Origin of the sequence: Arenibacter sp. F26102 (assembly GCF_023015865.1) — a bacterium.
Taxonomy (GTDB): Bacteria; Bacteroidota; Bacteroidia; order Flavobacteriales; family Flavobacteriaceae; genus Arenibacter.
The window spans coordinates 1-57,671 of the sequence record NZ_JALKBC010000021.1; the positions used below are offsets into that span (position 1 = coordinate 1).

Below are 57,671 nucleotides of genomic sequence, written 5' to 3' on the forward strand. Positions count from 1 at the left end.
CCGACCCTGTTCCACGTATTGTCCATATTGGTGGACTGAACGTGCAGCTTGATCTTATTGGCATACTCGAATTCTGCGTAATGGTGGTCGTAGGTGTTCCCCTGGTCGGGGCCGCTGAATGTCTGCCTGCCCCCCAATCCCTTGGCCACGACAGGGTAATCGTCCATGAACCAGTTCATCAAATCTATGGGGTGGATCGTCTGACCTGCCAATTGGCCTCCCCACAACCATGTGAAATAGCGCCAGTTCCGCATTTGGTACTGCATCTCAGTCTGGTCCGGCGTGCGCGGATGTATCTTGGGCGCTCCAACGTTGTAATAAACGTTCAAGGAGGTTATGTCTCCAATGATGCCCCCGTCGATCTTTTCCTTCATCAACTGATAACCGGTCTCATATCTCGACTGTAGGCCTACCACCATGCTCAGGTTCTTCTCCTGCGACAGCTCTTTGGCGCCCATGACCCTATGGTACCCGGGAATATCGACGAACAGTGGCTTTTCTATGAATACGTGACGGCCCGCCTTAACGGCCGCCTCAAGGTGCAAGGGCCGGAATGGCGGCGGCGTGGCCAAGAGCACCACATCACAATTGTCGATCACCTTCTGGTAGGCATCAAAACCAATGAACTTTTTCGAATCGGGAACGTCTACCTGATCCCCGTACGCACCCTTAAGGTTCTCGTAGGCACCGTTAAGCCTGTCCTCGAAAACTTCCCCTATAGCCACCAACTTCACCGTCCCGGAGGTCTTCAGCGCCTCGTGGGCGGCACCTTTGCCCCTGCCTCCACAGCCTACAAGACCGATTCTTATTTCCTTTTTATTGCTTAAATGAAAGGCGTTCATGGGAAAACTGCTCAGCAATGCACCTCCGGCAAGTGCCGTAGCACCCGTCTTCACAAAACTTCTTCTTCTGTTATCTGTTTCTTTTTCATTCATAATCCCTCACCTTTTAAATCTATTACAAGTTACTTCTATTCTTTTTCACTATCAACAAATATGATTTTTCGCCAATCTTAATGACAAAAATTAAAATCGAATTAGCCTTGATCCCAAATTTTAGTCGTTATCATTTATTGGATTATAGTTCCATAAAATCCACCTCATTTTTCACTTTCATAAAACGAACGCGTATAATCAAATATACCAAACCAATCAAAAACCATATCCCCCCCATAATCATGGCCGTGGATGGCAGGTTTATCCAAATTGCAAAACAGACCAGAAAACCCAATATTGGTAATACCGCATCCCAAAGGAGATTTCTCTTCTCTCCTTCCTTACGGAGAAAAAAGAACTGTCTAAATGCCGCAAGATTAACGCCCATAAATGCAAGAAAAGCACCAAAATTCAATAATTCTGCAGCGCCTTGATAGCCAAGAAAAAGTGAGCCAAAAAAGGTAAGTACACCCATGAAAATGATATTAAAGACGGGTGTGTTATTTTTCATGCTCAAAGTAGAAAACGGTTTCTTTGGGAGCACTCCATCTCTCCCCATACCAAAGAGCAATCTTGCAGCTCCTACTTGTCCGGCCAAACCGCTACCAAAGCAAGCTACGAAGAGAATTACGGCCATGGCATTAAAGAGAATACTACCCCCTACCCTTTCTGCCACATCAAAAAACGCTGTCTCAATATTAGAAAAAGTAGTGTAATCTGGCCAAACCTGCTGTGCCAAATATATTTGAATAATACTAAAAACACCCGTAAACAAACAAACAAGTACAGGGGCCAACAACATATTGCGTTTTGGATTCTTGACATCTTCGGCCAATGTCGTAACACCATCAAAACCGATATAAGTTAGTACCGCAAAAGATGTTGCTGTCATTACAGCACCAAAATTAAATGTTTCAGGATTATAGAAAGGTGTTGTAGAAACCAATGCTTCCACACCATCAATATTAAGGATATATTTTATTGCCAAAATGATAAAAGCACCTATGACCAAGGTCATAACCAGTAAAAGGAATTTATTGGATTTATCCGTTGTACGAATTCCCCTTAGGTTCAAAAGTGTAATAGCCGATACAAATAAGAAAACCCAAACAATATAAGGTATATCTGGCATTAGCCGTTGTAGTGTAATCGATGCATAAATAGTGTTGATTACCGGCACCACCAAATAATCAAGAAACATCGCCCATCCAGCCATAAAACCTAAATTCTTATTCAGCCCATTCCCGACATAGGTATAGGCAGACCCAGCTGAAGGATACATGGAGGCCATTCGGCCATAACTTACAGCCGTTAAACTCATTGCCACGAGGGCAATCAACAAGGTAAGCACCATATGACCATTTGAATCTCTCGAGGCTATACCAAAAAGGCCAACTGCAGCAATTGGTTGTATAAGAATTATTCCATAAAACACTACTCCCCACAACCCTAAAACCCTTGTCAGTTTTGGGGCTTCCGTCTTTTTTGTTTGCTGAGAAATCTCTTTCATTGTTCCTTTTTTTATTTAAATTCTAGAATCCCAAAAAATTCGGGTTGATGGAAATTTGGCACCTCACCTCCGATTGGGGCCCATGTTATATAATGAGGATTGGAATTATTTTCGGCAATTTTATAAAAATTTCCTTGCCATACTGTTCCCTTTTTTGGAGGGTCAACAGCCGAATACTTCTTCAAAATCTCAAGAGGAAGTTTATATTCCAATGTCCAGGTAGTATGTTCTTTGATTTCGGGATCAATGATTTCAGGAAGTGAATGGGCTATTTCAATATTTTTCAGAATTCCAGTTGATAAAGGATAAGATTTTTTACTAGAATCATTATAATGCATTAAAGGGGTTCCCCCAGAATTTATTTCAAGGTTAAAGTAATCCCGGGCTTGAGCTTTTCTAGGTGAAAAGAAAAACTCAACGCAGGCATCTTCCCAAACCGGACCATTGTACTCAGTAGTGATAGTGCGAACATAGCGGTCTTCAACTTTGAAGATAAGATATAGGTAATTGTCATCGTACATGATTTTTGCCTGCGCATCAGGCAGAAAATCGGGTTTATTCCCCTTAAAATTATTTATTGACAATGGTTCAACAACTTGCCATTCCGGCTTGTCCCAATTGCCATCGATTTTCAATGGATGATCCGCTTTAACAACTCCATATCTTTCCTTTTCCCTGATTCCATTTTTTTTCTGTTCCTTACAAGAAACAAGTATTAAGCTGACTACAAAAACAAAAAAGTTCAATTTCAATTTTCAGTTAATTCTTTTAATTAAATTTATAACAAATCCCCAAGTTATGGATAACTTCTCAATTTAATTGACATACAAACATTGCTTTAATTTTGCTGCATTTCAATTACATTCTTAGCCGTATCCCTTAGGAATTCCTTTGGGATTCACGACTAAGTAACAACTAACTCTAACTAACTCAACTATCTTGCCATATGATAGAACAATTATGATGTGTGTCAAAGTTAAGCTATGACCAGTGCCCTCACCAGTACTAATAATTACAATCCCAATACAAATATTTCAACACCAAAGTTTGACTTGTAAATAGTATTGGAATTGCGAACACCCTCCACTAATTTATTTATGTTTCCTCCTTGTTTGTCAAGAGCAAAAAGTATTGGCAACCAATGTAGCACAACTGATTAGCCTTACCCCTTGATTTTAATATGATATGACTAGATTGCTATTACTTAATTTTACATACCAAAATACCCAGGAATCGAATTAGTTGGGTATTTATTATCACCACAAACCAGTCCACTTGGAAATGGACGATAGGAGAATATTTGGCACCAGCCCTCCCCGTTAAAAAGCATCAGTAATGGAGTCTCGGGCTCCTCCGAAATGTGAAATCATCATACGATTTGGAATTTTTTGTTGGCCAAGGTATACCATATTCCCATAAGAATATTACGTAAATAAGGGCTAATTATTTATGGTCTAAAACATCGTAAATCCTAGCCATTTCTATTACAGGGTTATGTCCTAAATAATCTTTGCAAGGAGTATTTTGTTTCGTTTGGGGTTTTCTTACCAGATTTTCCGGTTTCCCCCCCAAAGAATCATAGAATTCCCAAATTGTGCCGGTTCGGTCAAACTGTTTAACGGTGTCATCCAATGCCATTTCCAGTAACTTTTTTACAGCTAAAGGCCTATTATACCTAAGGCATCCGATTACAGCCCAATAAGTCATACTGTTCCAAGTAGGGCCGCGCCACATTCTTGGTTCAAATTTGGGGTCAGTTTTGCCAACGGTCGCAATGGGGTGCTTTGTGAGAAAGACTTTTTCATTCATTAGGTACCTGCTGTATAAGGACTTACTATATTTAACCGGACATAAAGAACCTAATCAAATGTTGTTAGTCTACCTGATACCGCTTCGCCGTTTGGAGCATTTTTTCTGCATAGCCCGGGAAATCCATTTCCTTTTCCGCTATTATCAAATAGGAAAGATCTTTAGTTCTCCCGGCAAGATAAAATGTCTGTGGGTCCAACATATATTCTTCCCCTCCCTTGGGGTACCGTGTTACTTCCCAAAGCTTTTCAAGATCCTTATAATTCGCCACATATGCGTTCCATGAATCATTGGCTATGGATGCCAATTTATTAAGTCCATCGACCATTTCTTTCTGTTCTCCCTTATCCTTGGCTTCTTTGATCTTATCAGATATACTGGCCATTTCTCCTATGGCAAGCACCAGGTCACTGTAGGCTTCCATAAAACTGCCCATAGAAGCGAATACCTCAAGATTATAAGCGTTGTCCTTTACCTTTGGGATATTGTTTTCCATAATTTTAGTCCCCTCGGCACATTTTGCCTTCTCTTCTGCTGCCTTTTCCATTAGGGGTTTGAAATGTGTGGTCCAGCTACCCTCTGGAGGGGTAGTCCTAAAGTCTGGCAAGGATTTTAGCCGATAGGTGGCCCTGCGCTTATTGCCCTTTTCCATCAACCCGGTATCCCAGAAATGGACCCTTTCGGACAAATTATGAAAGGCGGGAACAAGCCCATCGGTATCCGGCCCAAAAAACCTGCGGATATATTTTTCCCAATATACCTCTATAGTTTCCGGGCTTTTACTGCTCCAAGAATATTCGGAAGAGGCCAAAAATCCCAACCAGTAAATTTCGGAATGGTTCCCGGAATCATCGCCCCAGGCCGTACATAATTGCCCCATAGCTTCTTTCTCCGCTGCTAGGGTAACAAAGCTTTTAATATTATTTGGCGTCCAGTCATATTCGGGTATCAAGGGGTAATCACCAATAATAGCCGTGGCAACCATTGTCTTAAAGTTGTTGTCCCTGTACCAGTCCAATATCTGTATATTTCCTTTGTCCCTTCCAAGTTGATAGTTCCATCTCATGAAAACACCATCTGTTGGAAACTTGTGAATCGTTTTATTAAGTTGTGCCACACCATTATTCCAGATGGAATCATATTTTTCATCGGTTTCGTTATAAGTAAGTTTATAAATTCCACCTGCTTGCTTTAACGGCATATCGTCCCAAAAAATAGGAATCCGTCCGTGCTCCTCCATAAAATCGCGGGCCCTGTTCAGCCAAACCAGGTACAGGCCAAGTTCGCCGACCTCCTCTATTTTCTTTTTGCAACGGTCGCATATACCTATATGGTGGACCTCATCTCCCCCTAAATGAAAGTATTTGACCCCTGGTGTAGCTTCTATAGTTTCCCTGTATAGATCAAATATTAAATCATAGGTTTCCTCATTCATGGGGCAAAATGACTGGTTACTCTCTGGGTCTTCCCGGAGGTGTTTTATTTCATCATGTTTAAGTAGGTAGCCCGCATGTCCAAAACCCTGTACAAGTGGTACGATTGCCACGTTATATTGGCTTGCATATTCTGTAAGTTTCTTTACTTGTTCAGGGGAAAAGGAATTCGGCGCCGCTATGAACGGATGGGATTTATAATTGAATTTGTCCTCGAATTCAAAAACGATTCCGTTTATCTTATACTTCGCCAATTTTTTTATCGCTTCCTCAAGGTATTCATATCGGTCAAGATGGAAAAAATAATTGTAATGCACCCATCTTTCTTCCATATCCGGCCAATCTTCGATAAGAAGTCCGGGCAAATTTTGCTCTTTCCATTTAACCTCCTCAAAAAGCTGCCCCAAGGTCTGGACACCATAGAAAAGTCCAGCCTGGTCTCCCCCGGATACGGTAATTACACCATCCTTGGCTTCTAGGACATAGGCCTGCGAATTACCATTCTTTGGGGCCGGGAGCCCGGAGATATAACTTGAGAATCCATGATCTTTTGAAGGGATCCCCAATACAATGGCCGGGCTTGAAAGCTTGTCATACGATCCTGCGACCTCTATGCTTACATCATGTCCGAAGAGCTCCTTTATTTTAACCCTCAATTCATTGGCCACAAAATTCGCATCCTCGGTATCGGATGCGATGTATATGGCTTCCAGCTCTTTTGGATCGATGGACTTTCCTTCCTTTATTTCATAGTTTTGGGGTGCGGGAAGTATTTCCTCACCGGTAATCGTATTTGTATCCGATTGTTTTTCCTCACATCCGAATGTGCCCGTCAATAGCAAAAGACAGGCGATAATTCTACAGGACACGTAAAGCTTGTTTTCTTTAAATGAAGTTCTCATGGATAATATTTGATTTTAATAAATTTTAGATAGTTTTGGGAAATGGGTCCAACATCTGAGATTGGATTTATTTTCAATCGATTTTGGAAAACAGCTCCATTAATTTGGCGACGATCTTGGTAGAGGCATCGACCTCGACCTTATTGGTGCCATACCAAGTTTCATATCCGCCGAGTTTATGCTGTTCCGGTGATGGAAGATACCCATATCCACCATTTGCCAATTCTATGGTGAACGATTCCCCAAAAGGACTCTTTACTTTTATTTCCAAACCTATTTCAGCAAAAACCTCGAACGGGATGGCCGCCACACCCAGATCACCTATACGAAAAGCCTGCAAAACAATATCTATGTCATTTGGCCATTTTTCTTCTAATTGAATCATACGGTGCGCATAGGTTATTTCGTGAACATGTACCGGTTTGTATGTCCCGGGTTTTGTAATGACCTCCTTGGCCCGTGATAATTCCTTGGAAGAGGGCTTTCGAACTTGGAGCGTAAGCTCATCGGTCGCTGCCCCTAACGGAACCCATTTATGGAATTTTATTTCCTTATGAACCTGGAAAACTTTTTCAGCTACATCAAAAGCTACTTCCCGCATTTGAATATATGGGTCTTTCTTTATACTTGGTTTGCTAAAATTAAGATTGTTTACGTCGCCCGAAGTGCCATTTGACATGATTCCAACAAAAGGCGGATCTTGCCGGTCAGCTTTCAGCAATTCCTGTATGCGGTCGGCAAATACGGCAAAATAATCCGCTGATAAATGATCATTTGGTACTCCGCCAACATAATGAAGGCCGTAATTGGCCAATAGGGCAATATTTTTACCTTCTTTTGTACGCACAGATATAAATGATACTTCTGGATCTGGCTTTGCTGCAGGTTCAAGTAAATTTTCACTATAGCCAGGATTCATGACCACTTTGTCCTGTCCCCCGAATGGGTTGGGCATTGGTGTTCCCGGCTTCATTTTCCACCGACGAACAAAAACATGCTCCGGGACATTAACGCCGCCCCAACCAATCTCGGCTGGTTCAAGGTTTAAAAGCGCTATTCTGACGACATCTGCTATACGTTGCATCAGGAGATGCTGGTATTCATCAAATTCGTTACTATGATCAAATTGACGTCGTTTTTCACCAATTCCCATACCACTAACAGAAGAGTGCGTATGCGTGGCGGAGATAAGAATGTTTTCCTTCTGTATACCGGTTTTCTCTTGGATAATCCGTTTGGTTTCATCCAATAAGTTATGCCCCAAACCGATGTTATCTACAATAACGAATATAAGTTTTGTGCGTCCGTCATCAAGTATCAAACATCTCGCATGCAATTCATCATGTACATAAGAAGCAGGAGGAGGTGTCCAAAAATTACCTACAATCGGCCCATCTAAATATGGTGTTATATTTGCAGTTGCGGCTCCAGCCCTAAATACGGCTTGGTTTGTGCCCTCTTGAGCACTTACCGATTGTAATCCTGCCAATAAGCTGGAGATAAGTACACCTACGACAACACAAAAAATTGGATTCTTGATTTTCATAATATAATTTTCAAAGTTTGTTCAACAATTATATGCCATGCTTTTAAAAATACCGACGTAATGTTCAATTGGTCATCCAACTATAACATTCGAACTACATCAACTTATCCTTACTTTATCTCCTAAAGGAATGTTCATTTGTTGTATTTGAGTTGCAACTACTCTAGCAATTTCTGTTGCCCCTTTGGATGATAAGTGAACGTTATCTTCCACTCCATCAGGATAAAACTTGATTTCACCCGGCTTGTAATGCAAATGCAATTCTTTTGATTTTTCCTGGCCATATAATTCTTCCAACTTTTCAGAAAAGTATGGAACATCTATGAATGCCATATTGAATTCCTGCGCAACCAAACGTGTTTCAAAAGAATAAGTTTCCAAAGTATTAATAAGCGTACCTTTATCATTAAATTGACTTCCTGAAATTGAAGTGAGAAGAATAGGAATGGCGCCTTTTTCCCTTGTCTGTTTAACAAAATGTATCAAATTGTGGCAGTATGCCGTATGAGGATTAGAAAAACGTCTAGAATCGGTTTCCTTTTGATCGTTATGCCCAAATTGTATGATGACATAATCACCTGGTACTAAAACCTTATAAACCAAATCCCACCGATTTTCATTTATATAACTACGGGAACTGCGTCCACTGACCCCCCGGTTTTCAACGGTAACCTCATTCGTGAAAAATTGTTCTAGCATTTGTGCCCACCCTCTTCCAGGATAATCAGCATTCTCATCTTGTTCGGCCATGGTAGAGTCTCCTATGGTGTAGACGGTGGTCTTCTGTGCAAAACAGATTGAAGATGTAATTAATAAAAGAAATAATACTTTTCTCATTATAATAATGTTTAATTCTAATCACAAACTGTTAAAAATACATTTTCATGTATGTTAAATCACTTGCTAAGATTTTCAAAAGCCTCGTCTATCGCTTCTTGCCCTTGTAATGCATTGCTAGGGAAAGGAGTGTCATCAGAGTATGACAACATTGTGCTAGCACTTTCCAATTGACTTTTACTTTCATCTATTTTTCCATTTTTATCTTTCACAGCTTCTATGTCCAATCCTAAATGCTTTGCCATGAAATTATAGACAGGGGTTCTTTTGTCGTAGTTATAATCATGTACGCCATCAGGGAAATGAACATTCTCCACATTGCCGTCGGCATTATAAAAAGAATAGGTACGCTTTACAAAGGGGTATTCAACTAGGGGTACATTTTTGGTCCAGTCATCCCCATCGGAAATCATCAACATTGGTTTTGGTGCCATCATAGCCGCTATTTCGGTATTATTGGTAAAATGTTCAGCGCTTTGGTGAATGGGAAGTCCGCTTTCGCAATTGCAGCCTCCAAAGAAATGACTAGATACCATTACTACAGGCACGCTGACACTCACTCGCTCGTCTACCGCCGACAATAAGAAGGTCTGAGTCCCTCCGCCAGAAGCTCCAGTTATTGCTATTTTTTCAGAATCCACATCAGGCAAGGTTTCTAGAAAGTCAATAGCCCTTATGCTATTCCAAGTTTGCATTGCCAGGGCCAATGGCACATGGTGGAGTTTACTTTGTATATCGTTATCTGGATTTTCAATACTTGCATTGGCATCCAATTGTCTATAACCTTCACCCCAGCCATACATACTATAACTAAAAACCGCCGCACCCATCTGGGCAAGCGTGGCACAACGTTTCTGTTGGTCCTCACGGAACCGGCCAGATTCCCCTAAATTATCACCAGGAAAATGTCCGTGTACGCTGAGAACGGCCGGGTGCTTTTTAGTGTTATCAAGAGGGCGATAGAGGTTTCCGAATACATAAAATCCAGGAATACTCTCAAAATATACATTCTCTACAGAATACCCGGCCATGATTCTTTTTGAACCAATTACCGCATTCAGGGGAGTGCGATTTGGCAGAGGAGACAAATTCAATCCTTTTAAAATTTCAGATTTGAGTATTTTCTTTCGAGGCTCCCAATCTTCCTTATTAGAGTACATTGACTCTATTTTATCCAGTTCGGCCTTGCCTTGTTCTTCCGAAAAAAAAGCACCTTGGCGCAAGGTTGTTTTTTGGTCTTTTTCGCCCTGGTCCTGCTCCTCTGGATTCAAATCATCTTGGGACAAAGTCTTTTTTTGGTCCTTGCACGAAAGGGCCAACAACGTTATACAAAATAAAATGGGAATAGCTTTTATCCTATTATGTTTTTTAGATATTAAACTCTCTAACATTTGATTTTTTTAATTTGTACGGCAAAATCCTATCCCAAACAAATTGCAGGTGTAATGAATTTAACCATTTTATTCGCTTAATCAGTTTAATTTATAGATTATTACATTGATAAACTTTATATATATTTATTTGGGGGTGGTTACCCTATTGTGAATGGATAATCTTGCCAACTTTGCTGTTCCGCCTTGTCAAAAGAATTAAGTTTATAAATGCAACAAGATTGGATAAATACCATGGGTGTTTTCCTAGGGCTTTCAGCGCTTTCAAAATCAATATCAATATAAGTGCTGTCCATATTTGGATCAATACCGTATTTTGCCCATAAACAAATTGATGTGTACCAACCGTTTTATGTGTCAAAGGAAAATTTACAGCTCCCATCTGGCTCTTTCCTAAGAAAATATTGGTATAAACCTATTTCAAATGCCCTTATTTATTTTATATTGGATATAGGGTGATGACTATTTCCAACAGGCGTGCCCAAGGGAAAATCTTCACTTAAGTAAAGCCAGATGACATACAATTTTCAATTCAATAATATATTTTCGAGCAATGTGGGTATAATGGGAATTGGTATTTGAGTGTGTTGACTCAAATACCATCGGCCCTATAGTTCTATCTAAAATAAAGTTTAAACACTTCTCCGTATGAGAGAGTGTAATTCACTTTAGTCTAGATATAATTTTTTTAACTGATTGACCGCAGAGACCGACAATTTTTCACCGGCACCCTTTTCATATTCAGTAGTTCCGGGTGTCGTCTCATAACCCGTAATCATTGGCTTAAAACCTTGTGGACCTTGGCTAAAGGAAATTTCAGTTGGAAAATAACGATAATAACCATTAGCCAAACCGACTACCAAAGTATTTTTAAAAGGGGAATTTTCCTTGATATAAACACCAAATTCATTGAACATTTCTCCAGGCAGACCAACAATGGCAAGATCCCCGATTTTTAAGACCATAACCTCTAATTCGTCTATCTGATTTCGCTGATCATAGAGTTCCAACCAACGTTTGGCGTAAAGTTCATCTGGTATACCATCCGGTTGCAGTTCTGGCATACCCTCTTTTTCTACACGCTCCATAATTTTTTCTGCCCATTCTTTCTGTTCTTCTGTAATAAGTATTTTTTTTACCGGTACCTTTTCCGAAGAAATCCTGACCGATCCGTCACCACTGGCCGGGCTGCTATTACCCATTGCCTCTAAGCTGGCAACCCCAAGTAAATACCCTATTCGCTGACATTCTTGAAAGGTATCCAAAAAACCAACTTTATGATCTACTTGGGTCACATTTCCAGAGGGGGCATTTAAAAATTGTACTTGAAAATCCTTACCCATGACCTTCTGTACAGATTCCGTCAAATATCCCGGATAATCTGCCGAATACAGCCAATTATTCCCCGTCAGGGTGGTTGCATGGCAACCAAAATTGACTAAGGCACCGGTAGTCTTTCCTCCTTGATTGATTCTGACAGTAATCAATTCGGGATCTATTCCTCCAAGGCTTTTTTCAATATAGCCTGGCTCAAATTTCTCCCAAACCATGTGAGTGGTGCCATCGACTGCTTTTAATCTTCTGTTGTGCGATACCCTATCTTCAATTGTCCGACCTACCTCGAGCTCAGAATCCACTAGGTTTTTGTTGGCTTCAATGACCGCATTGGCGGACATTTTCATGTAGTTCTCGGCTTCCGGAGCATCTAAATCTGCAGGTGGGCCACTATGGGTATGCGTTGCGTGAATCATGATGTGATTAGGTGGGATGTCCGTAGCAGACGCAATGTGCTCTCGCATTATAGTAATCATATCCACAGGAATGTAACAGATATCCACCGTGAGTACGGCAGTTTTCACCCCATTACTGCCTTTTGCAACCAACGCCCTTCCATATAAGGAATCATGAACACCTCGCGAGGCATAGTCATCACCTCGATAATTACCCACCATATCGAAACCCACTTTTGGGGTATAGTTAAGTTCTGCCTGTCCAAGTTTAAGTCCTGATTGCGGCGTATCGGTCATTGGCGAGCTCAACCCACAGGATTCAAGCATAAAGCCCATGACTGAAAACAAAATTAACGCATAATACAATTTTACCGAATTAAAAGTCTTTCTTTCTGCCATATCTGTATTAGTTTAATAATTTCAAATTTAATTATATACCCTTTATACCGAATAATGAAAATCAACCATATTGTAATACAAATAATTAAAAATCAGAGAATGTTGCCAAAAAACGTTAAACTATATCACCTATTATCCAAATAATATTCAAGCTACTAACCTGTATGTTCCCAGGAATTGAAATCCAATGGTTCATTTTGTGACCATATTGTTTTATAAATTCGAGTGCCTACTTTTTTTCAATTAACAAGGTTTGAAAAATACTACTAAGTTTGAAGTTTTTGATCGTCTTGATTTAAAATCAACAGTTGCAAAACTAGAGTCATGACCTATAAAGTTCCCAACCGCATAACGGGGGTAAATATTATGAAACAAAATTTTTGCGATATTCCCTTGGGGTACAACTCTTTTCCTTTTTGAACTGTCTATTGAAATTGGAAATGTTTTCAAAACCAGATTCATACGCTATTTGAGTGATATTCAATGATTCATCGGTCAACAACCTACATGAATAACCAATTCTTAAACTTATTAGATAACTCTTAAAAGACATCTGGGTAGTTTTTTTAAAAGTCTTAAAAAAAGTTGTATTACTCATATTGGTTATTTCCAATAACTCCTCGATCCGTATTTGCCGTTGAAAATTTGTCATAATGTATTTTATGGCGTTCTTCAATGGTATCATATCATCTGATCGATAGTTTTCCACAAAAGCCGGGGAGGAAAGCAACGTATATTCAGAAGTGGAACATAAGAGTTTGAAAATAGCTAACAACTTATATAATCGCTCTGTTTCACTCAGGCTTTTCATTGCCACCATTCTTTCTGTAATCTTTTTTTTTGTTTCCCCATACAACAAGCAACCACGTGAGGATGTATTTACAAAAGACTTTAAACTGGCATTTTCAGGAAGATTAAAAAAGTCAGAGCCTAAAAAATCAGGGAGAAATTGAACAACTAGGCCTTCTCCCAAAAAAGTATCGTTTTCATTAAAAAATTTCCTGTCACATTTCCATTCATGCGGAAGGTAGGAACCCAAGAAAACCAGATCTCCATCTTTGAATTGATCAACGGAATCCCCGACCATTCTTTTTCCGCTACCTTTTGTTATCAAAACCAATTCATATTCAGGATGACAATGCCAAGATGAAAAATTCCTCTCTTCATGGTAGTAAATAAAAGAGGTATCTATTCCTTTAAAAAGACGTATCTCGGCTACTTTCATATCTTGGGCATTGTTGAATAAGTATTACATAATTTTGACAAAATAGGCCTTCAAAAACCAATCTGATAATAAAAAAAAAAGCATGTTCACTAAGTAAAGAGTCCTTTTTCATTCATCGATACAAATATTCCATACAAATTAATAAATTATTAGATATAAAGACCTTTTTGAAATATAAATACCATTTTTGTAATTAAAAGTATTGAAGATTTCATAATTCAATAGATTTAAAACATAAAATACGGATTATATTATGTCTGAATAAATTTGTTTTATAAGGACCAGGTATCTAAAGTACATTTTAAATTCTCAATGCGCACCTGAATTAAAGCTTCTCACTTTTGCTCCCTGTTTCTCAAAAAGTTCATAGAACGATAAGTATCATAGAATCAATTTTTAATACTATTTATTATTGTTGGATTGAAATACCTTTGAATTCACATTATTCCAGTACTACTTCAAGAATTGAAAGATAGTAAGGTTATATAATTTTAATCACAATCACACACAAATGACGAACGTAAATAAAATAAAGATTATACACCCACAAAGAGATCCCAGTTTTGTTACCGGCGCATATTCGGATGGTATTATAAGCGGGGGATTCTTGTTTATAAGTGGACAAGCATCAGTTGACTTTTCCAAATCCGTTTTTGTATTAGGAACAATCGAAGAAGAAACGGTCCGTACATTGGACAATATAAAAACAATTATTGAAGCTGCCGGAGGGAAGATGGAGGATACCGTAAAATCCACAGTGCACATTTCAAACATTGACGATTTCGATAAATTCAACGCAGTATACGCCACTTATTTTGAAGATTGTATTCCACCTGCCAGAACTACAGTACAGTCCGTACTAGGAGAAAATATTAAAGTAGAAATAGATGTTATAGTAAAACTGCCTGACGCCAATGGCAATAAATAATAAAACATATAACATAAATTTGGTCGATGGGATAGATTCTCCGGCACTTGCGGTATTTCCTGAAATAATTCAGCAGAATATTCAAAATGCGATAACCATAGGTCAAAATGAGAACCACAATATCCTAAGACCTCATGTAAAAACTGTCAAGTGTAAGGAACCTATTCTAATGGCTATGCGCCATGGGGTTTACAAATATAAATGCAGTACCATATCGGAAGCTGAAATGTTAGGGGACGCTGGGGCTAAAGATGTTCTTATATGTAGTCAACTATCAAAAACTAAGGCTCAGCGCTTTAATGAACTACTTAGAAAATTTCCAGACACTCATTTTTCGAGTATCATCGACAATATTCCTAGCGCCATAGTACTTTCAGAAGTCTTTTCTGACTCATCTGTATCCATTTTTATTGATATTAACATTGGAATGGACAGGACCGGCATACCGCCCAATCAAGTTTTAAGGTTGATTAAAAGCGTTCGCAAATTGCCAAATATAAAGATACAAGGCTTCCATTGCTATGAAGGTCACATATCAGCAAGCGATCCAATTGTCAGAAAGGCCTTGTCAGAAGCAACCTTTACCCAACTAAATGAAATAAGGATACAGGCTGAACAATTTATAGGTAAAACTTTGAAATTGGTTATAGGTGGGTCACCTACTTTCTCCTTTTATGCCAACAAACCAAATGTTGAATGCAGTCCAGGCACCATTTTTCTTTGGGATTCAGGCTATAGTAAGCTTTATAAAGAATTGCCGTTTACACCTGCCGCAGTAGTACTAACGCGAATTATAGCTATAGTCAGTAAGCATAAACTATGTTTAGATCTAGGATATAAAGCAGTTGCCTCGGATTCACCTTTGCCACGCATTACTTTTCCGGATATTCCGAATTATAAGGTTGTTGGCCAATATGAAGAACATATGACAGTAGAGGTGCCTTCCACCGCAAAATACAAAGTAGGCGATCCATGGCTAGGCATTCCTGTTCATATTTGCCCAACCGTAAATTTATATGAAGAGTTGATACCAATAATAAATGGGAATCAACAAAAAACTTGGAAGGTGATTGCCAGGGATAGAAAGATAACAATTTAAATACAAACATATGAATTATTCAAATTCAGCGGATTTGTTGGAAAGAGCTAAAAAGTCGCTTGCGGGTGGGGTATCTTCAGAATTTCGAAAATATGCACATCCACACGCACTATTCTATACCCATGCAGAAGGTGTTTATATATATGATGTGGATGGTAATAAGTATTTAGACTTCACGCTAAGTCAAGGGCCTTTAATCCTAGGCCATTCCCACCCTTACGTATTAAAACGTATACAGGAATATTCAGAAAAAGGACAGCTATTTGCCGGCCAACACCTCCTTGAATTGGAATTGGCCGAAAAACTGCAACAATATATTCCTTCCGCCGAATTGATGCGCTTTTGTCTAGATGGATCCACTGCGGTACAAACAGCACTTCGTGTAGCCAGAGCCAAAACCGGTAAACAGAAGTTCATACGTTTTGAAGGTCATTACCATGGTTGGTTAGACAATGTTTCATGGGGCCTTACCTTGGATACGAAAAAAATGGGAACAAGGGAGCACGCAGAATCTTTGCCTTGGAGCGAAGGAATCCCGTCCAATACAAAAGATGACTTTATTATTTTACCTTGGAACGATCTTGATTTACTAAAAAAAACCATGGCAGAACATTACGAAAACGTTGCTGCTATTATCACCGAGCCCATAATGTGCAACAGTGGATGTATTTTACCTAAAGAAGGGTTTCTAGAAGGCCTCAGAGAAATTTGTAATTCTTATGGTGCCGCACTTATATTTGACGAAGTCATAACAGGATTCCGTACAGCAATTGGTGGTGCCCAAACCTATTTTAACGTAACTCCAGATTTAGCAATCTTTGCTAAGGCTATGGCTAGTGGTTACCCTATATCAGCTGTTGTTGGTAAAAGAGAATGGATGTACCTACTTGAAGAGGGAAAAGTAATTCACGCTGGAACAATGAATTCTGCCTGCCCATTAATCGCTGCCGCCATAGGTACTATTGAGGTTTTGGAAGAAAAAGGTACACATGATCGAATATTTAGGTTGGGGCAAATGTTGATGAACGGACTTCGTACAATTTCAACAGAATTAGGCCAAAATTTATTGGTTCAAGGTTTAGGTCCAATGTTCCATACGGGTTTTACCGATATAACAATTGCTAATGATTTTAGGGATATGGAATCCTATGACGCGGCCAAATCAAAGCTATTCGTAAAAATGATGCAGGATAAGGGAGTAAGAATCATAGGTCGTGGACTTTGGTATATTTCAGCTGTTCATACTGAGGAACACGTTGAACACGCCCTGAAAGTAGCGAAGGAAGTGCTTCAGGAAATGGAATAAATTAATTGAAATCCATACAAGTACCCAAACTCAAATAATAACTAAGAAAATTAAGGATGATAATTAAAGATAATGGAGTAATCGGAGTTGTAGGTTTAGGCATGATGGGAGCAAGTATTGTTTCTGCATTGCTCATAAACGGACAAAAGGTAATTGCATTGGCCCCAATAGAATCCGATTTGGACAAGAGCGCAAAAGAAAGAATAAAAAAGTCCCTTAACGAATGTAGAACTCAGGGTATTACAGCGGACGACCCAGAGGAACTATATAACAATGTAACTTTTACATCATCATTCGACGATCTAAAATTTTGCTGGATTATAATGGAGAGTGTTTCTGAAAATCTTGAAATCAAAAAAAGGGTTCTCGAAAAGATTGAAAAAGCGGTTGACGATAGTGTCATCATAACCTCCAATACCTCTGCAATCCCAATAAGCACCCTTCAGGGATATCTTAAGGTCCCAGAACGTTTCTTTGGAATGCATTGGGCAGAACCTGCTTATACCACAAGGTTTTTAGAAATCGTATGTGGAGATAAAAGCCCTACAAAAATTGGAAAAGAGCTTCATCAAATTGCTACTGCTTGGGGCAAGGAGCCTACCTTGGTCCTAAAGGATATTCAGGGATTCATAACCAATCGACTTATGTATTCTCTGTACCGTGAGGCCTTTTATTTAGTGGAAAATGGATATGCAACTATTGATGATGTAGACAGGGCATGCAAAAACGATGCGGGGCACTGGTTAACTTTTTGTGGTCCCTTTAGATATATGGACCTTACTGGATTACAGGCCTACCATGCCGTAATGAAGAACCTTTTTAAAGACCTTAGCACCGGCACCGAGGTCCCTAAACTTATAAGGGATATTGCGGAAAGCGGGGGCAATGGAGTTTCTAATGGCAAAGGTTTCTACAGCTACACCCCAGAGGAAAGCAAGGCATGGGAACTGGCTTTTGAAAAATTCGCCTTTGATGTCAATCGCCTGTCTACCAAATACCTTGAGGAAACCGATTCCATTACGTCAGGTACTTCAAAAGATTAAATCCGATAAGTTATGAACACCAAACGAAAATTTATCGTAGATGCCCATTTAGATCTAGCTACCAATGCTATGACATTGAACAGAGATCTGACCCAAACCGTACATGCTATAAGGGATAATGAAAAATATCTTCAATTATCAGATTACCAAGACCGGGGAAAAGGAACCGTAGCTTTACCTGAAATGAGAGAAGGAAACATAGGATTGGTGTTTACCACTATGATTTCCCGTGTCTCAAAACAGGGAACACCTTTGGAAACGATGACCCTAACAGGTTGGCACTCCCCTCAACAGGCATATGCAAATGCCCAGTGTCAGTTACATTGGTACCGCCAAATGGAGGAATTGGGTGAATTAACCCCTATAACTACTAGCCTTGAATTAAAAAATCATTATGAGTATTGGATTTCAGATGCCAATTCTAAAACCAAAAAGCCTATTGGTTATATATTAGCCTTAGAAGGAGCAGATTCAATAGTAAATTTAGACTACCTTCATCACTATTATACTCAGGGACTACGCTCTATAGGGCTTTCTCATTTCGGACCTGGAAGGTATGCCTTCGGTACGCATTCCGACGGCTCAGGCGTAACATCCAAAGGTTTTGAACTACTTCGTGAAATGAATAGTTTAAATATTCTCTTGGATACAACCCATTTGACCGACAAGGGTTTTTTCCAAGCTCTGGACACTTTTCAAGGCAATATACTGGCCAGCCATCAGAATTGTCGAAGTTTAGTTCCAGGAGAGCGTCAGTTCAGCGATGATCAAATCAAACTTATCATTGAAAGAAATGGCGTTATTGGTGGAGCATTGGACACCTGGATGCTAGTACCAGACTTTAGGATGGGCATAGACGACCCCAAACAAATGAACATAAATTTAGAGAAATTAGTAGATCATTTTGATCATATTTGTCAATTAGCGGGGAGTAGTAAAAACATTGGGATAGGTAGTGACCTAGATGGGCTCTTTGGCCTAGAACAGACACCTTATGATATGGACACTATTGCCGACCTTCAAAAGTTCGTTTCAATTCTTGAAAATCGTGGTTATTCAAGTGATGATTTAGACAATATTTTCTATAATAATTGGATGAGCCTCCTTTTTAGAACCTTGGATTAAAAAATACTTGGAACAAAACAGCGGACAATTAGCTAAAATTTTAGACTGAAAAGCTCTTTTTCTGATTCAGCCATTGATTTTTTATCTTAAAGTTGAATCGCCAACTAACCTTTAAATTCCTCCTATCCAAGTCGTAGTCACCAGCCTACTTTCTGGAAAATTTGGGTCATATTCATGGTAGGGTTATAAAAGTAATGTACAGCAATCAGCCTTGTTTTGCAAATAATGGATTAGGTTCTAATTTTCCTCCCCTAGATACTGGCTTCATGAAAATTATCTATTTCCACTGTAGTTCCCCAGAAAAAGTTATTCCAGTTTCAATTAATAAATATTCAGATATGACCCTAATATATAGGTTTACATCCTTTGATTCTGTTGCAAGTTCTTCCATATTTTTGGTCAAGATACCTGACAATTGCCCGAATTCGAAGGTTCAAGGACATGAAATTGGAAAAACTCTTATCAAAAAAAAGTACAGATTTATAGTTTCGGGGTCTTCCAGAAATAAATGTGATGGAATTACTTGGCAAAGACAAGAATATAGCCAATACAATAATCCTAAATATTCTTAGAACCTGAGTTCCATTTAAAACTAAATACACCTTACTGTCTACCAATTAATTAAAGTTGATATTTCCGTCTCCCCGAGCCTACCTACAAAAGACAGGAACAATCGTGAGGTACTTGACAATAAAATCATTAAAATGAGGTATGGACTGTCCTATTGGATTTGTATTATTAAAATTATAGCTGTTTAATCTGATTAAAGCTACTGTACAATCAGAGGAGAAAAGACCAACCCAACTGACTATGGTATCCATGAAAGATATCATATGAATTTCTGAAACCAAACACCCTCATAAAACCTCCGCACCATAAAAGTGCCTAAAGTGATTATGTAGGTTGACTATAAGGAAATATACTGACCTATGAAGCTATACAAGACATTTCATTTAGATGGCTTAATCCCCGATGGGAGATAGCCGATAGGCTGCCAGGCTAGCCAAAGTTAACAGCAGGATCAACAACAAATCCAAATTAAGCCCGAAAACCATATTGGGTATCAATCCCAAGAGCGAACTGATAAAAATCAACATAGCCATCATGGTAAGAATTGGTATTAGCATTTTCAACCTTCTGGTGCTGAAAATGGCCAAAAATATCATGGGTGCCATAAGCGCTGTACCAGTAAAGCTGGTACGTGCCAATAAAACCAATTCATCGGAAGCCATTAGGGAAAAAGCCAGGACTACCAGGCCAAAGAAAACTATGGCCACCTTGGTTATCCCAATCATTTTTTTATCATTTCCTGATAATAATGATCTTAATTCCCCTCCCAAGGCAAAAATCTGGGAGTCAGATGTTGAAATGGCAGCAGCAATTAAACCCAAGATAGCAAAAGCAGCAACAAAATTGGATTGATCGGAAATTAAAACGGCACTTATAAATTCGGCGGTATTCAATTCTGGATATTTCACTGCCCCATACATTCCTATACACAGAGTTGCAAAAATAATAATCAAGGCAAAAACACCCAATCCTATTGCCATTCGGAACAAGGATCTATAATTTTTCATAATAATTATCCTAGTCACCACTTGTGGCTGGGTAAAAGGAATCATAGTAATAGCGATCATCGAGGTTATAAGAAATTGGGTTGTAAATAATCCTTTGGGACCTGGTACTGAAAGCAGCTGTGTATTTACCTCCTCGACTTTTGAAAATAAATTCTCAAGGTTACCAAAATATGAAACACAGTTGTAGGCAATAATACAAATTACTACCAACAATATAATTCCTTGCAACATATCACTATATATAATGGCTTTCAACCCCCCCACTTCACTGTATACCAACATAATAAGAACAATCAAAATAGCCCAGCCCCATATGGGCAAGGCATGAGTAAATGTGGCGTTCAAAAAAATAGCGATTCCCCTTATTTGTATGGCTACATAGGGAACCAAAAAAATAAAGGCCCCTACAAAAGTGATATACCCTGCATATTTATTTTTATAGCATTTTGCCATTAATCCCGACAATCCCCTAAAATCCTCTCTTCTAGCTGTTTTTCTAAGATAATATCCCACCGTAATAATCCCAAAGACCATTACGGCATCCGAGAAAGCCAAAAACAACCATGAACCTATACCATGGGTTCTAAAAAAATCGGGCATTCCGATTATGGTAAAGGTACTAAAAAGGGTAGCTGCCAGCGTAAATATACCTAATACCGAACCGACCTTTGAGCCCGCCAAAAAATAGGAGGTTGAATCTTTATTTTTTTTTCTGGTCATTAATGAAAATGTGACCAATACCCCTATATAAATTATCGCTATTACTATGAATATGGTTATCATTCCTCAGAAGAATTAATGCTTCCAGGATGCACAAAGGTTCCCAACACGGTTAAAAGGACAAGTCCTATGCTCAATAAAATATTAACCCATAAGACATAAGGCATTCCAAATAATTTAGGATCAAAAGTGTTTTTTGGCAAGGCTAAGGGGCTTAAGCCAAATACAATAATGGCTGCAGCTGAAATGCAACATAACAGCCATAATTTTTCCTTGACATATTTCATAATGTAATATTTTTTAGGGGGCGTAATAGCCCTGATTAAATTCATTCAATACGAAAACCCAAAAGTTGTTATTCTCCTTAAGAGCTAAGGGAAAAATCTAAAGCCTTAGGTTTTTAAAGTCTTCCCATAGAAAGTCCTCCATCTACAAGGATTACCTGTCCTGTAGAATATAGAAAATCACCCTTCGCTAAGGAAGCGACCACCTTACCTACATCACTAGGTTGCCCCCATCTTCTTTGTAAGGCAATGCCTTCTTCAAACAATTTATCATACTTGGCTTTCACCCCGGCCGTCATATCGGTCTCAATTATTCCGGGACGTACTTCGTAAACAGGAATATCAAAGTCACCAAGCCTTACCGCAAATAATTGGGTTACCATAGCCAGGCCTGCTTTTGATATACAATATTCTCCGCGATTAATAGAGGCCATAGTTGCCGAAACCGAAGATATATTAATGATGCACCCTTGAAAACCTGAATCTATTTTTCGCTGTGCTATCATCCATTGGGATACCATTTGGGTCATAAAAAAAGTGCCCTTTAGGTTTATTCCCAGAACCCTATCGAAACTTTCCTCTGTGGTCTCCAAAACATCATTCCTTTCCAGAGGAGCCACCCCGGCATTATTGACCAGAATATTCAACTGTCCAAAATTGTTCTTAATTTGTTGAATTATTCGAAGCCTATCTTCGCTGTTTCCCAAATTCCCACGACAGTATAAAACCTCTACTCCTAAGTCACGTAACTCTTCCAATACAGATTGCACCTCCTCTTCGTGGCGCATACCATTTACAGCTATATTAAAACCAGCCTTGGCCAGATATTTCGATATACTAAATCCTATGCCCCTACTGCCTCCGGTGACCAATGCCGATTTTTTCGTTTTCATATGATAATTTACTCTTTGACCTACAATACTTTATTTTAATTCCGGAATATCTACCCAAGCTCTTTTAGACCAGCTTTCCAAACCTTTTTCTGCCAACTGGACTCCTTTTGCCCCTTCAAGTATTGACCATGGAAATGGATCATCCTTCACAATATGTTTCAGGAACAATTCCCACTGTACCTTAAAGGCGTTATCGTAATCTTCTTGTTCGGGCACCAAACTCCAATCCTCATAAAAATCTATGGGTTGTTTAATATCCGGATTCCATATGGGCTTTGGTGTATTGCCATAATGCTGAATATAACAATCTCTAAGGCCAGCCACGGCAGAACCCTTGGTGCCATCTACCTGAAGAGTCAAAAGATCGTCCCGTCTTACCCGAACTGTCCATGAAGAATTAAAGTTGGCTATAACCCCTCCTTCCAATTCAAAAGTAGCATAGGCCGAATCATCCGCAGTACACCTATACCTTTTGCCATTTTCATCGATACGCTCCGGGATATGGGTGGCCCCATAACAGGAAACCGCTTTTACATTGCCAAAAAGATTATCGAGGACGTACCTCCAATGACAAAGCATATCCACAATAATACCCCCATCTTTTTCCTTTACATAATTCCAACTGGGCCTCTGAGCCGCAATGGTATCCCCTTCGAAAACCCAATATCCAAATTCCCCGCGAACTGAAAGGATTTCCCCAAAAAAACCTTGCTCTTTAAGTCTTTTAATTTTCAACATTCCGGGAAGCCATAGCTTATCCTGAACCACACCGTTCTTTAGGTTTGCCTTATTACAGAGTTGATAAAGTTCCAACACCTCTTCTGTAGATATTCCAACAGGTTTTTCACAATAAATATGTTTCCCTGCCTTTATTGCTTTTTTTACGGCAGGAGCCCTTCTTCCCGTGGTTTGGGAGTCAAAATATATCTGATAATAGGGGTCGTTCATCACACTGTCAAGATCTGTCGTAATCTTTTCTACTCCGGAAATGAATTTCAAATGTTCCAATTTCGCCATATTTCTCCCGACCAATACGGGATCTGGCATAATGATTTCAGCTTCATTTATCTTTACTCCTCCCTGCTTGATTATCTCAACAATAGAACGCATCAAATGCTGGTTGGTTCCCATTCTTCCGGTAACCCCGTTCATGATAATGCCTACTTTATGTATTTTCATAATTCCTGATTTTTGATTCCTGTTGTTTAATGAGGTTTAACTTTCCCAGTAATTGGAATAGCTTTTTACAATCTTGTCCATAAATTCATTTTGATCTAGCTTCCAAAATTTTTCTGAAAATATTTCCACTTCGTGAAAACCATTAAATCCTGATTTGGCCACCCAATTTTTTATTTGCTGAAGTTTTATACATCCCTCCCCCATCAAACCGCGATCCAGTAGCAAATCGGTAGTTGGAACGTTCCAATCACAAATATGAAATGCGGAAAAATTGCCATGTTCCTGGCACCTGTAAATCTCCTTTTCTAGATTGGGATCCCACCATAGGTGGTACACGTCCACAGCTACCCCGACCCACTTGGAATCTATGGCCTCTGCCATGCAATTGGCCTGTTCCAGACTGTTAATTGCCGATCGCGTATCGGCATACATAGGGTGTAGGGGCTCTATGGTTAACTGCACCTTGTTCTGCGTTGCATAATTAACCAGGGATTCAATTCCTCCCTGTATTTGTTTACGTGATTCCTCTAGGTCTTGAGCGGGTTCCGCACCACAGACCAATACCAACATAGGAGCACCCAGTTCGGCCGCTTCATCGATCATTTTTTTATTGTCCTCTATAGCCTTATCCCTTTTTGCCTTACTGGAGTGGGGAAAGAAACCTCCCCTTACATAGGACACTACTTCCATTCCATTTTTACGGATAAGATCCCCACTTTTTCGAGCCCCTAATTGTTGGGCGCTATCTTGCCATACCGACACTCCCCCAATCCCATGTTGGGCGTAATTTTCCACAGCCTCGCTTAATTTCCAAGGCTTGGTGGTTATGGTATGCATACACATTTTAGAAAAATCTATCATATTTATTGCCTTTCCGTACTCCCAAAAAAAGTGTAGTACTTTTTATCGTCCATCAACCTTTGCAGGTACAATCCCAATTCCATGGCATGATAATCTCCCCACATACTGGATTCACCATTGGGAATGACGCTTCCAGCGGGTATATGATCCCAGCCATTGGGTCGATGGTAAATGGAGTGCAGTATTAAACCTTGATGGTTCGGATCAGTACTTAAATAGGGGTCGCTAAAAATAGACTCCGCGGTCAAGAGACCCGCCTGAATATATTTTTCTCCCTCGTCATCTCCTTTATCCAACAAAAACTTGCCTAATCTCAACAAGCCCTGTGCACCTATGACGGCAGCCGAGCTATCAACTGGCTCAAAATCGTTGAATGGATCTGAAGGCCTATCCAAATAATCCTCCCCCAATTTATAAAGCAATGGTGCACCGGTATCCCAATAGGTAATTCCATCCGAAGCGGTTTTAGCTATAAAACAATCACAAGTAGCTTTTGCTGCCTTCAAAAATGTTTCTTCTATTTCCTTTTTACCTCCCAAAACTTCCATTTCGTCCTCCTCTATGGTCTCCAAAAACTCCAATTCCTCAGCGAAACCTAACATGGCCCAACTTAGGCCCCTTGTCCATGTACTAAAACCTGTATATCCCTGTTGAGAGTTAGGACAACGAAAATTTCCATCATTAATATTAAAAACGCATTCATGAACCGTTCTACTTTCCGTATCATAACTGTCTCTCCCTTTGCCGTAATAAACAGAGTATTTGGCTGTGGCCAAGGAATGCAATACCCCTCGATCTAGGAGACTGATTCTTTTGTCATTTTCTCCCATCAACCCATGACCGAGCTTATGGGCAACCATCAGTGATCTGACCGTTCTGACTGTATCCACAAACAAAGAATGTGGTCCGTTAAAGGAATACATAAACCCCCCTTCTTTAATAGGTGTCCATCTTTTGGCTTGCACCGCTCCAGAAACTTTAAGGGCCAATTCGTAGAAATTACGCTCCCATTCTTGCTCAGGAATTCTACCTTCATTCATTAGGCGCAGTAAATTTCCATAGGTGCTCACATTATTAAAACCATGATCGTGCACCCCAAAATGGCTTACATGGGAAGCCATCTTATCAACAGTGTGTTTACGCGCCATAGCCAAGAATTTCTCATCACCGGTGACATCATACTGCAAAATTGAACAACCGTATTGAAACCCTTGTGTCCATTCTGTCCAACCTCTCGTGGTATATTTTCCATTAACCGTAAAGACGGGAGACCCCTTTGTGGCATCATAATCGTTGTCTATCGATAAAATCTTTTGGCCCGATAATTTCCAAAAAGCCTTTAACTTATCTCTTAAGTCTTCAATCTTTCTTTTGTTGTTGATATTCATAATTATCCATTTATAGATGTAATTTTTTGCGTATTTCTCAAATTTACTTATCTATAACGGAACAAAACCATACAATTAATTCAAATAATGATACTTTTTTGACAATTGTTATATACAGCCCAAAAAATTAGACGTACATATTAATTATCTCTCAGGAGACTTTTCGGATAAAATTGTGTTAGCAGCACTAAATTTCAAGTCATATGTCTTGTAAAGTGATCTTGGAGATTTTGGGTCATCGGCTTCTTTGCCCAGGGTTTTTTGAAAGGTATTTACAACTCGCAATCATTAATTATAAAGAAAGTTGCTAAGGTAATAGCAGCACTGGCCGGCTTAAAGGATTGGGTGATACCTAACAGGGTTTTGCAATTTTAAATCAAGGTGAGCTAGTCTTAAGAGTCTGGACCTATAAATTGCAAGAATAGCAGCAAATGAGTTTATATAGGTATTTGAATTTTCAATAAGTAATTTTCTCCGGGGAAAGCCCAAGGAGCATTTTAAAGGAACACGTATTGAGCTTTTGAAGTTTACTAACGAGACAAATCTCGGGGCATTTACCCCTTTAGAACAAATAAAATTCTCCAAGAAATCTTTTCCCTTAGCTTGACAGTTAGAAAGTCCTAGCCCTTTGAAAAAATTAAATCAAAATCAATATTAACGTTATCGCCTACTATAATCTGGCCGAACATTGCCGTGGGCGGTTCCATATTAAAATCTTGCAACTTTATTTCCTTACTGCCCGTAAAAACATACTTCCCACCTACTTCTTGGAATTCCGATGCAATGTCTACTTTTTTTTCAGCTCCAGCGATATTGAGCATGCCCATAATATGAAATGAATTTTCCGCGCTTCCGTCCTTCTTTATTTCTTTGAATTTAAAGGATACTTCAGGATGTTCCTCCACCTTTAGGGCAGCATGCATTTTCTTGTCCATAGCCGCACCCCGTTCACTATTTATCCCGGCAACTTCTACCTGAAAATTCAAATTTTTAAGTACCCCAGCATCCATTTTCATAGATCCCTTCATTGAATTGGCTATCACTGTCCAATCATGAATTGTAGAACTACCATTTATTTTTAGGACACTTTCCTTGGCCAAGGTGTATGTTTCTTGTGCATAGCCAGCAAAAACGAGGAATAATAACGCTATTAGGGACAGTCTATTTTTCATCTGTTAAATTTATTGTTCTAATTACCAAGTGTTTTTATTGGGATCCACCTACTCATCCAATACGGTCTGCCAAAACTGTTTTTGTTCCTCTTTTGAAGGCTGCACCTTTGGACTCACCAATCTAAATCCAATAAAATTGGAATCGGTGTTCCACCAAAAGCTTTTTGGAATCTGTGGATCCCTCTTTTGCAATTTTAGGCTGGATGCGATTCTCGCCGAAGACCTCAGTGTCCTTGCATCATCATCCCATGACCCACCTTTGATCACTCGTGGATGGATTACCGTTGCTTTTACCCAAGGGTTCTTGGATTCGGTAAGGGCAAATGCATTTTCCTTATACTCATCCAGGGTCCACTCGGAGACATTCCCGTGCATATCGTAAAGTCCCCAGGGATTGGGCAATTTACTACCGACCTTGGCATACTGATTATTGGAGTTTTTATAATACACTGCATATTCGTCCAATTTTGTTACATCATCACCAAAGGAATAGGCGGTATTGGTCCCTGCCTTGGCGGCATATTCCCATTCCGCCTCTGTCGGCAATCTATAAAACCTGCCCGTAACGGTACTTAACCACTTACAGAATACCAGAGCGGAATAGGCGGACATACTTATTGCCGGATAACCAACCTTTCCCATTCCATAGGAAGGGTCCTCATAGGGAGGACTGGGCCTCGTAATGGCATCTATATTATTTAACCTATCGGCGTCCAAAGTCTGGAACAATTCTTTGTTTTGTTTAAAGAACAATTCAAAAACCTCCCAGCCAAGCTCATACTTGCCCATATAAAAGGCGTCCAGTTCAACATCCTTCACAGGGCCTTCATCGGCCTTTCTATCTACCTGGCCCTCTGGACTTCCCATGGTGAATTTTCCTTCGGGAATCAGCACCATTTCAAATGAAATATCCGTGACCGGAATATTTTCTGTAAATATTTCTGCGGTATGCATTTTTTTATCGGGCCCAGCTGCAACTGATTTTCCTGATTTACAGGATCCCAAGGAAATTAGCAATAAGGTAATTAGGAGAAAATTAAATACTCTGGAGGTAATTCTAAGCATTGATATAATCAGTTTAGGTTGTAACAATAAAAATAATACCACCCAACCGAATCTCCAAGACATCCCCTTTTTGACCCAACATTAGGCGAATTAACCAACAAAACTTGAATATTGAGCGGCATTTTAACAATTAAAAAAAAACAAAATTAGAGCCAAAAAGATTCCTATAACAGTACTAATAATCATAAAGCCAATACAAATATTTCAACTATAGATCCAAAAATTCCAAATTTAAAACAGGGAAGTAAAACACTAAATTTAGTTTTTCTTATTTGAAATTGTAGTGATATCTGATTGCAACCATTTTGTTGATTTTGCATATGGAAAATAGCAACTCAGATGTGATTACCTGCGGTGAACGCTGTTCGGCATTTCCATTAAACAAAAAACCACGCCATTAGGCGTGGTTTTGAGAGTGTCGTGATGGCACTAGGATTCGAACCTAGGACCGCCTGCTTAGAAGGCAGGTGCTCTATCCAGCTGAGCTATGCCACCATTCACTAAATAAGATAAAATCCGTCTTTAGCGGCTGCAAATATACAATTATCATTAATTAATGCGCAACTTAAATCGTAAAAAAAACACCTGCCCATTTCATCATAAAAAACAATGGATATTTGTACCCTGTTTGCCAAATGATTACAACTTACAGATATTACTTATCAATTCTGACCAATATATTGCTTAATCATTATCCTTTGCCTACTATAGCTACTGATCCAATTACATATTTTAATATCATATGTAGATTTTAATAATTTTTATTCATAAGTTAACATATTATTTGCTGTGGGTATTAAAAATTAAATTTTCGCTAGAAATAAAGTAATCATAATATGATTCCAAACTACCTCCGAGTTGTAGCAAACTACGTCTTACTTATTTCTTGTTTAACTCTTCAATCACAAAAACAAGTCTCCTTTCGTCAATTATCCGTTAAAGATGGCTTGTCCCAAAATTCGGCTATTTCAATAACTCAAGACCGTACTGGTTTTCTATGGATTGCAACCCAAGATGGTTTAAACAAATATGACGGAAGACACTTTGAAAAATACAAACAATATTTTACGGATATAACCAACCCAACTTATAGTAAATTAGGAAAGGTGTTCGTAGATAGCAACGATGAATTATGGACCATACCTATATCACAAATACCTCATAAATTAAACAAGAACGCCAACAATTTTGAACCCATTGCCGGATTGGAAGATGCCAGTACCATCTTTGAAGACCAACAAAAAAACCTTTGGTTCGGAAGTTATTCCACTGGGCTTTATAAGTTATCATCAGGCACCAAGAAAATAGAGCTCATATTAGGCCCCGATAAGGTGAATGGTATAAATGCGATCACTCAGGACCGCTCAGGAAATCTATGGCTTAGTTGTGAAAAAAATATTGTAAAACTAAATCCAACACAACCAGAGAATATATTTTATTATTATCCTGACGGAAATAAAAACTCCCTTTCCAACTATAGCTTTATTCTTTTTGATCATGAAAATAATCAATGGATCGGAACTTTTGGCGAAGGTGTTTGGTACAAGGAACCAAAGGACAACCACTTTAAACGCCCGGATATTTTTATTGAAGATGTAAAAAACAGCCTGAATACGATTTATGTGATCACCATGTTACTGGACACTAAAAATCACTTGTGGATAGGCACCTATGGCGATGGACTTTTTAAAATTGATATGGCACAAAGTCAATTAAACCAATACTTGCCCGAGAAACACAATCCCAAAACCATTCAGTACAAAGATATTCTCAGTATTTATGAAGACTATACGGGAACCATATGGTTCGGAACCGATGGTGCAGGCCTAAATTATTATGACCCACTCTTGGAGAAATTCAACTCCGTAATCAACTTTCAAACACCGGAGAATATTAACATAGATGTGGTAAGATCCATAACCTTGGATGAGCAAAACAATGTTTGGATAGGAACAAGTGGCAAAGGTCTGTCCAGGTTCTCGCCCAAAAAAAATGAATGGCATACCTATCAGACCGATAATAAAAAGGGGCTTAGATCCAATAGAATCATGAGCCTGCTCAGCGATAATGATGGGGATCTATGGATTGGCACTCAGGAGGGTGGATTACATATTATGGATATCAAGGACAATATAATTGAATATCCCAGTCTCAAAGATCTAGAAAATGTTACCGTTTGGTGCATACAGAAAGACACCTATGACAATACCTGGGTAGGTACCAGGGAGAGTGGTCTTTTTAAAGTAAACAAAAAAAAGGGGGTTTTAAAAAAGTATGAAAAAGACGATACCGGCAACGGACTTCCCTCCAACAATATCAGGGCAATTGCCCAGGAAGCCGGTCAATGGATATGGGTAGGTACCCAGGACGATGGCATTTGCAAGATAAACCTTAAAACCAATGTCATTAAAGTGTACAGACATGAGCCAGGAAATGCAAATTCCTTGGCCAGTAACCAAATAAAATCTCTGTACTACGATAATAAAGGAATCTTATGGATCGGCACCAATGGCAGTGGATTATGTGCTCTTGATATTGTAAATGACCAAATCTATAATTATACGGTAAAAGAAGGGCTTGCCAATGATGTGGTTTATGCCATATTACCTGACGAACAAAATAATTTATGGTTAAGTTCCAATAGGGGCATTACCAAATTTTACGTCCCCGAAAAACTGGATTCGACCCCAAAAATTGTCAATTACACCAATTATGACGGACTCGCCACAGAATTTAATACCGGCGCCTATTTTAAGGCGAGAAATGGCAACCTGTATTTTGGAGGATTGGAAGGCTATTATTGGTTTAACCCTTCGGACATTGAAATAAGCACAGTACTTCCAAAAACGGTCATCACTAAGTTTGAAGTTTTTAACACGGTAACACCCCTAATTCCCAATATGAAGCTCAACTATAAGGAAAACACTGTTGCTTTTTCATTTGCCAGTTTACAATACTCCCTTCCCATTAAAAATCAATACCAATTTAAACTTGAGGGTTACGATGCCGATTGGACCTTGTCCGGCAACGAGAATAGTGCAAGATATACCAATTTACCCCCGGGCAACTATACTTTTAAGGTTGTATCCAGTAATTATGATGGGGTCTGGAACAATAAGGAGGAATCCTATAGCTTTATTATCAATAAACCCTGGTACCTGACCAATAGTGCAATTCTAATCTACCTACTACTGTTTTTTACCACTATCTATTTAATATACAGATATTTTAATTGGAGGTGGAATATGAACATGCAATTAAAATTGGAACGCCAAGAAACCATTAGATTTAAGGAATTAAACGAATTTAAAGCAAAATTATATTCCAATATTTCCCATGAATTCAGAACCCCTTTGACCCTAATAAAAGGACCGATCAAAAAACAGCTGGAAAACGATTTAAAGCCCGATTTAAAAAAGGACCTAATGTTGGTAGATAAAAATACCAAAAGGCTTCTAGACTTAGTAAATCAAATGATGGAATTGAATAAATTGGATACCGGTTCCCTCAAACTGAATCCAGAAAAAATACATTTGGGAGGCTTTATCCTGTCCTTACTGGAACCCTTTGAATATCTAGCCAAAAACAAGAATCTTATTTTCTCCCACACTGTGGGTGCTATGTCCATGACCTTATTTGATCCGGATATTATGGAAAAGATTGTTGGCAATCTTTTGGGCAATGCCATTAAATATACTTCAGAGGGCGGCAATATAGACTTTAGGGCTGTGGTAGTGGAAACCGATCGCTTAATAATAAATGTATCCAACGATATAGACAACATTATAGAAAAAGATACCAATAAATTATTTGAAAGATTCTTTCAGGCTAGTCATACAAACGAAGGTACAGGAATTGGACTGTCCTTGGTCAAGGAATTGGTGGAACACCTTAAAGGAATCGTCCACGCTTCATACTCCAATGATCATAAAAAAATATTCTTTAATTTAGAAATTCCCGTCCATCCAATCAAAGATGAAGATATTCCTGAAGAAGTAGTTACATCAATAAGAGATACAGGAAGCATCACCAAAAAAACCAATGAAGTCCAGCCTCTAATATTGTTGGTGGAAGACAATGTATCCCTATTAAATTTTATGACTTCCCTTTTGGAGGACAAATACAAGATCATTACTTCCAAAGATGGTGTTGAAGGGGTACAAATAGCCCTCAAAAAGATTCCGGATCTTATAATCACAGATCTTATGATGCCCAAATTAAATGGCATAGAACTCTGCAACCAATTAATGAACGATGAAAAAACTTCCCATATCCCGATCATAATGCTAACCGGGAAAACCGATCCGGAAAATGAAATTGCAGGCTTCCAAAGTGGTGTAGAGGAATACATGATAAAGCCTTTTAACCCAAAGACTTTTCGAATAAGAATAGAAAACATTTTAACAACTAGAAAAAAACTGAGGGCACATTACAATAAAGAGAATGTTTTTAAGCCCAAGGACATTGCCTTTACCTCAACCGATGAGAAATTCCTACTAAAGGTTGAAGATATCCTGAATAACAATATACAGGATACTGATTTTTCCGCTGAAAAGTTCAGCCAACTTCTGGGAATGAGCCGAATGCAGTTACATAGAAAATTAATTGCCCTAACCGGTCACAGCACTACCGCATTTATACGTTTAGAAAGATTAAAGCAAGCACAGAAACTTCTAGAAATACCAGGAATAACCGTAGCGGAAGTGGCTTATACCACCGGATTTAATAATCCATCATATTTTATAAAATGCTATAAAAAAACCTTCGGAAAAACTCCTACCTCCTAAATCCAAAGGGTTATGGCTTTAAAAAGAGTTACATCTGTACTATCTTATGTTACAATTAACTCACTGTTCTTCATACATATAACTGAAATTTGATTTTACAAAAAAGAATCAAGTTTTAATCTTCTAAATATAGTATGAAATGAAAACAACAATGTTATGTGCCAGATTATCCATCTTTATATTTCTTTTTTGTTTAGGCTCTGGAATATGCCATGCCCAATTCTTGAAAAGATTAGGGAACAGAGTGGAGAATGCAGCGGAAGAAGCAGTCTTAAGAAAATCCGAGCAAAAAGTGAACCGCGAAACGGAAAAAGTTATGGACACCATTTTAGATGGTAATAAAGGTACAAAGCAGAAAAAAAATACCAAGTCCCAGAAGAAAAAAAATGAGACTGATTCCTCTGTTGATAGCGGTGAAGGGCTAACACAAAAAAAAGCAGGATCCAGTACCAATGTAACAAAACAAAATGAATTTGGGGTGTATAGTAATTTCACCTTTATACCAGGAAATAAGCTTTTGTTTTATGATGATTTTGCAGCTGATGCCAAAGGCGATTTCCCTGCAAATTGGGAAACGGGCGGCTCAGGAGAAGTTATTAATACTAATGTTTCCGAAAGCAAATGGCTCTCCCTTATTAGAAGGTCGGGATACATGCCAAGCATGGAGGACAAACTGCCTGAAAACTATACCATAGAATTTGATTTATCCAATAATGGATACGGTTCCGGAAAGCCTATTAGTAAAATACACTTTGCATTCTTAACCAAAAAGGCATATTCCATGGGTGCCGGGGGCACTTTGGCGGAGATAGAAATCCTTCTCTCCCCAAATGGTTTTAATGTAAGAAGCGTATCTAATTTTGGGGGTGAAGTGGACGTAAAAATTGGAAATGAAATTGACAGGGAAATACCTGAATATCTAAACAGTACGGTCCATATTTCCATTGCCGTAAACAAAAAAAGGTTGCGAATGTGGGTGAACGAGGAAAAAATGGTGGATTCCCCCAATTTAATACAGGCCAATATTGGTAAATATTTTATTATCCAGGCGATGGACGTACTACCGGAAAAAGGTCATTTTGTAGGCATTTCCAACTTCAAAATTGCTGAATCCACAGAAGACCTGCGGTCCTTATTACTCAAAAATGGAAAATTCAGCACAACAGGAATCTACTTTGATACTGCCGCATCTACAGTAAAGAAGGAGTCATACGGCATATTATTGGACATAGCCAATATGCTTCGTGATAACAACGACATCAACCTACAAATAATAGGACATACTGATAATCAAGGTGATGATAATTACAACCAGACACTTTCCGAGAGTAGAGCTGCATCTGTAAAGCAAATTCTAATTGAAGAGTTTGAAATAGATAAAGACCGATTGCAATTTATGGGCAAAGGAGAAACAGAAGCCGTTGCTGATAATACCACCGAAAAAGGCAGGGCCAATAATAGAAGAGTAGAGTTTATTAAAATCAATTAAAATAACCCTAATATAAATAATCATGAAAAAATCAAAGAAAAGTCAAGTTAGAATAATGTTCATCGCCAGCAGCTTGGTAGTACTATCCGGGATTGTAAGTTGCAGCAAAGATGATGGTTTAAGCCCTATTGGCTGCAACAATTGGTCGGAAAAATACCTTTCCCAGGCCGAAACATATTCCAATGCCTCTATAGCCTATAGCAATGACCCAAGCGTGTCCAATTGCAATAAATTGAAAACAGAAGGTCTGAACTATGTAAAATCCCTAGAGGGAATTTTAAGTTGTGTGCCTACCGTTAATAAATCAGAATTTAATAATGACATAAAAAATTTGAAAGCAGAGATCAACAGCACTGCTTGTGATGAATAATTTCAAAAACTAAGAAGATGGAAACAACAGATAACAAAACAGCAGTAGCAATCGAAGGTAAGAACATTGGTGTTATTGCCTACATCACCATCATTGGCCTTATTATATCCTTTGTAATGAACAATGACAAAAAGGATGCCTTTGCATCTTACCATATTAAACAATCCCTTGGCTTGGCCTGTACGGGTCTTGCCTTAGGGGCCATAGGAATGATTCCCATATTGGGGTGGATCATTAATATCCTTGGCATTTTTGTTCTCCTGTATATGTGGATCATAGGATTAATAAACGCTTTTAATGGAAAAGAAAGTCCTGTACCCTTGCTAGGAGAGAAATTTATGGAATGGTTTAAAAATATTTAAATAACTAAAGTTCATTTCCATAATTGATACCTAAAGAAATTATATAAAATAGGCAGTGATGATATCCACATCCACCCCATGACCTAAATGATTACTGGCCAATTGAAAGTTCAAAAGAATACTTTTTAGAACCAATAATTACATATCATGCAATTGCAATTTATACTACTATTGGCGGTCTTACTTTTTTCAAGGAACATGAACGGGCAAATGAATTTTTCCAACCTTGACGCCAACGGGAGTTTTCCTAAAATCGAGATCAATACGGACAACACAACCCTATTCGCCAAAATAGGAGAAAAAACCAAGCCTTGGTTACATTGGAACGAAGTACCTAAAAGCATTGAGAGTGGTAATGGCCGTTCTACTTTTAAAATGACCGTTTACAATAACGATGGTATAGCCAATAGAACTTTTGAAATATCATATACCATTCCTTATGGCCAAAACAATGCCGACCCCACGGCCTACATAAAAGCAACATACATATACAGGGACAAAAGGCCCAATAAGATATTGGAAGAACATTTTAAACTAATACAATAATCAACTATAATTATGGAAACCAATGTAATTTATTTATTGATTGCTCTATTTTTAGGCGCTTGTCAAGATAGTCCTAAAACAGAAAACAAAGAAGATGGGGACCTACCCCCTATTTCTGTAGTAGAAATGGCCAAGGTTAAGGCTAAAGAGAATATAAAAGAGCAAGAACCTAGCAATAAAGATGTTTGGAAAGCCTTAAAGAGCACCACACCATTAAGTAGCGAGCAAATTCTACCCTTTTTGCCAAAAATGATAAATGGCCACAAAATGGCAAACCAATATGCCTACCCAGGGGGCGGGCAAATGGCTACCGGGGGCTATGGCCCCGCAGACAATCAGCACAATTTTTCCATTGAAGATGGTGCCGGGTCCAAGGCCATAGTAAAAAACTTTTTCAATAGCTATATACTTAAACTACAAGGACCTGTAGAAACCGAATACATTTATTTGGAACGTGACGGTTACGAGACCATTGCCTTTTTACAGCCTAAAATCAGTAGGAACCAAATAGCTTTTATCTACAACAACAGGTTCAGGATAAGCTTGGAGGGTCCAGATAAAGCTATTGACCTCTGGTCCTATATCGACTTTGAAAACCTTAAAAAATTAGATCAATACAAATAAAAATTATGAAAAATCTACTAAAATCGGCCCTCGTTATTTTGCTTTTGGTTTCATGTAAAGAAACCCCAAAAACGTCAGACCCATCAGCATCCAAGATATTGGATGGGGCAATAAATGAAGTTATTGGAAAGAATGACGATATCAATATAAAATATGATAATCTACTCAAGGAATTAGGTACCAAGACCCCATTGACCAATGACCAACTAATAGAGGCATTCCCAAAAAAATTGAGCAATCTAAGTTTAGATCCATCAGAACAGAACAAAATAGAACCTGAAATTACCGATACCCAACTTGTTTCCGGCAGCTTTGGAGATGAAACTATTAGAATGGAAATTTTGGATGCCGCTGGGCAGAAGGCCGTTGGTGCCATAATACCCTTAAAAATGTTGCACCTCAACAAGATAACTTCAGAAAGCAACAATACCATAAGATATTCCAAAGTAGAGCGCAACGGAATTTTAACCTTTGGTACCGATCGGGATGCAGATACAAAAGCAGATTTTCAATCCGACCTTAGGTTTCTTTACGCCAATAGATTTTATGTAACCCTGGAAGGCAAGGGGATGGACACCGATGCACTTTGGAAAGCCATGGGCATTGATAATTTGGGTGGTTTTAAAAATTAAAATGAATAATACCTAAAGTTATGGAATACTTTAAATCCCTTAATCAGTTTCAAATAGCAGGCCTTGTTCTGCAATTGATACTTCTGCCATTTTTGTTTATGGCCCTTCGCCGTTGGTGGTGGGCAAAACAATCCCTCCAATGGCCGAAAGTTAATGGTGTGGTTACAAAGGGACTCGATTTCCCCCTATCCAAAATAATCGATTTTCTATATACCTATGAACTCAATGGCGCCACTTATACAGGAAAAGAGCCATTTTTTGCCAATTCGTTCAAGAAATTTTCACAAAAGAAAGCTTCAGGATTAATTGCCAAATATACTCTTGGGAAACAAGTAAATGTTTTTTACAATCCGTCAAACCCTAGGATATCCACCTTGGAGCCAGGAAGAAAAGATGGCGTAATGGGTGCCTTACTACTACTGTTCCTACTTTTTTTATTGGGAGCTGTGTCCCTCTACAACCCTTCAATAATAATAGAGATCATAGATTATTTTTCTAACCGGTAAAACACATTTATTATGAAAAAATCAGTTTTGTTTTTAGTAGCCTGTGCCTTTCAAGCTGGCATGGCCCAAACCAATCATATAGTGGATAATTATCCATTGAAAGCTATGGACCTGGTGTTGTTTTCCTTCGGAATGGACAACCCACTTACCATAGGAACTATCACAGATTCTGGAGAAATAGCTTTAAATTTCCCAAAAGATCTAAATTTTATTACTGATGAGGTAAAAGCCAATTTTATGACGGACACGGCCTTTACCTTGTTTTCCAAATGTGATAATAGTTATGATATACTCGCAGAGGATAAAAATATTAAAGCAGCTGGTGGAGGTTATATTTCCCTAAGCACAAAAGAAAATCCGTATTCCGGATTGTTGTTTATGGTTACCGATGAAAATTTGGTTCCATGGTTGGAATCTTATGGTGATATAGATGCTGTGTTGGGGTCCTATTTTGAATTGCTATATGTGGAATCCGATTTTGATTATAAAGGAGCATGTACTTCCACGGTTACTTACACAGAAAACAATCCTGTTGAAACCCAATATGCCTATGATCTGAAGTTAAAGGCCGGATTTAATTTTATTGAATACAAAATTGAAAGTGTTGCCGAACAGAAGATACCCAGCATGTACGAAGAAAATGTATTCGACAAAATAAAGAAACCAAGTAAAATAACGGTAACATCATCACAAGCGGCCATGCCCAACACCAAGTTAATTGGAAAATACTTTTAAGAAAGGGAACCAATGAAAACACTATACCATATTTTGCCAGTATTCCTTTTACTTATAGGGTTCCAGTCTTTCGCACAAACACCTGAGCAACAAAAAATGTTAGATAAGGCATTGAAAATGCGGGATAGCATTATGGAGAGCCTTAACCTTGAAGACGTACAAAAGCAGGCAGATCAGCAGCAGAAACAAGTGGAACTGGACAAAAAAGCCAATGCCAAAACAAGCCCCATCCCTACTGCCGCAAAAAGTGAAGATAAATATTGGAAAAACACCTGGGCCAGTGATAAGGACAAGAAATTTGAAAATTGGAACAAGGGAGCTGCAGATCTTGTCTTCAACTATGCATATGACTCCAGAAATGATAAAATAAATTATGTGAAAGTTGGGGCTATTAAGGTAGATGGGAGTATTGAATTGAATCCTACATACAAGATTCCCGTGTTACAACCATTGAACCACTTTAAAAACAGCAATAACTTTTTTGACATCCATAATCCGGATTCTTATGAGTATAGTAATGAAAAAGCTGGCTTTAAGCTCAACCCTTATTTATTGGTGTACCAAGACGGGCAACAGATCGGGATCTTAACGATTGGTAATTCTGCAAAAGTAACCCTCAACCTATTAACCCCGGGCGATCTATATTTTGGGGATGAGGGATATATCCTGTCTTGGGTCTATGTTGACGAAGCTTGTGCTATAAGGGCCAATGAAAATTGGAGTGGGGACTTAAGCAATTCCGGAACTCCAATAATGATGGAAACCAGTGTTGTTTATGAGCTTAAATTTAATCCTGGCTGGAATATGGTGAAAACCGAAGTAATAGGTACCTATGAATTTCCAAATGCCCCGGAAGAGGACAGATCCAGATATAAAAAGCATGAGCACACCTCTACTGCTTCCATACCAAATGATGCTACCTATTTCTTTAGATTATCGGCACAGTATTGACCGAATATCATGCGTCCATAAAAATCCATTACAATCTCTAAAATATCTAGTGGATTTATTGGCTATGGTTTTTTACTTTTCCAAAGTAAAAATAAACTTCGCACCCTTTCCAAGTTCCGATTCCACCTTGATGTCCCCCCCTAATTTTTCAACTATTTTCTTTACTGTTGCCAGTCCTATCCCATTTCCAGGGCGACCAAATTTATCGGTGGCCAATAATCTTTCGAAAATTTTAAATATCTTTTCCTGATGCTTTGCTGCTATTCCAGGTCCATTGTCTTCTACATAGAAAAGGTAATGGGTATCCAATTCCGTTACCCCTAGCTCAATTTTAACCCTCTCCTTGTCATTGTATTTAATGGCATTGGTAACCAGATTAATAAGAACCTGATGTATCGCCGTTTTATTGACTTTAATATGGGTCAATTCTGATTTTAAAACCAGATTTAAACTGTGATCAAAATTAAAAAGTCCTTCTATGTCAGTTCTCAAACTTTCCAAATCAATATTTGATTTTCCCTCACCCAATATGCTCTCGGCCTTGCTATAGTGCAGTAAACCTTCAATTAGACCAATTAGATTATCGGAGGAACTAACAATCATTTCCAACATTTGCAAACCTTCACTATCCAACGTCCCCTTATATTGGTTTTGGAAAAGTTGCGCCAAACTGGAAATATTTATCAAGGGTGATTTAAGGTCATGTGCAGCAACAACGGCAAACCTTTCCAAGGCCTCATTTTTTTCTTCCAATTTCGCTATCGCCTGCTCCAACAGTATTTTATTCCTTCTTAACTCCAATAAATTCATCACCTGATTTGAAAGGGCAGTTAAGGATCTAATCTGGCTTTGACTTAATAAATTAGGTTTATGATCTATGACGCACAAGGTTCCTAACGGAAGTCCTGCTTCAGTGACCAGTGGTACACCGGCATAGAAAATTACATGGGGATCACCTGTAACTATTGGATTGTCATGAAAGCGTTCATCCATTCTGGCATCCTGAACAATAAATACATCATTTGGCGTATTAATGGCATGTCCACAAAAAGCATACTCTTTAGGTGTTTCAGTGGCATCCAAACCATGGTGGGACTTAAACCACTGCCGCTTATCGTCTATGAGACTAATTAGGGAAATTGGGGTTCCGCATATTTCCGCAGCAATCGTAGTTAGATTGTCATAATCGGATTCTGGCAATGTATCCAAGATAGAATAGGAATCCAATTCCTTTATTCTTTCCTTTTCATTTTGGGGGACTTTGGGTTTTTTCAGGGCTTTATTATTTTAAGTATTGCTAGATCTAAAATACCATACTTTTGGCAATACCGTTTTGAGTATAGTTTATGGTAAAGGTAAGGGTTTTAAGGTTCGCTTTCAACTGCGCCTTGTCACTGTTATTGGTCCAGACAATGTCCAATTCGCTCTCAGGAGTTTCATTAATTGTCACGCTACCCATAAATGCCTTTGACATATTTCTTAACCTGATTATGGCGAGTTGATTTAATACGATATCCCTTTTAAGACCTTGCTCCACATCCTGTAGGGATAAAGTAGTTCTATTAATTTCCTTATGGCCTCCACTACCCCCTTTATCAGCGGCCTCATAATCGTTCTTTCCAGCAAAAATATCCAAATACCATACCTGGGGGATTCCCGGCATAAACATTTGGATGGCCCTTGCCAATAACAGTTTTTTTTCATCTTCGCCCAAGGCGCTAAAAAAGGTTGCATTTACCTGATAATAAGAAATCTTTTTCCCTGAAGGGTCATAGAGATTTTTAACCCTTCCTCCCCTATCCATAATTTTATTCATGATGGCCTCTATCTCTTCATCCAACAGCAAGCCTTTATTATAAACTCCGTTGACCTCCTTTCCCTTTAGATCCAATACAGGTATCCCGTCATGACAGCCCAACATGTTTACCGTTTTATAACCTTTCCCAATTATTTCTTTGACCCAGACCAACAATGCCTTGTTGGTACCATTTTCCAGGGTGTGAATGGTGAGTCCCGGCAAGAAGAAATCGTAAATATAATAGCCTTCCGCGGCCACCTCATCGTGCAGATGAAGTCCGTATTCTGCATGGATCTCCGGCAGCAACATCAAATTGTTCTTTTGGGCCATTTGTTTTATGCGCTCTAAATACTCCCAGGTACCGGGTTTATTAAAAAAGTTGGATTGACCAACCTCTTTATGCAGATAGGCAAAGGCATCCAGCCTTAGAATTCTGCAACCAAAACCTTTTACCTTTTCCAAGGTTTCCTCATAAAAATCCCAAACCAAGGGAGATTTTGCGTTGACATCCATTTGACCCAAATAGGACCGATTCCGATTTACAATTTTCAAGATTTCACTTTTAAATTGTTGGCAGTCGTGAAAATCCAGGTTGTTAAAATCTTCTCCTATTTCTATTACCCTATTTACCTTGTTACAGATTGATTCTACCTGAGCGCGTGATAACTCCTTTATATCTTCTAAATCGTTGGGGGTAATCTTATTATAACCAATATGCTGATAAAAGGTGTTCCAATAAGGCCTTTCCGAACCATCCGGGAAATACACCTTTAAAATGGGCAATCCGGATTTCCTCATAAATAGCTTATTGAGATACTCTTTCTTGGGGATTATAACCCCATCCTCCCCCATTTTACCATCGCCTTCCCAGAACTCGTTCCAGTTGATAAAAAAGTCCTTGAATTTTGAGTCGTCGCCCTGCTTCAATAAGTCTTGGAATTGTGGTGACGCCACCGATAAATGGTTTAAAACAATATCAAACTTCAAACCTATATTTAGTCTATCCAAGGCCATTAGATCATTCTCGGAGATCAATTCTTTATTTAAGTTATAATCTATAATGGAAAATCCTCTATCTAAGTCACTATTAAAGAAGGTAGGCAATACATAAAACAAGGAAAACACATCTTTAAACTCGGGCATTTCCAACATCTTTACAAGGTCGTGCAGCTTAGCGCCAATGCTATCGGGATAGGCATTTAGCATTACACCATTACCAATATTTTTGTTATGTGCTTTATTCTCTTTTGACATATTCTTTTGAGCGTTCTAAACTTTCTTTTGAGTTAATAGATTAAAATCTATAGAAGTTCGGATAATATATTGATGTTGTCTGGCAACCTACCAACATTCTGCAGTTTTATGGCTGCTAGTTGCAAGGCCACCTCCAAGCATTTTTCAACTGGTTTCTCTTTTATATAGGCAAACAAAAACCCGGACCAAAATGCATCGCCGGCACCAGTGGTATCCATTACATTATCCACTTTAATGGCAGGTAATTGAATAACCCCTTTTCCTTTTTGGGATAGTTTAACCCCTTTGCTACCAAGGGTTAAACAGACCATGTCTACCCCTTCCGAATGAAAAAAGTTAAATATCTCATCATGTGACAGAGTTTGCTCAAAAAGCCTCAGCATATCATCCTCGCTAATTTTGACCAAGGGATCAAACTTGCAATAAGCCTTAATTACCCTAAGGGCTTCTTCTTGGCTTTCCCATAATTTTTTAGCGTAATTTACGTCTATACTTAATTTACAACCCTGGTTATATGCCTCTTCCGCCTTTTTCAATATAGTTGTCCTAGCCGGGTCCATACTCAATGCAAAACAAGTGGTGTGAAATATTGTGGTATTCCCAAGAATGTCCGTGTTGATCTGATTTTCGGAAATACAATAATCCGAGGCACGATATGGAATAAAATCTGGTGTACTTTGCGATCTTGAAACAAAAATTACGCTGGTTGGGCTGTCATCAACTGTCTTTATATAGTTGGTATCTACACCTACTTCTGCGAGTCTTTTAAAAATATATTCACCAAAACCATCATCCCCTACCGTTGCTACCAAAACCGATTTTAATCCCAGTCTGGCAGAATTCATTGCAACATTGGTAGGAGAACCACCTAAATATCTATGATAATCGCGAGTTTCATTAATATTCACCCCAGGCTGTTGCCCTATAAAATCGACAAGCACTTCCCCCACACATAGAATATCTATGTTTCTCATATTATCTTTCAATTTATTATTCCTTAAATTCACTCGGTCTTTAACCCATCTCCTTCGTAAAAAAGAATAAGTGGTAGATTAGATTTATACTCATGATTGATAATCAATTAATTTGTGCCTTGGCATAATCCTTGGAAATAAACATACAAGAAATGGCTCCGAGTATAAAACACACCCCAACAAAAGCCAAAGCATTTCTTGGATCTCCCTGAAACAAGGCATCATAAAAAAATGGTACGGTAGCCATACTTATAAACTGCGGCACCACTATAAACATATTGAAAATACCCATATAGACCCCCATTCGCGCCATTGGCACGGAATACGAAAGTATTACATAAGGAACAGCCATTATGGAAGCCCAAGCTACACCAACCAGAAACATACATAGGTAAAACATGGTGGTCGTGGTAGCAATTTGCATAGAAAGAAAACCTATGGCCCCTATAACCAAGAAAACGGCATGTGTTAATCTATGGCCCAATTTTTTTCCTATCCATGGAATGGCGAAAGAAATTGTAAAACAGGCAACACTAAATATAGCCAAACTAATACCTCCATAAAATGCACCTTTTTCAAAATCAGGATGAGCCGGAGAGGCGGCCCCAAATACGTGACGTGCGATGGCCAAGGAAAGATATTGCCACATTAAAGGCAGGCCGTACCAAACAAAGAACATAACCCACCAAAGTTGTTTCATTGTTTTGGGCATGGTAACAATTGCCTCCTTCACTTCAATAAAAACCTTGGCAATACTGCCTTTATCCTTTTTAAATTCCTCCATATTTTCCGGAGGATATTCGTCCGTGGTAAAAATGGTCCACAATACAGTACCAAGCATGACCATTGCACCCAAGACAAATGAATATTTTATAAAATTGGGAATCCCGTTGGCATTCTCCAACTCTGCAATTTCACCATAGGCCCCTAGTGTAATGATTCCTAAAAATCCCAACAACCAAGGCATTATGTTTGCCGAAAATTGGCCAAGGCCAACGAAAAAACTTTGAACTGAAAATCCCAATGTTCTTTGTTCTGCTGGTAATTTATCAGCAATAAAAGCCCTAAAGGGCTCCATAGCAATGTTCATTGAGGCATCCAGAATCCATAATAAACCAGCGGCCATCCAGAGGGTTGAGGAATATGGCATAAAAATCAGGGCAACACTTGCCAAAATGGCGCCAACCAAGAAATACGGACGACGACGTCCTAATTTTGTCCATGTTTTATCGCTCATGGCTCCAATAATAGGTTGCACCAATAAACCAGTAAGAGGTCCTGCCAACCACAACCAAGGTATTTGTGCCTCATCTGCACCTAAATACCTATATATAGGACTCATGTTGGCTTGTTGTAGTCCGAATCCGAATTGAATTCCTAGAAATCCGAAATTCATATTCCAAATTTGCCAAAAACTTAACTTAGGTTTGTTTAGCATACCATATCTTTTGAAGGTTATTCCTGTTATTTAACAAGCTATTGTTACCCATGAATTTAGTCATTTTTAGTTCAGTCATAGAAAACAAAAAGTACTTCTGACCCTAAGCTTTATTCTTTATTAATATATGTTGTAGTATTTGTGAACTGATGATGATGATACGGCGGCACCAACCCTATTAAATTCAGAGCAAACCGATATGCCATTTATAAGGATTTCGCCTAATAATTTTATCTAATTGATAATAAATCTTGGTTAGTAAAAGAGTCGATACAATGTTTCCACAACATCAACTCCTTTTACATAACACTTGAAAAAACAATCAACCAACCTAAAAAAATCTATATTTTGGCGTAGGTTTCCTATCCCAAAGAAGGATATCGCCCCATATATTTATTTACTTTTTGAAAGTATGATACACCCATAAAATCCGGAATTTCCATTTTATAACAGATGTCCTTATTTGACCTTGCAATTCCAATTATTTAACGGGAATTGTGAGCTTCCTTGCTAAATTTATAATTATAAATACCATAAATTATCAAACTCCCAAACGAAAACGTTTTCGAAATCAACGAAAACGTTTTAGATTTTCATTTTTTTGTATATTTATTATTGAAAAATAAAACTACTGGATGAAACCTGTAACCTTAAAAGAAATAGCCGAACAATTAAATATATCTGTGACCACGGTTTCAAAGGCCTTGAAGGATTATCCTGATATTAGTAAAAAAACCAAGGCTCTAGTGAAAGAATTGGCTTTAACCTTGAACTATAGGCCCAACGCTTTTGCGGTAAACTTAAGGACCAAAGAATCCAAGACCGTTGGATTAATAATCCCAGAAATTGTCCACCATTTTTTTTCCAACGTTATTAAAGGAATTATCGCCCAAGCAGAAAAAAAGGGCTATCTGGTCATCATACTTCAATCCAATGAATCCTATGAAATGGAAAAAAAACAGATTCAACTCCTATTAAGTCAGCGGGTTGATGGTATCCTAATTTCATTGGCCAATGGCACTGCCGATTACAATCATTTGACTGACGTTATTGCCCAGGACAAACCATTGGTAATGTTCGATAAGATTGCCAAAATTGTGAAATGTTCCAAGGTCATCATCGATGATAGAAAAGCTGCTTATGCGGCAACACAACATTTAATAGATACAGGTTGCAAACGAATTGCTCATTTTAGAGGCGCCCTTTTACCACAAAATTCTATTGATCGGTTTCTTGGTTACAAAAAGGCCCTATTGGATAACAATATGCCCTACGATCCTTCTCTGGTTTATATATGCGAATGTGGAGATAACAGTTTTGAGGAAGGAAAAATTAATGCCCGCCAATTGTTAAAAGACCATAACGATGTTGATGGCATTTTTATAAATACCGATTTAGTGGCTATTGGGGCCATTACGGAATTTAACGAACAAGGTGTAAATATTCCAGAAGACATTTCCATAGTCGGCTTTAGTAATTGGTTTATGTCATCGGTCATTTCCCCTACCCTAACTACCATTGACCAGCCGGGATACGAGATGGGAAAAACTGCTTTTAAGCAACTTTACAAGGAAATGCAGCAAGTAAAAAATAAACAATCAATAGTTTACGAAAGCATTGTATTAAAAACGGAGTTGGTTAAAAGACAATCAACTAAGGAGGTTGTTAATTAATCTCTCTAACTCGAGTCTTAAGTTGGAATGAATATCCCATATGTTCCAAAAGCTTCTCTGACCTTGTTCTAATCCGTCCCATGTCACCCTACAATCCCTATTAATTCAGATGAATTATTCCGCAGTGCCAGCCCCCTTCATCCCCAGTCCAAAAGCCTTCCAAATTTTTTTAATGGCAATAACAGCCAATAAACAAAGAAAACCGATAACGAGACCGGCAATAAATTCGCCCAAAATAGCTGGAATGTCAATAAGCCAATGATGTAGCCATTCAAGGTTATGCACAAAAATGCCCCCGGCCACCAACACCAATGCAATGGTACCGATAACTGATAGACTTTTTATTACCCACGGCAGCGCCCCTACCAGAAACCTGCCAACATAATCCGATATACTGTGCTTCTTACCATTGAGCTCAATAAGTCTAAGACCAAAGTCGTCCATCCTAACGATCAGCGCCACTATTCCGTAAACCCCTGCCGTTGCTATAAGGGCTATAATGGAGACTACCGTTACCTGGGTCCAAATGGGTTCTTGAACTACGGTTCCTAAGGCTATGATGACTATTTCAATGGAGAGAATAAAATCGGTTATAATGGCCGACTTAATTTTTTCCTTTTCCAAAAGCAGGATTTCATTTTTAGTTAAATAGGTTTTTACTTTCTCTGCTTTTGGATGTTTGTGGGGTACTAAAAATTCGTAAATCTTCTCTGCCCCTTCATACGCCAGATAAAGTCCGCCCAATAGCAAGATTACGGTGACCGCCACAGGCAAAAAGGCACTGAGCAGAAAAGCAATGGGAAGAATGATCAACTTGTTCAGGATAGACCCTTTTGTAATGGCCCACAACACTGGAATTTCACGTGAGGATACAAAACCAGAAGCTTTTTCAGCATTTACCGCCAGATCATCCCCCAAAATGCCGGCCGTTTTCTTACCTGCAATTTTAGTCATTGCCCCTACGTCATCCATTAAACTGGCAATATCGTCCAGCAAAGCAAAAAATCCTGATGCCATATAACTACACTTCCTTTATTAATTTATATTGTTTTTTCTTCTATTATTTTCTTCACTCCCAGGCTACCGCTCCATGTCCGCAAATATATTTTATAATTCCTTTATTTACTTACTACTTACAATAATAGGTCCTTTTCCTAAAAAACAAAGGCTTAAAAAATTCCAATATTGCCCCAATACAACTTTAGCCACTAACCCAACCTCACAATTATGGACCAATATATTTGTACTAATTCCCTTTAACCGTATATTTTATTTAATAAGTTAGTATAAGTATCGTAAAAGTGCATTTCCTAATCCAGTAATGATGATCTTTGGTGTAAGAACTATGAAAATAACCAAGTCAAAATATCGATTTTTAAGGGGGACCGCCAAAGTTGTTTTGGTGCTTGCACTGCTATTTATCGTTTTGGTACTTTTCGTTAGAAGCCCTTGGGGACAAAATATAATTGTTTCCAAAGTCACTTCTTATGTTGCCAATAAGACCAACACCAAAGTTGAAATAGACCGACTTTTTATTACTTTTTCAGGGAATGCCTTTTTGGAAGGCCTGTATCTGGAGGACCAGAAAGGTGATACTTTGTTGTTTTCAAAAAGCTTGGAAGCCAATATACCTCTTTCTCCCTTGTTGTTCGGCAACGAACTAAACCTTAAGTCCGTGGAATGGGATGGTCTAAAGGCACATATAACTAGGAGCGGAGATTCTGGCAAATTCAATTTTGATTTTTTATTGGAAGCCTTGGCCACCAATGACACAACTCCCCCTTCCCCGGAAGTAGAACCTATGAAAATTAATGTTGGATCGCTTAATTTATCCAACTTTAAAATTAATTACAATGATGCGTACTCTGGCGTGGAAGGAGGTCTTGTTTTGGGGCAATTATATTTAAATTCCAATACCATAGACTTGGAGACCATGCTCTTCAACCTGGAGGATCTTGAGCTTTCGGATACGAACATCAATTACAATCAGACCAGGCCTTTTGTTCCTGATGATAACACACAAACACCGCTGCCTTTTTTAGTAGTCAATAATCTTAAACTGAAAAATGTGCGGGCCAATTATAGTTCCATCCCAGAAGGTGTGCTGGCCAAGGCATACATAGGCGATTTTGTTTTGGAACTTCCCAAGGCCGATTTAAGCAGGAAAGAACTGGAAATTGGGTTGCTATCCCTTAAAGATTCGGACATTTCCTTAAATTTTCAGAAAAGGGAACTTACCCCTAAGGACACTACCGGTAATACTGCAGAATATGTTGAATTTTCCTGGCCACAACTTTTTATAGTGGCAGATAACATCGTCCTCAATAATAATTCTGTCCAATACCGTTCTGCTAATAATGCAACAACAGAAGGTCAGTTTAATCCCAACGATATTTTCCTTTCAAAACTAAATTTAGAATCCAATGACCTCAACTACCAACCTAAAAATGGCAGCTTGAAGATAGATCATTTATCATTTGTTGACAAAAGTGGCTTTCAGTTACAAAGTCTAGGTTTCGAAGCCAAACTGGACGATAGCTCAGCATCGCTCACTGGATTAGAATTAAAGACCAATTCCAGTTGGTTAAGGGCCGACATAAAAATGAATTATCAATCCTTAAACCAATTGATCTATTCCCCTGGGAAAACCAAAATGGACCTACAAATGTCCAGCTTACATCTCGCTCTGCAAGATGCCCTATTTTTTCAACCTAATTTAAACAAGAACGAATATTTTTCTGCCGCCCTGCAGCATCCATTTACAGGGAAATTAGATGCCACAGGGATACTTGAAGATATTGATATCCATAATCTACAATTCTTCTGGGGCAGCAGTTCCTTGATAGCTGAAGGAACCGTATCCAACCTTATGGAAACGGATTCGCTAACCTTTGATTTCCCTAACCTAAATGTAACTACCATCCGAGAGGATTTGCAACAATTTGTTTCGGAAAAGGATTTGAACATTGAAATTCCCCAGACCATTTTTTTACAGGCCAAAACCTACGGTAATCCAAATAATATCTCGGGGGAAGCCTTTTTGAAAATACCGGAAGGCACTGCCAAACTTAATGGTAACTATTCCAGCACAGACAAAATCAACTTCGACGGAAATCTTAAAGTGGATAGCCTGCAACTAGGTAAGTTGTTAAGAAATGAGCAGTTGGGACTCATGACCTTTAATATCAAAGCTTCTGGTAATGGTAATAGTTTTAATACTCTAAATGCTGTTTTCGAATCCGATTTTACTCAATTGGAACTTAAAAAATATGACTTTTCAAATCTTGAGTTAAAAGGAAAAATCGAAAATGGGAAAGGTGATATTGACCTGAACTTTAAGGATAAGAACCTTAATTTCAAATCGAACACGGCTTTGGTTTTGGATTCCATCTCTTCAAAAATAAGGCTAAACCTAAATGTTATTGGAGCCGACCTACTAGCACTCGGTATCACTAAGGCAAATATCAAGGCCGGGCTGGACTTGGAAGCCGATTTTGACGGGAACATGAACAACTATGGATTGAATGTACAGATAAACAATGGTGTAGCAGTTTATGATGGTCAGCAGTACCAAATGGGCCTCATGAAAATAGAATCCAAAATAGACACCCTTAGCACCGAAGTTAATATCAAGAGTGATTTTCTGAACGGCGGACTAAAATCGAACAGCTCCCCTACGGGAATCAATACCGCTCTGACGAAACAATTCAAAAGTTACTTTGAGGACACTATAAAAGAACCCTCCCCTTCTGATTCAGTTAAACTTGAAATGAATCTAAATATACATCCAAATGCCCTTATTACCGAAGTATTTCTAAGGGATTTGGAGCAGATGGATTCCATTATTGTCAAAGCCAATTTTGATGCGGCCACCAAAAATATTAATGCCAAATTAATGGTTCCCTCAGCTAAGTATAAGGGAATTACACTGGACAGTATGAATCTCTCGGCAATTGGCGATTCCTCCAACTTAAATTTCACCGCTGGTATTATAAACCTCATTTCGGATCCGGTTCATATTAAAAGGACATATTTAGAGGGCTCCCTTAAAAACAAGGAATTGTTATTGAATTTCAGTTCATGGGACGAAAAGGAAAAAGTAGTGTTTATCGCCTCAAAAATGATTATCGCCAGGGATACTACCTTGCTACATATAAATCCGGACGGACTCTTATTCAACAAAAAGGAATGGATTATGCCCGAAGATAACCAGATAACCTTCGCCCCTGACCACCTTGGTTTTAAGAATGTAAATTTGACTAGAAATTCCCAGCAACTGAGCTTGAGCAATTCGGCCTCCGATTCTGAAGAAGAACATCTCGCCATAAACTTCGACCAATTTAGGTTACAAACCTTTCTAAGCCTGTTCAACCCAGATTCCCCCTTGGCCTCTGGCTTGGTAAATGGAAATCTGATTGTGGAAAATCCATATGGGGCAACAGGAATTGTAGCCGATTATAAAATTAGCGATTTAGAGATAATGCAACACCCCATTGGTAATTTGTCCTTAAAGGCCACTTCCAAAACCAGTGATACCTATGATTTTAATCTAGCCCTTAAAGGTGCAGGGTCGGACTTAGATTTAAAAGGGGACTATGCCGCTGCAGAAACTGGGGCCAAACTGAACCTTGATCTGGACCTAAACAGAATAGACCTAAAGGTTATTGAAGATTTTTCATTTGGGACCTTGAAAGATACACATGGTTTTCTTTCCGGGAAAATAGATGTTTCGGGTACCACCACATCCCCGGTTTATACAGGAACCATCAACTTTAATGACACCGATTTTAATGTCGCCAGCTTGAATTCTGTCTTTAAAATATCGGATGAAACATTAAAGATTGATACGGACGGAGTGTATATGGATAATTTTCAGATTACCGATGCCAATGGCAGCTATTTTAAATTGAATGGTTCTATTGGTACCAAAGAATTGTTGAACCCAAAATTAGACCTTAGCCTCAATGCCAAACAATTTCAGTTCCTGAACTCCACAGAGAAAGACAATGAATTATTCTATGGAAAAGCCAGTATTGATATTGACCTTTCTGTAAAGGGCAATTTGAAACTACCCATAATAGACGGAAAACTCCGTGTGCGCGAAGGTACCGAAGTGACTTATGTTGTCCCAGAATCCCAGTTGGATGTTGAAGAACGTGAGGGTGTGGTCATTTTTGTAAACCGTGAAAATCCCAATGCCATACTTACTAGAAATGACAATGAAGAAACGCCAGCCTTCTTTAGTGGCTTGGATGTCAAAGCCATCCTGGAGATAGCCGAAGATTCCAAATTTAATATTATTATAGATAAACGTACAGGAGATAACCTTCGCGTTTCTGGGGATGCCTCCCTTAATCTTAATGTAGAGCCCAACGGAAGGATGCAGCTTACAGGGCGATACGAACTAAACTCCGGGCATTACGAGACCAATCTGTACAACCTAGTGAAACGAAGGTTCCTGATAAATCCTAACAGCACCATAACTTGGCAGGGAGACCCCACCAATGCCAAGTTGGACGTTACCGCAACCTATACAGTGGAAACTTCAGCGGCCCCTCTAATGTCGTCCGTGGTTTCCAGTGAGGATAATAGCCTAACCGGCAAATACCGACAGGTCCTACCATTTTTGGTTTATCTTAATGTAGATGGGGAACTGTTGGAGCCAAAATTGTCGTTTGGACTGGATATGCCAGAGGACGAACAGGGATCATTGGGTGGTGCCGTCTATGGAAGGGTACAACAATTGAACCAACAAGAGGCTGAGCTTAACAAACAGGTATTTTCCTTGTTGGCACTTAATCGTTTTTATCCTGATACCGGAAGCGACGGAAGCATTGGTGGTACTTCGGCCATTGCAAGGGACAATGTAAACAAAGTATTATCAGGGGAACTGAACGCATTTTCGGACAGGGTTTTTGGGCAATCCGGGTTCGAGGTGGATTTTGATTTGGACAGCTTTACCGATTATCAGGGCGAGAGTCCCCAAGACCGGACCCAACTGAACATCAACGCCAAGAAAAAATTGTTCAACGACCGCTTGATCGTAACTGCAGGTAGTGCCGTTGATGTTGAAGGCAGCGCACAGCCAGGGCAAGAGGAAACCCCAATAATCGGTAACGTAAGCCTAGAATACCTACTTACCAAAGATGGTCGTTATAGACTAAGGGGGTTTAGAAAGAACGAATATGAAAACATCATAGACGGACAATTGATCGTAACTGGGGTAGCCTTGATCTTCAACAGGGAATTTAATAGATTTAGTCAATTGTTCAATCCTTTAAAGGAAGTCGAATCAGCTGAAGAAAAAGACAAAGAAATTCAAAAAAAAGAATAAAAGTTTGATGGCAGCAAAAACATATCGGACTATTTTAACCCTGCTAATTCTAGTAGGTATCTATTCCTGCAGTGTTGGGAAATACATCCCTGAGGGCGAAGCTCTATATACTGGTTCAAAGATTGATGTTGCGTTTGACAAAGAAGTAAAGAACCAAAAAAAGGTAACGCAAGAATTGCGCACTATAGTGGCCCCTGAGCCCAATTCCCAATTTTTGGGGATTAGACCGGGCCTGTATTTCCATTACAAAGCACAAAAGAAAAGACCCGGTTTTATAAATCGTTGGCTCAATAAAAAAATTGGGGAAGAACCAGTTTATCTTTCCGATGTAAATCCGCAGCGGGTAAAACAACTTATGCTGAACAGACTGGACAATCGCGGGTTTTTCTATAGCCAGGTATCCTCTGAAATAGACAGCACACAAAAACACGCTGCCATTAAGTACAACTTAACATTGCCAAAGCCCTACACTCTGGAAAAATTTGAGTTGGAAAAAGACTCGCTGCCCATCTATGCCGAAATTGAAAAAGCCTTGGAAGAAACAAAAATTAAGCTTGGAGACCGATTTGATCTGGAACTGATGAAATTTGAAAGGGAACGCATAGATCATGAACTTAAACAAAGGGGATATTACAATTTTAATCCCGATTTTTTGATTTTTGAGGCCGATACCAATCGTTATGACAACAAAAGGTACGACCTCTTTCTACGGTTGAAAAGAAACCTCCCAAAAAAAACGGTGATTCCCTATACCATTGATTCCATTTCTGTTTACCCCAACTTCTCCATCGACACGGAAAAGGAGGTCGACACCAATACAACAGTAGTCAACGGCATTAATTTTATTCAAGAAAAGGAATTCTTTAAACCTAAGAAAATGGAACCCTATATATTGTTCGGGGTAGATCAGAAATATAATTCGGAAACGGCCAGGTTAACCAGTAATAGACTTTCGGCCTTGGGAAACTACAAGTATGTAAATATCCGGTTCAATGAAAGGGACACTTCTAAAGTAGATAGTACTGCTTCCTTATACGCCGATATTTTACTTTCCCCACTTACCAAAAGGTCTGTACGGGCGCAACTACAGGCAGTAACCAAATCGAACGGTTTTGCTGGGCCGGGAATATCTCTCACCTATAACAACAGAAACCTTTTTAAAGGAGGGGAAACCTTGAGCATAACGGGTAATTTCGCCTATGAAACCCAGCTTTCTGGAGGTAAAGGCACTGGCCTCAGTAGTATAGCGGGTGGACTCAAAACCGATTTGATCATCCCTAGACTAGTTCCCTTTTCCCCTGAACAATTTAAATACGCGGTACCCAAGACCAAAATTAGCTTAGGAACCGATTTCTTGAAACGCACGAAACTTTATACCTTAAACTCGTTCAACGCCACCTTTGGTTATACCTGGAATGCCAATAGATTTGTATACCACGAGCTTAATCCTATCAGCATCAATTACGTAAACCTATCAAATACCACAGAAGAATTTACGGCCATTTTGGATAAAAATCCGTTTTTGAAACAAAGTTTCGACCAACAGTTCATCGCTGGATTCAACTATACCTTTACCTACAACGAACTGGTAGATGTGAATAACAATCACCCCTTCTTCGTTTCCACAAGCCTGGATATAGCCGGTAACACGCTGAACCTTATTGGCGGGTCCGATAAAACGGTTTTTGGATTGGAATATGCACAATATGCCAAGGCCGATATCGATTTTCGTTATTATATAAAATGGGGCAAGGAACAATCCCTCGTCAGTAGACTTTATGCGGGATGGGGAATTCCTTACGGCAACTCCTCCACACTGCCATTTGTAAAGCAATTTTTTTCGGGCGGTCCCTATAGTGTAAGGGCATTTCAAATACGGTCGCTGGGACCTGGAACATTTAGTTCTACAGAAAATGGCACTTCTTCCTTTTTTGATCAATCAGGAAATCTGCGATTGGAAGGCAATTTGGAATACAGATTCCCCATATGGTCTTACCTAAAGGGCGCCATTTTCGCAGATGCCGGCAACGTATGGTTGACCAATGATATAGAAATTTCGGAAGATGAACCTGAAGCCAGTAGAGAGTTTAATGAAGAATTGCTCGCCAAAGGGAAATTTGGTTCCGATTGGGCCAAGGAATTGGGTATTGGTCTGGGCTTGGGCCTTAGGGTAGATATCCAAAGTTTTGTATTGCGTTTCGATTTTGCATCTCCCTTACAGGTTCCATACCTGCCTGAAGGAGATCGTATCAGAATTCCATTTTTTGATGGCGGCAGCAACAATATCCTCTTCAATTTTGCCATCGGTTATCCCTTTTAAAAGTTATTAGAATTTAAAAACATCCCTTGTTTTATTAAGAAAATCATAAAGTTTTGCATCCAAATTAAATGGATCAAAAATGTAATCTTTTGAATTATTGACTAGTGGCATTTAGGTCTAATTTTATTAAAGATAAATTATTAACCCGTCTGCCTTTTGGTGCAGACCTTAAATAAACAAGACTATGAACAGTGATCAATTAGAAGGAAAATGGAAACAAGTCAAAGGTAAGTTCAAACAGAAGTACGGTGATCTTACCGATAATGACCTGACTTATTCAGAGGGTAAGTTTGACGAATTCTTAGGCCGATTACAAGAAAAAACCGGAAAAAGAAAAGAACAATTAAAAGAAGAGATCGATAATATGTAGCCTCGAGCTCATAAGTTTAAATCTCATTGCAACAACCCCCACAGAATTGTGGGGGTTGTTTTTTTATAGAAAAGATTTATTGGACCAAAGCTAAAACTTGGGTCTCGCATTAACCTAGTGCTTATCCAAAAAAGAAAAAATCACTAATTAAGGAGATTTAAGAAATACTTTCACAGGGTTTAGCCCAATTAAATGGGCATTATATCCTCCGTAGCTAAAGCCCTTAGCTATATCCCTGGCGTTGTTGCGGGGATGTCGCCGCGGTCCCTGCCTACTGCAGGCAAGCCTAACGCTATATAAAAGGTTCCAAAGAAAGAAACCCATAGTTCCAATTGGATGGAATTATCGGAGCAATTAAAGCCTGTCCTTGTTGTCCTTGGCGTATTCCTTTTTATACATCCGGACAACAATCAGAAAAAGACTAATAAGAAGGGGACCAAATATCAGTCCTATAAATCCAAAAATGGGTACACCTACAATTACCCCTATTAACGTAATCAAAGGATGCACATTGTCCAATTTTTTAAGAATAAAAAGACGAAATAGATTATCTGTTGCCCCTACTACAATAAAGCCGTATAATAGAATACCCCAAGCTTGGAATGTACTGCCTTCTGAGAGCGACAATATAAAAACTGGGACAATGCCCAACAAAGAACCAATAAAAGGAATCATAGAACCTATGGTGACAATAACGGCCCAGAAGAAAGGGGAATTAATGCCAAAAATAAGAAATCCTATTAACGAGATAATCCCTTGAGCCAATGCCACTAAGGGAATACCCAAAGCGTTGGAGCGCACCATAGCCCTAACTTCCTCTCCTATTATCTTTAGATTTTCCTTCCCAATAGGAATATATTTAAACAAGGATTCCCGTAGTTCCCGTCTGTTGGTCAACATATAAAAAAGCATAAAATACATGATGGCAATAGAGATGAACATATTAAAAGTTCCTCCGGCAAATCCTTGTAGGTTGGTGGAAAGCCAGGAAGAAACAGCACCTGCATCAATTTCGGAAGTTAAGTCATATCCAACTAGGTCTTCCCATTTTGCCAATTGTGATTTCACTGCTCTTATGACTTTCTCAGAATTTTGTACGGCATTACCAATTTTTGTGCCCAACATAAACACAATTCCCGAAACAGGTAACAAAATACATACAAAGGATATCACCAACAATACGGTGGCGGCCAGATTGGGGTGCCAACCCTTTTTAACAAGTTTTGCCATGGGTCCCCTTAGAAGCACATAAATGGTAATAGCACCCAAAACTCCGGTAAAATAGGGAAGAATTGCTTGAAAAATTAACCCGCCAAGCATTAGAATAATCAGTATAATGAACAACTGTCGTATTACATTGGGATCAATATTTTTCATAGTTCATTTGCTGTAGGTTATATTAAAAATCCTGACATCCCTTGTAAATAATTAAAGCCTCAAAACCACCAATATAAGATAAACAATTTTACAAGAAAAAATCATGAAGCACACTGTAGGAGGAAGTAAATATAAAAGTCAAAATGGAAATCAGGAAAATATAGTATGGCTGATAACCTCATTGATAAAAAATAGGAAGCCAAAGTTAAAATAACCCAACCCCCTATGGCCTAGGCCAAATAACGAACTTGGGTCATTCCTTTCCCAATCCACCAAACTATATTTTTATAAGGGTTTTCTACCCGATATAATATTGTAAAGAACGGCAATTACGGCTATGACCAGGAGAATATGAATCAAATTACTAGTTCCCATGCCGGCAACTATACCGAAAAAACCTAACATCCAAATAATAATACTAACTACAGCAATTAACCAAAGTATACTTCTCATAATTTTAAGTTTAAGTGATTAGAAATTTATGTTTAAATTATCTTTCTGTCCATCTGATGATGTCATAAATAACTTAATTCTAAACACTTATAAAATTATACACTTGTATTGATGTAATGTAATGCATTAGATAAATTTATTAATGCAATCCATTGGAATGTAAAAGTGTAGTACGTTTGAGATTCTACTCTACGGTTATGTTCGGTTTAATAAATTACTAATACTATTTATGGGAACATTCCTTACAGGTGCCGGTTAAAACACAATTCACATTTTCGACTTCGTATTCATCTGGAATTGAAAAATTAACTTTGACAGGCA

Annotated in this window: 45 protein-coding genes and 1 tRNA gene (1 of these 46 running past the window's edge); 19 read left to right on the forward strand and 27 right to left on the reverse strand. The window is 38.7% G+C overall.

What is annotated here, in order from left to right:
- The 10 genes from MWU78_RS20415 to MWU78_RS20460 all read right to left on the reverse strand — a co-directional run.
- On the reverse strand, window positions 1-935 hold a 935-nt coding region (locus MWU78_RS20415), incomplete at its 3' end, for a Gfo/Idh/MocA family oxidoreductase (RefSeq protein ID WP_247001300.1).
- Window positions 936-1,077: 142 nt separating this feature from the next.
- Complete coding sequence (locus MWU78_RS20420) at window positions 1,078-2,445, reverse strand: APC family permease (RefSeq protein WP_247001303.1); 1,368 nt, start codon at window positions 2,443-2,445, stop codon at window positions 1,078-1,080.
- A gap of 11 nt (window positions 2,446-2,456) precedes the next feature.
- Window positions 2,457-3,197: a carbohydrate-binding family 9-like protein gene (locus MWU78_RS20425; RefSeq protein ID WP_247001304.1), complete on the reverse strand. Its 741-nt coding sequence runs from the start codon at window positions 3,195-3,197 to the stop codon at window positions 2,457-2,459.
- 691 nt (window positions 3,198-3,888) lie between these two features.
- On the reverse strand, window positions 3,889-4,254 hold the full coding sequence (locus tag MWU78_RS20430; protein WP_247001305.1) for a hypothetical protein: 366 nt from the start codon (window positions 4,252-4,254) through the stop codon (window positions 3,889-3,891).
- Window positions 4,255-4,318: 64 nt separating this feature from the next.
- Complete coding sequence (locus tag MWU78_RS20435; RefSeq protein ID WP_247001306.1) at window positions 4,319-6,589, reverse strand: family 20 glycosylhydrolase; 2,271 nt, start codon at window positions 6,587-6,589, stop codon at window positions 4,319-4,321.
- A 73-nt stretch (window positions 6,590-6,662) separates the two neighbouring features.
- Window positions 6,663-8,135 (reverse strand): hypothetical protein, encoded by a 1,473-nt coding sequence (locus MWU78_RS20440; RefSeq protein ID WP_247001307.1) that lies wholly within the window; start codon window positions 8,133-8,135, stop codon window positions 6,663-6,665.
- Window positions 8,136-8,234: 99 nt separating this feature from the next.
- The gene (locus MWU78_RS20445) at window positions 8,235-8,972 is read right to left on the reverse strand and encodes a rhamnogalacturonan acetylesterase (RefSeq protein ID WP_247001308.1); all 738 of its coding nucleotides are present in this window, start codon (window positions 8,970-8,972) and stop codon (window positions 8,235-8,237) included.
- Between the two features lie 59 nt (window positions 8,973-9,031).
- On the reverse strand, window positions 9,032-10,363 hold the full coding sequence (locus MWU78_RS20450; protein ID WP_247001309.1) for an acetylxylan esterase: 1,332 nt from the start codon (window positions 10,361-10,363) through the stop codon (window positions 9,032-9,034).
- 668 nt (window positions 10,364-11,031) lie between these two features.
- A complete protein-coding gene (locus MWU78_RS20455) occupies window positions 11,032-12,492 on the reverse strand; it encodes a neutral/alkaline non-lysosomal ceramidase N-terminal domain-containing protein (RefSeq protein ID WP_247001311.1) in 1,461 nt (486 codons plus the stop codon).
- A gap of 364 nt (window positions 12,493-12,856) precedes the next feature.
- Window positions 12,857-13,717, reverse strand: a complete 861-nt coding sequence (locus MWU78_RS20460; protein ID WP_247001313.1) for an AraC family transcriptional regulator — start codon at window positions 13,715-13,717, stop codon at window positions 12,857-12,859.
- A 511-nt stretch (window positions 13,718-14,228) separates the two neighbouring features.
- On the opposite strand from MWU78_RS20460, the gene MWU78_RS20465 reads away from it, so the two are divergent.
- The 5 genes from MWU78_RS20465 to MWU78_RS20485 are packed head-to-tail and all read left to right on the forward strand — an operon-like array spanning window position 14,229 to window position 19,218.
- Window positions 14,229-14,645: a RidA family protein gene (locus tag MWU78_RS20465; RefSeq protein WP_247001316.1), complete on the forward strand. Its 417-nt coding sequence runs from the start codon at window positions 14,229-14,231 to the stop codon at window positions 14,643-14,645.
- Window positions 14,632-15,744, forward strand: coding sequence for an alanine racemase (locus MWU78_RS20470; protein WP_247001318.1), 1,113 nt, complete (start codon window positions 14,632-14,634; stop codon window positions 15,742-15,744). The genes MWU78_RS20465 and MWU78_RS20470 overlap by 14 nt, the downstream gene beginning before the upstream one ends.
- A gap of 10 nt (window positions 15,745-15,754) precedes the next feature.
- Complete coding sequence (locus tag MWU78_RS20475) at window positions 15,755-17,050, forward strand: aspartate aminotransferase family protein (RefSeq protein ID WP_247001320.1); 1,296 nt, start codon at window positions 15,755-15,757, stop codon at window positions 17,048-17,050.
- A gap of 56 nt (window positions 17,051-17,106) precedes the next feature.
- On the forward strand, window positions 17,107-18,093 hold the full coding sequence (locus tag MWU78_RS20480; protein ID WP_247001322.1) for a 3-hydroxyacyl-CoA dehydrogenase family protein: 987 nt from the start codon (window positions 17,107-17,109) through the stop codon (window positions 18,091-18,093).
- 12 nt (window positions 18,094-18,105) lie between these two features.
- Entirely contained in the window at window positions 18,106-19,218 is a 1,113-nt protein-coding gene (locus MWU78_RS20485) for a membrane dipeptidase (protein ID WP_247001325.1), read from the forward strand.
- Window positions 19,219-20,180: 962 nt separating this feature from the next.
- On the opposite strand, the gene MWU78_RS20490 is transcribed toward MWU78_RS20485, so the two are convergent.
- From MWU78_RS20490 to MWU78_RS20530, 9 genes are all read right to left on the reverse strand, one after another.
- The gene (locus tag MWU78_RS20490) at window positions 20,181-21,578 is read right to left on the reverse strand and encodes a hypothetical protein (protein ID WP_247001327.1); all 1,398 of its coding nucleotides are present in this window, start codon (window positions 21,576-21,578) and stop codon (window positions 20,181-20,183) included.
- Window positions 21,575-21,802, reverse strand: coding sequence for a hypothetical protein (locus MWU78_RS20495; RefSeq protein ID WP_247001329.1), 228 nt, complete (start codon window positions 21,800-21,802; stop codon window positions 21,575-21,577). Before MWU78_RS20495 ends, MWU78_RS20490 begins: the two co-directional genes overlap by 4 nt.
- 113 nt (window positions 21,803-21,915) lie before the next feature.
- A complete protein-coding gene (locus MWU78_RS20500) occupies window positions 21,916-22,692 on the reverse strand; it encodes a 3-ketoacyl-ACP reductase (protein ID WP_247001331.1) in 777 nt (258 codons plus the stop codon).
- A gap of 30 nt (window positions 22,693-22,722) precedes the next feature.
- Window positions 22,723-23,871: a Gfo/Idh/MocA family oxidoreductase gene (locus tag MWU78_RS20505; protein WP_247001333.1), complete on the reverse strand. Its 1,149-nt coding sequence runs from the start codon at window positions 23,869-23,871 to the stop codon at window positions 22,723-22,725.
- 36 nt (window positions 23,872-23,907) lie between these two features.
- The gene (locus MWU78_RS20510; RefSeq protein WP_247001335.1) at window positions 23,908-24,732 is read right to left on the reverse strand and encodes a sugar phosphate isomerase/epimerase family protein; all 825 of its coding nucleotides are present in this window, start codon (window positions 24,730-24,732) and stop codon (window positions 23,908-23,910) included.
- A gap of 2 nt (window positions 24,733-24,734) precedes the next feature.
- On the reverse strand, window positions 24,735-26,120 hold the full coding sequence (locus tag MWU78_RS20515) for a glycoside hydrolase family 88 protein (protein ID WP_247001337.1): 1,386 nt from the start codon (window positions 26,118-26,120) through the stop codon (window positions 24,735-24,737).
- 620 nt (window positions 26,121-26,740) lie between these two features.
- The gene (locus MWU78_RS20520; protein ID WP_247001339.1) at window positions 26,741-27,292 is read right to left on the reverse strand and encodes a YceI family protein; all 552 of its coding nucleotides are present in this window, start codon (window positions 27,290-27,292) and stop codon (window positions 26,741-26,743) included.
- 48 nt (window positions 27,293-27,340) lie between these two features.
- Window positions 27,341-28,357, reverse strand: coding sequence for an SUMF1/EgtB/PvdO family nonheme iron enzyme (locus MWU78_RS20525; RefSeq protein WP_247001341.1), 1,017 nt, complete (start codon window positions 28,355-28,357; stop codon window positions 27,341-27,343).
- Between the two features lie 421 nt (window positions 28,358-28,778).
- Window positions 28,779-28,852, reverse strand: a tRNA-Arg gene (locus MWU78_RS20530).
- 341 nt (window positions 28,853-29,193) lie between these two features.
- Here MWU78_RS20530 and MWU78_RS20535 point away from each other — a divergent pair.
- The 10 genes from MWU78_RS20535 (at window position 29,194) to MWU78_RS20580 (ending at window position 39,359) form a co-directional block, all read left to right on the forward strand.
- Window positions 29,194-33,144 (forward strand): two-component regulator propeller domain-containing protein, encoded by a 3,951-nt coding sequence (locus tag MWU78_RS20535; RefSeq protein ID WP_247001343.1) that lies wholly within the window; start codon window positions 29,194-29,196, stop codon window positions 33,142-33,144.
- Window positions 33,145-33,283: 139 nt separating this feature from the next.
- The gene (locus MWU78_RS20540) at window positions 33,284-34,633 is read left to right on the forward strand and encodes an OmpA family protein (protein WP_247001345.1); all 1,350 of its coding nucleotides are present in this window, start codon (window positions 33,284-33,286) and stop codon (window positions 34,631-34,633) included.
- 22 nt (window positions 34,634-34,655) lie between these two features.
- A complete protein-coding gene (locus tag MWU78_RS20545; protein ID WP_247001347.1) occupies window positions 34,656-35,003 on the forward strand; it encodes a hypothetical protein in 348 nt (115 codons plus the stop codon).
- A 17-nt stretch (window positions 35,004-35,020) separates the two neighbouring features.
- On the forward strand, window positions 35,021-35,365 hold the full coding sequence (locus MWU78_RS20550; protein WP_247001349.1) for a hypothetical protein: 345 nt from the start codon (window positions 35,021-35,023) through the stop codon (window positions 35,363-35,365).
- A gap of 147 nt (window positions 35,366-35,512) precedes the next feature.
- A complete protein-coding gene (locus MWU78_RS20555) occupies window positions 35,513-35,911 on the forward strand; it encodes a hypothetical protein (protein WP_247001351.1) in 399 nt (132 codons plus the stop codon).
- Between the two features lie 12 nt (window positions 35,912-35,923).
- Window positions 35,924-36,535, forward strand: a complete 612-nt coding sequence (locus tag MWU78_RS20560) for a hypothetical protein (RefSeq protein WP_247001353.1) — start codon at window positions 35,924-35,926, stop codon at window positions 36,533-36,535.
- A gap of 5 nt (window positions 36,536-36,540) precedes the next feature.
- Complete coding sequence (locus MWU78_RS20565; protein ID WP_247001355.1) at window positions 36,541-37,167, forward strand: hypothetical protein; 627 nt, start codon at window positions 36,541-36,543, stop codon at window positions 37,165-37,167.
- A 20-nt stretch (window positions 37,168-37,187) separates the two neighbouring features.
- The gene (locus tag MWU78_RS20570; RefSeq protein WP_247001357.1) at window positions 37,188-37,673 is read left to right on the forward strand and encodes a DUF3592 domain-containing protein; all 486 of its coding nucleotides are present in this window, start codon (window positions 37,188-37,190) and stop codon (window positions 37,671-37,673) included.
- A 12-nt stretch (window positions 37,674-37,685) separates the two neighbouring features.
- Window positions 37,686-38,408: a hypothetical protein gene (locus MWU78_RS20575; RefSeq protein ID WP_247001359.1), complete on the forward strand. Its 723-nt coding sequence runs from the start codon at window positions 37,686-37,688 to the stop codon at window positions 38,406-38,408.
- A 12-nt stretch (window positions 38,409-38,420) separates the two neighbouring features.
- The gene (locus MWU78_RS20580) at window positions 38,421-39,359 is read left to right on the forward strand and encodes a hypothetical protein (RefSeq protein ID WP_247001361.1); all 939 of its coding nucleotides are present in this window, start codon (window positions 38,421-38,423) and stop codon (window positions 39,357-39,359) included.
- Between the two features lie 72 nt (window positions 39,360-39,431).
- On the opposite strand, the gene MWU78_RS20585 is transcribed toward MWU78_RS20580, so the two are convergent.
- From MWU78_RS20585 to MWU78_RS20600, 4 genes are all read right to left on the reverse strand, one after another.
- The gene (locus MWU78_RS20585; RefSeq protein ID WP_247001363.1) at window positions 39,432-40,586 is read right to left on the reverse strand and encodes an ATP-binding protein; all 1,155 of its coding nucleotides are present in this window, start codon (window positions 40,584-40,586) and stop codon (window positions 39,432-39,434) included.
- A 76-nt stretch (window positions 40,587-40,662) separates the two neighbouring features.
- The gene (locus MWU78_RS20590; RefSeq protein WP_247001364.1) at window positions 40,663-42,411 is read right to left on the reverse strand and encodes a glycosidase; all 1,749 of its coding nucleotides are present in this window, start codon (window positions 42,409-42,411) and stop codon (window positions 40,663-40,665) included.
- 47 nt (window positions 42,412-42,458) lie between these two features.
- Window positions 42,459-43,385 (reverse strand): carbohydrate kinase, encoded by a 927-nt coding sequence (locus tag MWU78_RS20595; RefSeq protein WP_247001367.1) that lies wholly within the window; start codon window positions 43,383-43,385, stop codon window positions 42,459-42,461.
- A gap of 103 nt (window positions 43,386-43,488) precedes the next feature.
- Window positions 43,489-44,781 (reverse strand): MFS transporter, encoded by a 1,293-nt coding sequence (locus tag MWU78_RS20600; RefSeq protein ID WP_247001369.1) that lies wholly within the window; start codon window positions 44,779-44,781, stop codon window positions 43,489-43,491.
- A 677-nt stretch (window positions 44,782-45,458) separates the two neighbouring features.
- Between MWU78_RS20600 and MWU78_RS20605 the strand changes: the two genes are divergently transcribed.
- On the forward strand, window positions 45,459-46,496 hold the full coding sequence (locus MWU78_RS20605; RefSeq protein ID WP_247001371.1) for a LacI family DNA-binding transcriptional regulator: 1,038 nt from the start codon (window positions 45,459-45,461) through the stop codon (window positions 46,494-46,496).
- Between the two features lie 114 nt (window positions 46,497-46,610).
- Here MWU78_RS20605 and MWU78_RS20610 read toward each other — a convergent pair whose 3' ends face one another.
- Complete coding sequence (locus MWU78_RS20610; RefSeq protein ID WP_247001373.1) at window positions 46,611-47,513, reverse strand: DUF808 domain-containing protein; 903 nt, start codon at window positions 47,511-47,513, stop codon at window positions 46,611-46,613.
- A gap of 328 nt (window positions 47,514-47,841) precedes the next feature.
- Between MWU78_RS20610 and MWU78_RS20615 the strand changes: the two genes are divergently transcribed.
- The 3 genes from MWU78_RS20615 (at window position 47,842) to MWU78_RS20625 (ending at window position 55,520) form a co-directional block, all read left to right on the forward strand.
- Entirely contained in the window at window positions 47,842-52,830 is a 4,989-nt protein-coding gene (locus MWU78_RS20615; protein WP_247001375.1) for a translocation/assembly module TamB, read from the forward strand.
- Window positions 52,831-52,837: 7 nt separating this feature from the next.
- Window positions 52,838-55,150 (forward strand): BamA/TamA family outer membrane protein, encoded by a 2,313-nt coding sequence (locus MWU78_RS20620; protein ID WP_247001377.1) that lies wholly within the window; start codon window positions 52,838-52,840, stop codon window positions 55,148-55,150.
- 184 nt (window positions 55,151-55,334) lie between these two features.
- The gene (locus tag MWU78_RS20625; protein ID WP_103475993.1) at window positions 55,335-55,520 is read left to right on the forward strand and encodes a CsbD family protein; all 186 of its coding nucleotides are present in this window, start codon (window positions 55,335-55,337) and stop codon (window positions 55,518-55,520) included.
- A 354-nt stretch (window positions 55,521-55,874) separates the two neighbouring features.
- Here the strand turns inward: MWU78_RS20625 and MWU78_RS20630 are convergent, their stop codons facing one another.
- The 3 genes from MWU78_RS20630 to MWU78_RS20640 form a co-directional block, all read right to left on the reverse strand.
- Complete coding sequence (locus tag MWU78_RS20630) at window positions 55,875-56,897, reverse strand: AI-2E family transporter (RefSeq protein ID WP_247001379.1); 1,023 nt, start codon at window positions 56,895-56,897, stop codon at window positions 55,875-55,877.
- A gap of 285 nt (window positions 56,898-57,182) precedes the next feature.
- Window positions 57,183-57,350, reverse strand: a complete 168-nt coding sequence (locus MWU78_RS20635; protein WP_247001381.1) for a lmo0937 family membrane protein — start codon at window positions 57,348-57,350, stop codon at window positions 57,183-57,185.
- Window positions 57,351-57,573: 223 nt separating this feature from the next.
- A protein-coding gene (locus MWU78_RS20640) for a transcriptional repressor (RefSeq protein WP_247001383.1) crosses the window boundary here: on the reverse strand, window positions 57,574-57,671 show its final stretch. 283 nt of this gene lie beyond the right edge of the window; 98 of the gene's 381 nt are visible here — the last part of the coding sequence; its start codon lies off the right edge, out of view; its stop codon occupies window positions 57,574-57,576.

Coding starts and splice junctions, on each gene's coding strand:
- MWU78_RS20550 (WP_247001349.1), top strand. CDS start 35,021: ATGGAAACAACAGATAACAAAACAGCAGTAGCAATCGAAGGTAAGAAC.
- MWU78_RS20615 (WP_247001375.1), top strand. CDS start 47,842: ATGAAAATAACCAAGTCAAAATATCGATTTTTAAGGGGGACCGCCAAA.
- MWU78_RS20430 (WP_247001305.1), bottom strand. CDS start 4,254: ATGAATGAAAAAGTCTTTCTCACAAAGCACCCCATTGCGACCGTTGGC.
- MWU78_RS20520 (WP_247001339.1), bottom strand. CDS start 27,292: ATGAAAAATAGACTGTCCCTAATAGCGTTATTATTCCTCGTTTTTGCT.
- MWU78_RS20555 (WP_247001351.1), top strand. CDS start 35,513: ATGCAATTGCAATTTATACTACTATTGGCGGTCTTACTTTTTTCAAGG.
- MWU78_RS20460 (WP_247001313.1), bottom strand. CDS start 13,717: ATGAAAGTAGCCGAGATACGTCTTTTTAAAGGAATAGATACCTCTTTT.
- MWU78_RS20435 (WP_247001306.1), bottom strand. CDS start 6,589: ATGAGAACTTCATTTAAAGAAAACAAGCTTTACGTGTCCTGTAGAATT.
- MWU78_RS20470 (WP_247001318.1), top strand. CDS start 14,632: ATGGCAATAAATAATAAAACATATAACATAAATTTGGTCGATGGGATA.
- MWU78_RS20525 (WP_247001341.1), bottom strand. CDS start 28,357: ATGCTTAGAATTACCTCCAGAGTATTTAATTTTCTCCTAATTACCTTA.
- MWU78_RS20590 (WP_247001364.1), bottom strand. CDS start 42,411: ATGTCAAAAGAGAATAAAGCACATAACAAAAATATTGGTAATGGTGTA.
- MWU78_RS20490 (WP_247001327.1), bottom strand. CDS start 21,578: ATGATAACCATATTCATAGTAATAGCGATAATTTATATAGGGGTATTG.
- MWU78_RS20445 (WP_247001308.1), bottom strand. CDS start 8,972: ATGAGAAAAGTATTATTTCTTTTATTAATTACATCTTCAATCTGTTTT.
- MWU78_RS20610 (WP_247001373.1), bottom strand. CDS start 47,513: ATGGCATCAGGATTTTTTGCTTTGCTGGACGATATTGCCAGTTTAATG.
- MWU78_RS20600 (WP_247001369.1), bottom strand. CDS start 44,781: ATGAATTTCGGATTTCTAGGAATTCAATTCGGATTCGGACTACAACAA.
- MWU78_RS20500 (WP_247001331.1), bottom strand. CDS start 22,692: ATGAAAACGAAAAAATCGGCATTGGTCACCGGAGGCAGTAGGGGCATA.
- MWU78_RS20505 (WP_247001333.1), bottom strand. CDS start 23,871: ATGAAAATACATAAAGTAGGCATTATCATGAACGGGGTTACCGGAAGA.
- MWU78_RS20620 (WP_247001377.1), top strand. CDS start 52,838: ATGGCAGCAAAAACATATCGGACTATTTTAACCCTGCTAATTCTAGTA.
- MWU78_RS20450 (WP_247001309.1), bottom strand. CDS start 10,363: ATGTTAGAGAGTTTAATATCTAAAAAACATAATAGGATAAAAGCTATT.
- MWU78_RS20475 (WP_247001320.1), top strand. CDS start 15,755: ATGAATTATTCAAATTCAGCGGATTTGTTGGAAAGAGCTAAAAAGTCG.
- MWU78_RS20510 (WP_247001335.1), bottom strand. CDS start 24,732: ATGATAGATTTTTCTAAAATGTGTATGCATACCATAACCACCAAGCCT.
- MWU78_RS20570 (WP_247001357.1), top strand. CDS start 37,188: ATGGAATACTTTAAATCCCTTAATCAGTTTCAAATAGCAGGCCTTGTT.
- MWU78_RS20630 (WP_247001379.1), bottom strand. CDS start 56,897: ATGAAAAATATTGATCCCAATGTAATACGACAGTTGTTCATTATACTG.
- MWU78_RS20595 (WP_247001367.1), bottom strand. CDS start 43,385: ATGAGAAACATAGATATTCTATGTGTGGGGGAAGTGCTTGTCGATTTT.
- MWU78_RS20545 (WP_247001347.1), top strand. CDS start 34,656: ATGAAAAAATCAAAGAAAAGTCAAGTTAGAATAATGTTCATCGCCAGC.
- MWU78_RS20495 (WP_247001329.1), bottom strand. CDS start 21,802: ATGAAATATGTCAAGGAAAAATTATGGCTGTTATGTTGCATTTCAGCT.
- MWU78_RS20540 (WP_247001345.1), top strand. CDS start 33,284: ATGAAAACAACAATGTTATGTGCCAGATTATCCATCTTTATATTTCTT.
- MWU78_RS20580 (WP_247001361.1), top strand. CDS start 38,421: ATGAAAACACTATACCATATTTTGCCAGTATTCCTTTTACTTATAGGG.
- MWU78_RS20635 (WP_247001381.1), bottom strand. CDS start 57,350: ATGAGAAGTATACTTTGGTTAATTGCTGTAGTTAGTATTATTATTTGG.
- MWU78_RS20560 (WP_247001353.1), top strand. CDS start 35,924: ATGGAAACCAATGTAATTTATTTATTGATTGCTCTATTTTTAGGCGCT.
- MWU78_RS20625 (WP_103475993.1), top strand. CDS start 55,335: ATGAACAGTGATCAATTAGAAGGAAAATGGAAACAAGTCAAAGGTAAG.
- MWU78_RS20565 (WP_247001355.1), top strand. CDS start 36,541: ATGAAAAATCTACTAAAATCGGCCCTCGTTATTTTGCTTTTGGTTTCA.
- MWU78_RS20515 (WP_247001337.1), bottom strand. CDS start 26,120: ATGAATATCAACAACAAAAGAAAGATTGAAGACTTAAGAGATAAGTTA.
- MWU78_RS20465 (WP_247001316.1), top strand. CDS start 14,229: ATGACGAACGTAAATAAAATAAAGATTATACACCCACAAAGAGATCCC.
- MWU78_RS20605 (WP_247001371.1), top strand. CDS start 45,459: ATGAAACCTGTAACCTTAAAAGAAATAGCCGAACAATTAAATATATCT.
- MWU78_RS20575 (WP_247001359.1), top strand. CDS start 37,686: ATGAAAAAATCAGTTTTGTTTTTAGTAGCCTGTGCCTTTCAAGCTGGC.
- MWU78_RS20480 (WP_247001322.1), top strand. CDS start 17,107: ATGATAATTAAAGATAATGGAGTAATCGGAGTTGTAGGTTTAGGCATG.
- MWU78_RS20440 (WP_247001307.1), bottom strand. CDS start 8,135: ATGAAAATCAAGAATCCAATTTTTTGTGTTGTCGTAGGTGTACTTATC.
- MWU78_RS20420 (WP_247001303.1), bottom strand. CDS start 2,445: ATGAAAGAGATTTCTCAGCAAACAAAAAAGACGGAAGCCCCAAAACTG.
- MWU78_RS20455 (WP_247001311.1), bottom strand. CDS start 12,492: ATGGCAGAAAGAAAGACTTTTAATTCGGTAAAATTGTATTATGCGTTA.
- MWU78_RS20535 (WP_247001343.1), top strand. CDS start 29,194: ATGATTCCAAACTACCTCCGAGTTGTAGCAAACTACGTCTTACTTATT.
- MWU78_RS20485 (WP_247001325.1), top strand. CDS start 18,106: ATGAACACCAAACGAAAATTTATCGTAGATGCCCATTTAGATCTAGCT.